This window comes from Saccharopolyspora sp. NPDC045839 (genome assembly GCF_056431645.1).
Genome location: NZ_JBWKKH010000032.1, coordinates 1 through 57,111, shown reverse-complemented (window position 1 = coordinate 57,111; position 57,111 = coordinate 1). Strand labels below are relative to the sequence as shown.

Annotated in this window: 57 protein-coding genes (1 of these 57 only partly in view); 26 read left to right on the top strand and 31 right to left on the bottom strand. The window is 70.1% G+C overall.

Going from position 1 to position 57,111, the window contains the following annotated elements; translation table 11 throughout:
- The 3 genes from AC07EQ_RS33395 to AC07EQ_RS33385 all read left to right on the top strand — a co-directional run.
- On the top strand, positions 1-1,270 hold the 3' portion of the coding sequence (locus AC07EQ_RS33395) for a proline-rich domain-containing protein (protein WP_478391819.1). The gene continues 461 nt to the left of window position 1, outside the view; the window shows 1,270 of its 1,731 coding nt (coding positions 462-1,731); its start codon lies beyond the left edge, outside the window; its stop codon occupies positions 1,268-1,270.
- Between the two features lie 334 nt (positions 1,271-1,604).
- Positions 1,605-2,441 (top strand): CU044_5270 family protein, encoded by an 837-nt coding sequence (locus AC07EQ_RS33390; RefSeq protein ID WP_478391818.1) that lies wholly within the window; start codon positions 1,605-1,607, stop codon positions 2,439-2,441.
- A gap of 199 nt (positions 2,442-2,640) precedes the next feature.
- Positions 2,641-3,423, top strand: a complete 783-nt coding sequence (locus tag AC07EQ_RS33385) for a L,D-transpeptidase family protein (protein ID WP_478391817.1) — start codon at positions 2,641-2,643, stop codon at positions 3,421-3,423.
- Positions 3,424-3,580: 157 nt separating this feature from the next.
- Here the strand turns inward: AC07EQ_RS33385 and AC07EQ_RS33380 are convergent, their stop codons facing one another.
- The 5 genes from AC07EQ_RS33380 to AC07EQ_RS33360 form a co-directional block, all read right to left on the bottom strand.
- Positions 3,581-4,066 carry a Fur family transcriptional regulator gene (locus AC07EQ_RS33380; RefSeq protein ID WP_478391816.1) on the bottom strand — a complete coding sequence of 162 codons (486 nt, stop codon included), beginning with the start codon at positions 4,064-4,066 and terminating at the stop codon, positions 3,581-3,583.
- A gap of 133 nt (positions 4,067-4,199) precedes the next feature.
- Positions 4,200-5,675: a gluconokinase gene (locus tag AC07EQ_RS33375; RefSeq protein WP_478391815.1), complete on the bottom strand. Its 1,476-nt coding sequence runs from the start codon at positions 5,673-5,675 to the stop codon at positions 4,200-4,202.
- A gap of 56 nt (positions 5,676-5,731) precedes the next feature.
- Complete coding sequence (locus AC07EQ_RS33370) at positions 5,732-6,310, bottom strand: Uma2 family endonuclease (protein WP_478391814.1); 579 nt, start codon at positions 6,308-6,310, stop codon at positions 5,732-5,734.
- A gap of 153 nt (positions 6,311-6,463) precedes the next feature.
- Positions 6,464-7,528 carry an aspartate-semialdehyde dehydrogenase gene (locus AC07EQ_RS33365; protein ID WP_478391813.1) on the bottom strand — a complete coding sequence of 355 codons (1,065 nt, stop codon included), beginning with the start codon at positions 7,526-7,528 and terminating at the stop codon, positions 6,464-6,466.
- Positions 7,528-8,793, bottom strand: a complete 1,266-nt coding sequence (locus AC07EQ_RS33360) for an aspartate kinase (protein ID WP_093267339.1) — start codon at positions 8,791-8,793, stop codon at positions 7,528-7,530. The genes AC07EQ_RS33365 and AC07EQ_RS33360 overlap by 1 nt, the downstream gene beginning before the upstream one ends.
- Before the next feature lie 428 nt (positions 8,794-9,221).
- On the opposite strand from AC07EQ_RS33360, the gene AC07EQ_RS33355 reads away from it, so the two are divergent.
- Both AC07EQ_RS33355 and AC07EQ_RS33350 read left to right on the top strand, forming a co-directional pair.
- Positions 9,222-10,310: a hypothetical protein gene (locus AC07EQ_RS33355; RefSeq protein WP_478391812.1), complete on the top strand. Its 1,089-nt coding sequence runs from the start codon at positions 9,222-9,224 to the stop codon at positions 10,308-10,310.
- A 55-nt stretch (positions 10,311-10,365) separates the two neighbouring features.
- Positions 10,366-10,989, top strand: a complete 624-nt coding sequence (locus AC07EQ_RS33350; RefSeq protein ID WP_478391811.1) for a nitroreductase family protein — start codon at positions 10,366-10,368, stop codon at positions 10,987-10,989.
- Positions 10,990-11,172: 183 nt separating this feature from the next.
- Here AC07EQ_RS33350 and AC07EQ_RS33345 read toward each other — a convergent pair whose 3' ends face one another.
- Complete coding sequence (locus AC07EQ_RS33345; protein WP_478391810.1) at positions 11,173-12,207, bottom strand: alpha/beta hydrolase family protein; 1,035 nt, start codon at positions 12,205-12,207, stop codon at positions 11,173-11,175.
- A 114-nt stretch (positions 12,208-12,321) separates the two neighbouring features.
- Between AC07EQ_RS33345 and AC07EQ_RS33340 the strand changes: the two genes are divergently transcribed.
- Entirely contained in the window at positions 12,322-13,251 is a 930-nt protein-coding gene (locus tag AC07EQ_RS33340; RefSeq protein WP_478391809.1) for a LysR family transcriptional regulator, read from the top strand.
- Between the two features lie 125 nt (positions 13,252-13,376).
- Here AC07EQ_RS33340 and AC07EQ_RS33335 read toward each other — a convergent pair whose 3' ends face one another.
- Both AC07EQ_RS33335 and AC07EQ_RS33330 read right to left on the bottom strand, forming a co-directional pair.
- Positions 13,377-13,625, bottom strand: coding sequence for a DUF3817 domain-containing protein (locus AC07EQ_RS33335; RefSeq protein ID WP_478391808.1), 249 nt, complete (start codon positions 13,623-13,625; stop codon positions 13,377-13,379).
- Positions 13,626-13,630: 5 nt separating this feature from the next.
- Positions 13,631-14,074, bottom strand: a complete 444-nt coding sequence (locus AC07EQ_RS33330) for a hypothetical protein (protein WP_478391807.1) — start codon at positions 14,072-14,074, stop codon at positions 13,631-13,633.
- 74 nt (positions 14,075-14,148) lie between these two features.
- Between AC07EQ_RS33330 and AC07EQ_RS33325 the strand changes: the two genes are divergently transcribed.
- Entirely contained in the window at positions 14,149-14,481 is a 333-nt protein-coding gene (locus AC07EQ_RS33325) for a PadR family transcriptional regulator (protein ID WP_132479018.1), read from the top strand.
- Positions 14,478-15,122 carry a permease prefix domain 1-containing protein gene (locus tag AC07EQ_RS33320; RefSeq protein WP_478391806.1) on the top strand — a complete coding sequence of 215 codons (645 nt, stop codon included), beginning with the start codon at positions 14,478-14,480 and terminating at the stop codon, positions 15,120-15,122. Before AC07EQ_RS33325 ends, AC07EQ_RS33320 begins: the two co-directional genes overlap by 4 nt.
- A gap of 926 nt (positions 15,123-16,048) precedes the next feature.
- Here AC07EQ_RS33320 and AC07EQ_RS33315 read toward each other — a convergent pair.
- The 3 genes from AC07EQ_RS33315 to AC07EQ_RS33305 all read right to left on the bottom strand — a co-directional run bounded on the left by AC07EQ_RS33315 (position 16,049) and on the right by AC07EQ_RS33305 (position 18,607).
- Complete coding sequence (locus tag AC07EQ_RS33315; RefSeq protein ID WP_478391805.1) at positions 16,049-17,287, bottom strand: RNA polymerase sigma factor; 1,239 nt, start codon at positions 17,285-17,287, stop codon at positions 16,049-16,051.
- Entirely contained in the window at positions 17,284-17,646 is a 363-nt protein-coding gene (locus AC07EQ_RS33310) for a YciI family protein (protein WP_132479026.1), read from the bottom strand. Before AC07EQ_RS33310 ends, AC07EQ_RS33315 begins: the two co-directional genes overlap by 4 nt.
- 127 nt (positions 17,647-17,773) lie before the next feature.
- Positions 17,774-18,607, bottom strand: a complete 834-nt coding sequence (locus tag AC07EQ_RS33305; RefSeq protein WP_478391804.1) for an alpha/beta fold hydrolase — start codon at positions 18,605-18,607, stop codon at positions 17,774-17,776.
- A gap of 99 nt (positions 18,608-18,706) precedes the next feature.
- On the opposite strand from AC07EQ_RS33305, the gene AC07EQ_RS33300 reads away from it, so the two are divergent.
- The gene (locus AC07EQ_RS33300) at positions 18,707-19,093 is read left to right on the top strand and encodes a winged helix-turn-helix transcriptional regulator (RefSeq protein ID WP_478391803.1); all 387 of its coding nucleotides are present in this window, start codon (positions 18,707-18,709) and stop codon (positions 19,091-19,093) included.
- A 124-nt stretch (positions 19,094-19,217) separates the two neighbouring features.
- Here AC07EQ_RS33300 and AC07EQ_RS33295 read toward each other — a convergent pair whose 3' ends face one another.
- Positions 19,218-20,915, bottom strand: coding sequence for an adenine deaminase C-terminal domain-containing protein (locus AC07EQ_RS33295; protein WP_478391802.1), 1,698 nt, complete (start codon positions 20,913-20,915; stop codon positions 19,218-19,220).
- Positions 20,916-21,148: 233 nt separating this feature from the next.
- The gene (locus tag AC07EQ_RS33290; protein ID WP_478391801.1) at positions 21,149-22,468 is read right to left on the bottom strand and encodes an NCS2 family permease; all 1,320 of its coding nucleotides are present in this window, start codon (positions 22,466-22,468) and stop codon (positions 21,149-21,151) included.
- Between the two features lie 93 nt (positions 22,469-22,561).
- Here AC07EQ_RS33290 and AC07EQ_RS33285 point away from each other — a divergent pair, with 93 nt between their 5' ends.
- Positions 22,562-23,539: a LacI family DNA-binding transcriptional regulator gene (locus AC07EQ_RS33285; RefSeq protein ID WP_478391800.1), complete on the top strand. Its 978-nt coding sequence runs from the start codon at positions 22,562-22,564 to the stop codon at positions 23,537-23,539.
- 105 nt (positions 23,540-23,644) lie between these two features.
- Positions 23,645-24,799 carry an aminotransferase class V-fold PLP-dependent enzyme gene (locus tag AC07EQ_RS33280; RefSeq protein ID WP_478391799.1) on the top strand — a complete coding sequence of 385 codons (1,155 nt, stop codon included), beginning with the start codon at positions 23,645-23,647 and terminating at the stop codon, positions 24,797-24,799.
- Positions 24,800-24,969: 170 nt separating this feature from the next.
- Here AC07EQ_RS33280 and AC07EQ_RS33275 read toward each other — a convergent pair whose 3' ends face one another.
- Both AC07EQ_RS33275 and AC07EQ_RS33270 read right to left on the bottom strand, forming a co-directional pair.
- Positions 24,970-25,581 carry a class I SAM-dependent DNA methyltransferase gene (locus AC07EQ_RS33275; RefSeq protein WP_478391798.1) on the bottom strand — a complete coding sequence of 204 codons (612 nt, stop codon included), beginning with the start codon at positions 25,579-25,581 and terminating at the stop codon, positions 24,970-24,972.
- A 78-nt stretch (positions 25,582-25,659) separates the two neighbouring features.
- Positions 25,660-26,316, bottom strand: a complete 657-nt coding sequence (locus tag AC07EQ_RS33270; protein WP_478391797.1) for a maleylpyruvate isomerase N-terminal domain-containing protein — start codon at positions 26,314-26,316, stop codon at positions 25,660-25,662.
- 372 nt (positions 26,317-26,688) lie between these two features.
- Here AC07EQ_RS33270 and AC07EQ_RS33265 point away from each other — a divergent pair, with 372 nt between their 5' ends.
- Positions 26,689-27,363, top strand: coding sequence for an L-2-amino-thiazoline-4-carboxylic acid hydrolase (locus AC07EQ_RS33265; protein ID WP_478391796.1), 675 nt, complete (start codon positions 26,689-26,691; stop codon positions 27,361-27,363).
- 40 nt (positions 27,364-27,403) lie between these two features.
- On the opposite strand, the gene AC07EQ_RS33260 is transcribed toward AC07EQ_RS33265, so the two are convergent.
- The gene (locus AC07EQ_RS33260; protein WP_478391795.1) at positions 27,404-29,206 is read right to left on the bottom strand and encodes an FUSC family protein; all 1,803 of its coding nucleotides are present in this window, start codon (positions 29,204-29,206) and stop codon (positions 27,404-27,406) included.
- A 125-nt stretch (positions 29,207-29,331) separates the two neighbouring features.
- A complete protein-coding gene (locus tag AC07EQ_RS33255; RefSeq protein ID WP_478391794.1) occupies positions 29,332-29,664 on the bottom strand; it encodes a hypothetical protein in 333 nt (110 codons plus the stop codon).
- Between the two features lie 9 nt (positions 29,665-29,673).
- On the opposite strand from AC07EQ_RS33255, the gene AC07EQ_RS33250 reads away from it, so the two are divergent.
- Positions 29,674-30,888: an eCIS core domain-containing protein gene (locus AC07EQ_RS33250; protein ID WP_478391793.1), complete on the top strand. Its 1,215-nt coding sequence runs from the start codon at positions 29,674-29,676 to the stop codon at positions 30,886-30,888.
- 33 nt (positions 30,889-30,921) lie between these two features.
- Here AC07EQ_RS33250 and AC07EQ_RS33245 read toward each other — a convergent pair whose 3' ends face one another.
- Together AC07EQ_RS33245 and AC07EQ_RS33240 are read right to left on the bottom strand one after the other, a co-directional pair.
- Complete coding sequence (locus AC07EQ_RS33245; RefSeq protein WP_478391792.1) at positions 30,922-31,272, bottom strand: hypothetical protein; 351 nt, start codon at positions 31,270-31,272, stop codon at positions 30,922-30,924.
- A gap of 28 nt (positions 31,273-31,300) precedes the next feature.
- Positions 31,301-31,582 (bottom strand): hypothetical protein, encoded by a 282-nt coding sequence (locus AC07EQ_RS33240; protein WP_132479048.1) that lies wholly within the window; start codon positions 31,580-31,582, stop codon positions 31,301-31,303.
- A gap of 257 nt (positions 31,583-31,839) precedes the next feature.
- On the opposite strand from AC07EQ_RS33240, the gene leuA reads away from it, so the two are divergent.
- Entirely contained in the window at positions 31,840-33,633 is a 1,794-nt protein-coding gene (gene leuA, locus AC07EQ_RS33235; protein ID WP_478391791.1) for a 2-isopropylmalate synthase, read from the top strand.
- Between the two features lie 152 nt (positions 33,634-33,785).
- Here the strand turns inward: leuA and AC07EQ_RS33230 are convergent, their stop codons facing one another.
- The gene (locus AC07EQ_RS33230) at positions 33,786-34,475 is read right to left on the bottom strand and encodes a DedA family protein (protein ID WP_478391864.1); all 690 of its coding nucleotides are present in this window, start codon (positions 34,473-34,475) and stop codon (positions 33,786-33,788) included.
- Between the two features lie 213 nt (positions 34,476-34,688).
- On the opposite strand from AC07EQ_RS33230, the gene AC07EQ_RS33225 reads away from it, so the two are divergent.
- The 9 genes from AC07EQ_RS33225 to AC07EQ_RS33185 all read left to right on the top strand — a co-directional run bounded on the left by AC07EQ_RS33225 (position 34,689) and on the right by AC07EQ_RS33185 (position 41,122).
- Positions 34,689-35,852: a mandelate racemase/muconate lactonizing enzyme family protein gene (locus tag AC07EQ_RS33225; RefSeq protein WP_478391790.1), complete on the top strand. Its 1,164-nt coding sequence runs from the start codon at positions 34,689-34,691 to the stop codon at positions 35,850-35,852.
- 546 nt (positions 35,853-36,398) lie between these two features.
- A complete protein-coding gene (locus AC07EQ_RS33220) occupies positions 36,399-36,653 on the top strand; it encodes a hypothetical protein (protein ID WP_478391789.1) in 255 nt (84 codons plus the stop codon).
- Entirely contained in the window at positions 36,629-38,269 is a 1,641-nt protein-coding gene (locus AC07EQ_RS33215) for a hypothetical protein (protein ID WP_478391788.1), read from the top strand. Before AC07EQ_RS33220 ends, AC07EQ_RS33215 begins: the two co-directional genes overlap by 25 nt.
- Positions 38,270-38,424: 155 nt before the next feature.
- Entirely contained in the window at positions 38,425-38,664 is a 240-nt protein-coding gene (locus AC07EQ_RS33210) for a hypothetical protein (protein ID WP_478391787.1), read from the top strand.
- 12 nt (positions 38,665-38,676) lie between these two features.
- Entirely contained in the window at positions 38,677-39,363 is a 687-nt protein-coding gene (locus tag AC07EQ_RS33205; RefSeq protein WP_478391786.1) for a hypothetical protein, read from the top strand.
- 72 nt (positions 39,364-39,435) lie between these two features.
- A complete protein-coding gene (locus tag AC07EQ_RS33200) occupies positions 39,436-39,858 on the top strand; it encodes a hypothetical protein (RefSeq protein ID WP_478391785.1) in 423 nt (140 codons plus the stop codon).
- Positions 39,855-40,076 carry a hypothetical protein gene (locus tag AC07EQ_RS33195; protein WP_478391784.1) on the top strand — a complete coding sequence of 74 codons (222 nt, stop codon included), beginning with the start codon at positions 39,855-39,857 and terminating at the stop codon, positions 40,074-40,076. Before AC07EQ_RS33200 ends, AC07EQ_RS33195 begins: the two co-directional genes overlap by 4 nt.
- A 19-nt stretch (positions 40,077-40,095) precedes the next feature.
- Complete coding sequence (locus AC07EQ_RS33190) at positions 40,096-40,407, top strand: hypothetical protein (RefSeq protein WP_478391783.1); 312 nt, start codon at positions 40,096-40,098, stop codon at positions 40,405-40,407.
- Positions 40,408-40,435: 28 nt separating this feature from the next.
- Positions 40,436-41,122 (top strand): WXG100 family type VII secretion target, encoded by a 687-nt coding sequence (locus tag AC07EQ_RS33185; RefSeq protein WP_478391782.1) that lies wholly within the window; start codon positions 40,436-40,438, stop codon positions 41,120-41,122.
- Between the two features lie 45 nt (positions 41,123-41,167).
- Here AC07EQ_RS33185 and AC07EQ_RS33180 read toward each other — a convergent pair whose 3' ends face one another.
- On the bottom strand, positions 41,168-42,136 hold the full coding sequence (locus AC07EQ_RS33180) for a hypothetical protein (protein WP_478391781.1): 969 nt from the start codon (positions 42,134-42,136) through the stop codon (positions 41,168-41,170).
- 208 nt (positions 42,137-42,344) lie between these two features.
- Between AC07EQ_RS33180 and AC07EQ_RS33175 the strand changes: the two genes are divergently transcribed.
- Entirely contained in the window at positions 42,345-43,889 is a 1,545-nt protein-coding gene (locus AC07EQ_RS33175; protein WP_478391780.1) for an ATP-binding protein, read from the top strand.
- Positions 43,890-45,075: 1,186 nt separating this feature from the next.
- On the opposite strand, the gene AC07EQ_RS33170 is transcribed toward AC07EQ_RS33175, so the two are convergent.
- Positions 45,076-45,987, bottom strand: coding sequence for a LysR family transcriptional regulator (locus tag AC07EQ_RS33170; protein ID WP_478391779.1), 912 nt, complete (start codon positions 45,985-45,987; stop codon positions 45,076-45,078).
- Between the two features lie 71 nt (positions 45,988-46,058).
- Between AC07EQ_RS33170 and AC07EQ_RS33165 the strand changes: the two genes are divergently transcribed.
- The gene (locus tag AC07EQ_RS33165) at positions 46,059-46,991 is read left to right on the top strand and encodes an EamA family transporter (RefSeq protein ID WP_478391778.1); all 933 of its coding nucleotides are present in this window, start codon (positions 46,059-46,061) and stop codon (positions 46,989-46,991) included.
- 167 nt (positions 46,992-47,158) lie between these two features.
- Here AC07EQ_RS33165 and AC07EQ_RS33160 read toward each other — a convergent pair whose 3' ends face one another.
- From AC07EQ_RS33160 to AC07EQ_RS33120, 9 genes are all read right to left on the bottom strand, one after another.
- Entirely contained in the window at positions 47,159-47,338 is a 180-nt protein-coding gene (locus AC07EQ_RS33160; RefSeq protein ID WP_132479076.1) for a hypothetical protein, read from the bottom strand.
- Positions 47,339-47,498: 160 nt separating this feature from the next.
- Positions 47,499-48,608, bottom strand: a complete 1,110-nt coding sequence (locus AC07EQ_RS33155; protein WP_478391777.1) for an ABC transporter ATP-binding protein — start codon at positions 48,606-48,608, stop codon at positions 47,499-47,501.
- The gene (locus tag AC07EQ_RS33150; RefSeq protein WP_478391776.1) at positions 48,605-48,790 is read right to left on the bottom strand and encodes a hypothetical protein; all 186 of its coding nucleotides are present in this window, start codon (positions 48,788-48,790) and stop codon (positions 48,605-48,607) included. The genes AC07EQ_RS33155 and AC07EQ_RS33150 overlap by 4 nt, the downstream gene beginning before the upstream one ends.
- The gene (locus AC07EQ_RS33145; protein ID WP_478391775.1) at positions 48,787-49,785 is read right to left on the bottom strand and encodes an ABC transporter ATP-binding protein; all 999 of its coding nucleotides are present in this window, start codon (positions 49,783-49,785) and stop codon (positions 48,787-48,789) included. Before AC07EQ_RS33145 ends, AC07EQ_RS33150 begins: the two co-directional genes overlap by 4 nt.
- A 14-nt stretch (positions 49,786-49,799) precedes the next feature.
- Positions 49,800-50,732, bottom strand: coding sequence for an ABC transporter permease (locus tag AC07EQ_RS33140; protein ID WP_478391774.1), 933 nt, complete (start codon positions 50,730-50,732; stop codon positions 49,800-49,802).
- A gap of 4 nt (positions 50,733-50,736) precedes the next feature.
- Positions 50,737-51,747, bottom strand: coding sequence for an ABC transporter permease (locus tag AC07EQ_RS33135; protein ID WP_478391773.1), 1,011 nt, complete (start codon positions 51,745-51,747; stop codon positions 50,737-50,739).
- A gap of 100 nt (positions 51,748-51,847) precedes the next feature.
- A complete protein-coding gene (locus AC07EQ_RS33130; RefSeq protein ID WP_478391772.1) occupies positions 51,848-53,542 on the bottom strand; it encodes an ABC transporter substrate-binding protein in 1,695 nt (564 codons plus the stop codon).
- A gap of 385 nt (positions 53,543-53,927) precedes the next feature.
- Complete coding sequence (gene recR, locus AC07EQ_RS33125; protein WP_132479088.1) at positions 53,928-54,524, bottom strand: recombination mediator RecR; 597 nt, start codon at positions 54,522-54,524, stop codon at positions 53,928-53,930.
- Positions 54,525-54,613: 89 nt separating this feature from the next.
- A complete protein-coding gene (locus tag AC07EQ_RS33120; protein WP_235883261.1) occupies positions 54,614-54,937 on the bottom strand; it encodes a YbaB/EbfC family nucleoid-associated protein in 324 nt (107 codons plus the stop codon).
- 158 nt (positions 54,938-55,095) lie between these two features.
- On the opposite strand from AC07EQ_RS33120, the gene AC07EQ_RS33115 reads away from it, so the two are divergent.
- Entirely contained in the window at positions 55,096-56,901 is a 1,806-nt protein-coding gene (locus tag AC07EQ_RS33115; RefSeq protein WP_478391771.1) for a S9 family peptidase, read from the top strand.
- The last annotated feature ends 210 nt before the right edge of the window (positions 56,902-57,111 follow it).

The window sequence follows — 57,111 nt, the reverse complement described above, 5'->3', positions numbered from 1 at the left end:
CCGCTCCGCGCTCGCGCAGATCCTGTCCGAGGCGGACGCGGTGCTGTACCTGACGCGGTACCCGCGGCAGACGGACCTGCAGTTCCTCCAGTCCGTCAACGAATTGCAGACCGCCCGGTGCGTGCCGATCAACACGATCGTCGCGTTCTCGCGCGCCGACGAGACGGGCAGCGGCGGCGCGGAGGCGCTCGAAGCCGCCGAGCGGATCGCCGACCGCTACCGCAACGACCCCACGCTGCGTTCGTTCGCGCAGCACTTGATCCCGGTGATCGGGCTGCTCGGGCAGGCCGTGGCGACGATGACCGACGACGACTTCCTGGCGCTGCACAACGTTGCGCGGCTCCCCCAGAACGACCAGGACGCGCTGCTGCTTTCGGCGGATCGATTCATCAACAGCACCATGGAATCGACGCCGGGACCGGCCAGGCAGCGCCTCCTCGAACGGTTCGGCCACTACGGCGTCGTGCGGGCGTTGACGCTGATCCGCAGCGGCGTGACGGAGCGGAAGAAGCTGCAGTCGGCACTGCTCGACGAGAGCGGCCTGAACCTGCTGCAGGAGACCGTGCACCAGCAGTTCGTGGAGCGGCAGGACGCGTTGCGCGCGCGGTCGGCGTTGCTGGCCGTCGACATGGTGCTGCGCGCGAATCCCCGTCCCGGCGTGCAGCAGTTGCGAGGCGAGTTCGAGCGGCTGCTGGCGAACGCGCACGAGTGGAACGAGCTGCGGCTGCTGTCGGCGCTGGATTCCGGGCAGGTGCGGTTCGCCCGTCCGCTGCAGGCGGAAGCGAAGCGGCTGCTGGGAGCGTTCGGCAGCGCGCCGCACGCGCGGCTCGGCCGGGACGAGACGGCCCTGGCCGTGGATCTGGCCGACGAAGCGGCCGCGGCGCTGTCGCGCTGGCGGGAGCAGGCGGTGAATCCGCTGCACGACCGGCCGCACCGCGACGCGGTCCGCACGGTACTGCGCAGCTGCGAACGGCTGATCCTCCACCAGGCCCACAGCCCGCAACAGCCGCAAACCCCGCAACAGCCGCAGGGCTCGCAGCAGCCGCAGGGCTCGCAGCACCAGCAGAATCCTCAACGCCAGCAATCCGCCCGCGGTCAGCATGGCTCTTCGGGTCAGCAGGGTTCCCCTGGCGCGCACGGCGCTTCGGCACAGCGCGGCGCTCACTCGCAACCGGGCCCCCAGCGCCCGCAGCAAGGGCACCCGCAGCGGCACCACCACCCGCAACCCGGCCAGCCCCAGAACGCCCCGGGAGCCCACGCTCGCGATTGACCACAATCCATTGTGGACATGTCGCGCGCACCCGCTTTCACGGTGCCCAGATTCCCTCGGGCCGCGGCACGATCTGCCGCGAGTCTTTCGAGTCGCCCTGCTCGCCCCACCACGGAGCCTCCCCGTGCGGCAGGCGGCTACGACTCGCGATGCCGCCTGCCGCATCAAGCGTGAACCAGATGTCGATTCCGTGCGGACAACGAGGTGTACCTGATCGGATCGAGGAGGACGGTCTACGGACTCGCCAGCGCGTTCGGCCGGCGGAGTCTCGACCTGCCAAGTCGATCGGATTGCGAAACGCCAGTTGACTCGCAGACCTCCATGGAGGCAGTTCATGACGAAATTCGACGAGACGCAGCCGACCCGCGAACTCGCACCGGCACACGACCAACCGGAACGATCCCGCGACGCGCCCGCCGCGGTGGGACAGCGCCGACCGCTGCGCCGGATGGTATGGCCGGGCACGGCTGCGGTTGGTATCGCCGCCGCGATCTCCGGCGTGCTCACGCTCGCTCCGTTCGGGGAGAGCGACGGGGGCACCCCGACGGCGAACGCCGAATCGGCGCTGGTCACCACAGCATCGGATCTCCCGGACCACCCGCCGCGGCCCGATCAGTTCGTCTACACGAAGTCCCAGAGCGCCGCCGGAATCCGCGAGACGTGGCTGTCCGCGGACGGGACGCGTGACGGCCTCATCGTGCAGTACGGCGGGGAAACCGAGCTGGAGGTGCCCCGCTGCGGGGACAGCAAGACCTCCACCCCCGCATCCGAGGAGACCGGATATTGCTCGCCGGTTCCCGGGCACATCTACGCCCTGCCGACCGACGCCGCCGGAATGCTGGACTACCTGAAGGAGCGCAGCTCCGACCCCGACAGTGCGTGGCTCATCGGCGAGGAGATCCGCGACATCGTCGCCGAGTCGTACGTACGACCGGAGTCGAGGGCGGCCGTGTTCGAGGCTGCGACCAAGGTCCCCGGCATCTCCGTGGTCAAGGACGCGAAGGACGCGATCGGCAGGACCGGTGTCGGCATCTCGTTCCCGAAGCCCGACGGTGAGGAGATGACCCAGGCGGTCCTGGTTTTCGACCCGAACACCTACGCCTACCTCGGCTCGGACTTCGCAGCACAGATGGAGATCGCGATCGTGGACCAGGTCAGGCAGCGCCCCTGACCCGACTCGGCGGCGATTCTTCGAGCAGCACCGTCCACTGGTGGCCAAAACGACCTTCCACCTCAGGTAAGGCAGTTCGCCACAACCGCTCGGCCCGCATTCCAGTGGGTCGAGCGGTTGTCCTGGCTCGACCGTTCCGCGAAGTGCGACGAGATCGCCTGCACGGGAAGATCCAACATCGAAACACTCGGAGTTCACCATGCGCAGAACATTGTTGTGGGCGGTTGCCGCCGCCACGACGGCCGGTTTGTTCGCCGGTTCTGGTTCTGCTGGGGCGGAAAGCCCGCAGACTCCGTTGCCGCACGAACGCGGCAACGAAGACGTCGTCACGGCCGTGGCGGCCGCTGTTGCCGGTTTGTTCGCCGGTTCTGGTTCTGCCACAGCGGAAAGCACGCAGCTCCCGTTGCCCTACGAGAGCGACGCGGAGCAGGTCGTCACGGTCGTGGCCGCCACCCCGGATGCCACCACCGCGACGCTCACCGGCTGGCGTCGCACGCCCACCGGCTGGCGAGCGGAAGTCGGCCCGGTGACCGCCTCGGTCGGGGCCAAAGGCGTCGGGCAGGGACGCGAAGGGATCGCGCGGACACCGGCCGGTGTGTGGACGCTGACCGAGGCGTTCGGCATCCAGCCGAACGACGGGACCCGGCTGCCCTACCGCCAGGTCGACGACCTGGACTGGTGGGTCGGAGACTCGGCGTCTCCGCTGTACAACAACCACTACCGGTGCGCACCGGGCACCTGCCCGTTCAACGAGTCGGTCAGCGAGCACCTCATCAAGATCGGCCCGGTCTACGACCACGCGGTGGTGCTCGACTACAACCGGCAGCCAGCGGTGCCCGGCGCCGGGTCGGCGTTCTTCCTACACATCGCCAACGGCCAGCCCACGGCGGGCTGCGTGGCGATTCCGGCCGAGGACCTGCGCGCCCTGATGGCGTGGCTCGACCCGGCACAACGCCCTGTGATCAACATCGGCGTCGCCTGACGCCAAGCCGTGGAGGCTTCGTGGTTCGGGTTGGAGCGAACGGCCTGTCCGCCTCGGTAGAGCAGGCGAACAGGGCCGTTCGCTCCACCTCGCTCGGCTGGTGCGCTGGCCGTCGGACAGCGCGCCATCGTGGGTCGTGCCGAACTCACGATCGTCCCTACTGGTGGTGGCTGAGGTCCTCCGTCACGAATGCCGAGGATCGGCAGTCCGGGCAGTAGCCCCAGAACACGACTTCCGCCTCGTCCACCTCGTAGCCCGACGTGGACGACGGCGTCAGGCAGGGCGCGGCACCGTGGACGCAGTCCACGTCCTCGGTTCGGCCGCAGTTGCGACACACCAGGTGGTGATGGTTGTCGGCGGTCCGGGTCTCGAAGCGCGCCGGGTGGCCTGCGGGCTCGATCCTGCGCAGCAGCCCGGCGTTGCTGCACGCGTTGAGCACGTCGTAGACGGCCTGCGTGGACACCGAACCCAGCTGCCGCCGCACCGCGGTCGCCACCTGGTCGGCCGTCGCGTGCGGGTGACCGCCCAGCCACCGCAGCACGGCGAGTCGTGGTCTGGTGACCCGGAGCCCGGCGGCGCGCAACCGCTCGCGCGGGTCGTCCGCGCTGGTGGCGTGGTTGCTCTCGGCCGCGCTGAGGGTCATAGCGAGGCCCAGTATGCCACCGAAAAATTGGTCTGAACCAGAACTGAACCCGGTTGGTGCTCCGGATTGCTGCACCCGGCCCACCAGCTGCGACCGGTTGGCTCAACCGATCGGCGGTTCCGACCGGCGTCGGTCAGAGCTCGAAGTCGCGCAGCGTCGCGTGCAGCTGCTCCACCAGCGGTCGGCGGCGGGCCATCTCCCGGGCCGCCGCCGGGTCCGGCGAGACCTTGGTCTCCGGCGTCACCAGCTCGGCGGCGCGCTCCAGCGAGTCGAACTCGCCAAGCGCCCGCCAGCCCAGCAGCACCGCTCCGAGCCCGGACCCGCCGCTACCTTCGGCCAGCTCCAGGTCGATGTCGAGCGCCGCGGCGATGGCATCGGCCCACAACGCGCTGCGGAAGCCGCCGCCGGTGGCCCGCACCGCACGCACCTCGGCCCCGGAATCGACCACCGCGTCCCGCACCAGCGCGAGCTGCTGCGCGACGCCCTCGACCACGGCACGCGTCATCTCGGCGCGGCCGTGCGAGTGCCGCAGCCCGACGAACGAGCCGGTCAGGCCCGGCTCCCACCACGGGGCCCGCTCGCCGAGCAGGTACGGCAGGGCCATCAGCCCGTTCGCCCCCGCCGGCACCGCAGCGGCCTCGTCGAGCAGGTCCGCGACGTCGACCCCGAAGGCCTCCGAGGCCCACTGGGCGACCACCGCGCCGTTGCTCACGGCTCCACCGATCACCCAAAGCCCGTCGCCCATCGCGTAGCTGAACGTCCGGCACCGGTCGTCGACGCCCGGCCGGTCGCGCGTCACCCGCAGCGCCCCGCTGGTGCCGAGCGACAGCGCGGCGACCCCGGGGCTGACCGCCCCGACGCCGAGGTTCGCCAGCGGCCCGTCCCCGCCGCCGAGCACCACCGGCAGCCCCTCCGGCAGGCCGACGGCCTTGGCCACCTGCGACTTCAGCGGCAGCGTGTCGGTCGGCGCGTGGATCTCCGGCAGCTGGTCGGCGCGGATGCCCGCAACCTCCAGCGCCGGCTCGTGCCACCGCAGCGTCGTCATGTCCTGCAAGCCGCTGCCCGAGCTCAGCGAGTACTCGGTGACGAACCCGCCCACGAAGTCGGCGACGACGAAGTCCTTCAGCGCGCACCACCGCACCACGTCACGCGTCAGGTCGGGGCGACTTCCGGTCAGCCAAGCCAGCTTCACCATGACCGACTGGGTGTGCACCGGCGTCCCGGTGGCCCGGTGCAGGGCCGACGAGGTGTCCCAGTCGGACCGCAGCCGCGCCGCCACCTCGGCCGCCTGGGTGTCGGCCCAGTTGAACGACGGCGTAGCCGGTTCGTCGGCCGAGTCGAGCCCGACGACCGTGTGCATCGAGGTGCTGAACGACAGCGCCGCGACCGGGTGGCCGTGCTCCTTCGCCCAGGCCACGCACTCGGCCAGCGCCTCGATCGCCGCGTCCCGGACCTGGACGGCGTCCTGCGTCGCCTCCCCGGGCTCCTCGGTGCGCAGCGGATACCCGCGCTCGGTCTGGTGCAGCACGTGAGCGTCGCTGCCCGCCGCGACGACCTTCGTCGCGGTGGTACCGAGATCGATTCCGAGGACGACCGGAGCATGACTCATGCCCCCAACCTAACCGCCGGATGTAGACCAGTTGGCCGTAGGCGGCGTGCTCGAAGTCACGTGCGCTTTGGGACGATCCGTGTGCCAAGTGCGTCCAGATCGACCCTCAGATCGAAGGGCGCATCGGTCAGGTAAATACCTGATCCGCTGAATTCCTCCTTGTAGAGCCCGTCTACGAGCCGGTGCGCAGCAAGCAGGGGCCGCGATCGGATGTCGAGAATCCAGTAGAACGGGATACCCGCCTCCGCGTATTCGGCGCGCTTGACAAGATTGTCCGCGAGCTGCGAACCAGGCGAGAGCACCTCGACCGCCAGTACCACGTCTTGAGCATGGAACTTTGTTGGCCGTTCCAGCACCCGCTCCAGGCTGAGGACGATCACGTCTGGAATTCGCAGAGTCGGTGGCCACTTCTCAGCGATCACGACTTCGGCCTCGCTTACCGCAGCCCACCCCTGAGGCAGCATCCGGTCAAGAGCGCTGGATAGCCGGGTAAGGACGAACTGGTGGAAACCGGCTGCTTTCGGGGTCACTTGGAGGACGCCTTCCTGAAGCTCGTAGCGCCGCGAGTTGTCCTCAGGGAGCTGGTCGAACTCCTCCAAGGTCAACAGGTGGTCGGGCCAGATCATCACGGACATGCCTCCAATATCGGCCCCATCGAACGCCAGTTTGAGGCGCGCCGGGCACAAACGCACGTTCGAGTGGATGTTCCCTCCTCTGCACCAGCAACAATAAGGGCGCCCTCCCCCGTCTACCAGGAGGAAGGCGCCCTTTCGAACCCGTGGGGGGGCTTACTTCGCGAGGGTTTCGGCGATCTCGTAGGTGTTGAGCGCCGCGCCCTTGCGGAGGTTGTCGCCGCAGACGAAGAAGTCCAGCGTGTTCGGGAAGTCCAGCGCCTGCCGGACCCGGCCCACGTACGTCGGGTCGCCGCCGACCACGCCGGCCGGGGTCGGGAACACGCCGTTGTCGTGGTCGTCCTGCAGGACGATCGTCGGCTGCGCCTCGAACACGCGGTGCGCCTGCTCGACGGTCACCTCACGCTCGAAGGTGGCGTGCACCGCCAGCGAGTGCGTGGTCACCACCGGCACTCGGACGCAGGTCGCGGAGACCTTCAGGTCCGAGATGCCGAGGATCTTGCGGGACTCGTTGCGGACCTTCAGCTCCTCGGAAGTCCAGCCGTCGTCCTTGCGCGAACCGGCCCACGGCACCACGTTGAGCGCCAGCGGCGCCTTGAACGGCGTCTCCTCCGGCAGCCCGGCCGCGGCCAGCGCCTCGGCGACGTCGCCGGCCCGCTGGCCGACGCCCTTGCCCGCCACCGCCGCGATCTCCGCGTACAGCCGGTCGATGCCTTCCTGACCGGCACCGGAGGCGGCCTGGTAGGACGAGACGACCAGTTCGCGGAGGCCGAACTCGCGGTGCAGCGCGCCCAGCGCGGCCATCATCGACAGCGTCGTGCAGTTGGGGTTCGCGATGATCCCCTTCGGGCGCTCGTGCACCTTCTCGGCGTTGACCTCGGGCACCACCAGCGGCACGTCGGGGTCCATCCGGAACGCGCCGGAGTTGTCCACCGCGACGGCGCCGCGCTCGGCGGCCACCGGCGCCCACTGCGCGGATACCTCGTCCGGCACGTCGAACAGCGCGATGTCCACGCCGTCGAACGCCTCCGGGGCGAGCTCCACGACGGTGAGCTCCTGGCCGCGCACGGTGATCTTCTTGCCCGCGGACCGGGCCGAGGCGATCAGCCGGATCTCGCCCCACGGCACCGACTCGCGGTTGTTGATGATGTCGATCATGACGGTGCCGACCGCGCCGGTGGCACCCACGATTGCCAGCGTCGGTGTCTTCTCCTGGGCCATCAGCGACCACTCCCCGCGTACACGACGGCTTCCTCGTCGCTGCCGAGCTCGAACGCGTCGTGCAGGGCGCGCACCGCGTCGTCGAGCTGGGTGTCGCGGATCAGCACCGAGATCCGGATCTCCGAGGTGTTGATGATGTCGATGTTCACCCCGGCGTTGGACAGCGCCTCGCAGAAGGTCGCGGTGACGCCCGGGTGCGACCGCATCCCGGCGCCGACCAGCGAGACCTTGCCGACCTTGTCGTCGTAGACGACCTGCTCGAAGCCGACCTCGTCCTTGATCTTCTCCAGCTCGGTGACGGCCACCTCACCGTTGCTGCGCGCCACCGTGAAGGTGATGTCGGTCAGGCCGGAAGAGGTGCTGGAGACGTTCTGCAGCACCATGTCGATGTCGATCTCGGCGTCCGCGACCACGCGGAAGATCCGGCCCGCGACACCCGGGTTGTCGGGCACACCGCGCACGGTGACCTTGGCCTCCGACCGGTCGTGCGAGACGCCGGTGATCATCGCCTGTTCCACGGAAAGGTCCTCCACTGAGCCGGACACGATCGTTCCGGGCTTGGGTGAGTAGGAAGAGCGGACGTGCAACGGCACGCCGTAGCGGCGGGCGTACTCGACGGCGCGCAGGTGCAGCACCTTCGCGCCGGTCGCCGCCATCTCCAGCATCTCCTCGTAGGTGATCCGCTCGAGGTGCTGGGCGTCGGGCACGATGCGCGGGTCCGCCGTGTACACGCCGTCGACGTCGGTGTAGATCTCGCAGACGTCGGCGTTCATCGCGGCGGCCACCGCGACCGCCGTGGTGTCCGAGCCGCCGCGGCCGAGCGTCGTGATGTCCTTGGTGTCCTGGGAGACGCCCTGGAACCCGGCGATCAGGACGACCTGGCCCTGCTCCAACGCCTCCTGCACCCGGCCGGGGGTGACGTCGATGATCCGCGCGTTCTGGTGCGCCGAGGTCGTGATCACGCCGGCCTGGGAGCCGGAGAACGAGCGCGCCTCCGCGCCGAGGGACTCGATCGCCATCGCGACGAGCGCGTTGGAGATCCGCTCCCCGGCGGTCAGCAGCATGTCGAGTTCCCGCTCCGGCGGCGCCGGATTGACCTGCTTGGCGAGGTCGAGCAGCTCATCGGTGGTGTCGCCCATCGCAGAGCACACGACGACCACGTCGTGGCCCGCCTTGCGGGTCTCCACGATGCGTTCGGCTACCCGTTTGATGCGATCAGCACTTTCGAGTGAGGAACCGCCGTACTTCTGGACGACGAGCGCCACGTGAAACAAACCTCCTCGACCGTGCGGTCGTCCCGGGCGCGGGTTGTCCCCGCACTGACACCGAGTGGACGAAGGAGCACCCCGGCACACCGCGTGGCGGGCCGGAGGGCCCCGCGACCGGGCAGGTGACAGCGTCGGCCCACCGGGCCGAAACGGCCTCCTACCAGGTCGCTCCGCTGCCGGACTAGCCTACCGAACCGGTACCGCCCGACCCCAATCCCAAACGCCGCCACTACCCTGTGGGACGCGATTGTCGACAAGAGCGGAGGACCGGGTTGTCCACCCCTCCAGGAGCGATCGATCCACCTCTGAGTGATGTTGGAAACACCGCGGCTACGCTGCGGAAACAACCGGACTCAGGGTTGCCCGAGTGGCCGCGCCGGGGCTCGCCGCGGCAGCGCCGGATGATCGTCGCTTTCGCCCCTGCTGTGGTTTACCTCGCAATCCGGCTGGTCGGACTGCTGGTGCTGGCGTGGCTGTCCGCCGCGAACGACGAGGCGTTGGTCGACAACCTGCAGGCCTGGGACGGCCACTGGTACCTGGAGATCGCGGCGAACGGGTACGCCGGCGTCGACCCGAGCATGGTCGACGGTTTCGGGAACCGCTATCCCGAGACGCCGATGGCGTTCTTCCCCGGCTATCCGTGGCTGATCACGGCGTTGTCGCTGGTCCCGGGCGTCAGCGTCATCGGTGCCGCGATCACCGCGAGCCTGGCCTGCGGCGTGGGGGCCGCGTACGGGCTGGTCCGGCTGGGTCGCCTGGTCGGCGGCTCGCACCTCGCCGGGTTGCTGCTGGTCGTGCTGTTCGCGGCGGCCCCGATGTCCGTGGTGCTGTCGATGGCGTACTCCGAGGCGCTGTTCTGCGCGTTGGCGATCTGGGCGATGGTCGGGGTCGTCGAGCGGAACTGGCTGCTGGCCGGGCTGTGCTGCGCCGGTGCCGGGCTGGTGCGGCCGACGGCCGCGGCGCTGATCGGGGTCGTCGGGCTGGCCGCGCTGGTCTCGATCGTGCGCCGCCGGGACACCTGGCGCCCGTGGCTGGCGATCGTGCTGGCGCCGGCCGGGATGCTGGCCTACATCGGCTGGGTGGGGCTGCAGACGGACAGCCTCACCGGTTACTTCACGCTCCAGCAGCGGGGCTGGTCGTCGGCGTTCGACGGCGGGCAGGCCACGTTCAAGTTCATGATCGAGGCGCTGACCACGGACAAGTCGGTGCTCGAGACGTTCACGGTGTGGATCGTGCTGGCCGCGCTGGTGCTGCTGGTGCTGTGCGTGCGGCAGCGGATGCCGTGGCCGCTGGTGGCGTTCGCGGCCGCCGTGGTGGTGCTGGACCTGGGTTCGGACGGCTTGATGTACTCCAAGGTCCGCCTGATGCTGCCGGCGTTCCCGCTGCTCATCCCGGTTGCGATCGGGTTGGCGCGGCGCCGGACGACGACCACGGTGACCACTGCGGTGCTGCTGGTGTTCTTCGGGTCGTGGTTCGGCGCCTACTCGCTGACGGCGTGGCAGTACGCGATCTGATGGACATCGGCGCGGGCGGCGGACAGACTCGCCACCAGCGATCCAGGAGGTGCCCGTGACTGCCGAGGACTACACCACCGAGGTTCCGGCGAGCAAGCCCGCCGAGACGTCGGTGCCGCTGCACCCGCTGCTGGCCGAGCGGTGGAGCCCGCGTGCGCTGGACCCGGCCACGACGATCAGCGACCGGCAGTTCACAGCGTTGTTCGAGGCGGCCAGGTGGGCGCCGTCGTGGGGCAACACGCAGCCCGCGCGGTTCATCGCGGCCCGCCGGGGCGAGGCGACCTTCGACCGGATCCACGGCACGTTGTCGCGCGGCAACAAGGGGTGGACCGTCAATGCGGCGGCGCTGGCGATCGGTGTCGCGCGGGTGGTCGACGAGGACGGCGAGCCGATGCCCTACGGCGAGTACGGACTGGCGCTGGCGGCCCAGAACCTCGTGCTGCAGGCCGTCGCGGAGGGCCTTTACGCGCACCAGATGGCCGGGATGGACCGGGACGCCGCGCGCGCCGAGTTCGGCGTGCCCGCCGAGTTCGAGCCGGTGGTCGCGATCGCGGTCGGCGGCTTGGGCACCTTGAACGGCATGCCGGAGCGGCTGCAGGAGAAGGAGCTGCGCCCGCGCATCCGCAAGCCGCTGTCCGAGCTGGTCTTCACCGACATCTGGGGCGAGCCGCTGTTCTGAGCCGCCCTTCGCGCGCCATCTGCCGCGAACTCGACCGCCGGTCTGATGCCCCACCGGGCGTTGCCGCCGCGGGGCGCCGTTTTCGCGCGAAACCGTCGTCCCGCAGGCGTGGGGGGCGCCGGTTTCGCGCGAAAACGGCGCGGAACGAGTTCCCGGACCGCAGCCCGGAGGACTTCGCACGGCTCACCGGCGGAGGTGGTCGGCGAGCCAGTCGGCCGTGTCGGGGAGCCACTTCCAGCGGGTGGTCTCCAGCAGGTGGTTGGCCTCCGGGATCAGGAGGTACTCGGCGTTCGGGGCGTGGCGTGCCAGGGGTTCGGCGTTGGTGACGCCCGGGATCACGTCGAGGCCGCCGTCGATGACCCGCATCGGCTGGACGATGCGCGGGGCGATCTCGGCGGCGTTGATCCTGCGGGCGAAGTCGCGGCCCGCCGCAGCGCTTCCCGTGCGCAACGCGAAGGTGTCCGTCACGTAGGGCGCAAGCCCGTCCCAGTGCAGGGCCGAGGGGCCGCTGATGCTGACCAGCGCGCGGATGCGCGGTTCGTGCGCCGCCGCGAGGGCGCCGAGGTAGCCGCCCATGCTCAGCGCCATCGCAGCAACCCGTTGTCCATCCACATCGGACCGATCGGCGATGGCGTCGAGCACCCGGTGAACCACCTGCTGGTACTCGGGTTCCCAGTGGCTCCGCGTCGCGAGCTCGCCCTGGCCCGGCCCGTCGATGGCGAGGACCGCGACGCCGCGCCGGAGCAGGCTGTCCGCGATCGGCATGAACTCGATCTTCCCGGAGTTCATGCCCGGGATCAGCACGACGACTGGCGCGCGGGTGCCCGCCGGGCGCCGCAGGATTCCGGCGAAGTCGGGGTCGGCGATGTGCTCGGCGGCCGGGTCGGCGCGGCGTTGCGCGTCGGCGGACGCCTTGGCGGCTGCGGCGTGCGCGTCGAGGTCCGGGTTCGGCAGCACGGTGGCGAAGTGGAACCACAGCGCGGCGTCTCGGTACGCCTCCGCCGCCGAAGCGCTCAAGCCCTGCTCATCGGCCTGCTCGGCACGGGCGAGGTGTTCGCGGCCGGCGCGGACGAACGCCGTCGGCCAGTCCCGGATCGACGTGAGCTCGGCGGCCACGGCGTCGTACTGGAACGGGTCGATGCCCGCCGCGATGGCGCGCGGGCGGTTGGCGTCGGCGAAGCCGGGGAGGAGATCCGGCTGGTCGAAGAATGTGTGCACGTCGGCTCCGTCTGGAAGTTCTGCTGCGCCCCAAGCAGACATCGGCCGCGGCGTGACGGTCCAACAGCGATCCGTACGCTGTGACAACCGTTGGTTGTCGTGCGAGGTGAGAGCGTGGATCTTGATCTGGCGCAGGTTCGCGCGTTCGTCGCGGCCGCCCGGGAATCGCACTTCGGGCGAGCCGCCGCGCAGCTCTTCGTCAGCCAGCAGGCGTTGTCGAAGCGGATCGCCCGCCTGGAACGCCAGTTGGGCGTCCGGCTGTTCGACCGCGGCAAACACGGCGTGGTGCTGACCGAGGCCGGACGCCGCTTCCTCGAACCGGCGCAGCAGACCCTTTCCGCCGCCGACTTCGCCGTGGCCGAGGCCCGCCGCGAACAGCGATCGTTGCGGGTCGATGTCTGGGGTCATCTGTACGCCCCGATGCGCACGATCGGGCTCGTCGTCGAGAACGCTCTCGGCGCCGAGCTAGGACTCAGCCGCGATCTGGTGGCTGCGACGACGGCATTGGCGCGCGGCGAGATCGACGCCGGGTTCGGCCGGGTTCCTCCGCTCGGCGAGGAGTTCGAGCACCAGGTGGTGCGCCTCGAACCGGTCGACGCCATCGTCGGCCCGGCTCATCCCCTGGCGGGCGCGGCGGAGCTCCGGCCCGCCGACCTGCGCGGCAGCACGATCTGGTGCCCGGCCGCGCTGGATCGCCTGGACTTTCTCGGACGCTTCACCGTCCACTTCGGACTCGATGCGGAAGCGGCCGGGGTCAACCTGGGGCTGGACCACTTCCTCGACCAGATCCGCGCGGAACCGGAGCGCGTCGCGATCCTGCCCAGCGGCGTCCCGCTGCCGGAGAACGCGCCGCTGAACCGGGTCCGCCTCACCCGGCCCACGCCGCTTTACGCCTGGTCCCTGCTCTGGCGACGGGGCAATCCGAGCCGCTCGCTCGACGCGCTCCGCCGCTCCTGCGCCGAAGCCGCGACCGGACGCGGCTGGCTCGCCTACGACGCCGCGCACCACTGGCTCCCCGACGCCGACCGCGCCGCACTCGACTGAGCGAGATGGCGGCGTTTTCGCGCGAAACCGTCACCTCGCAGGCGTGGAGAGCGCCGGTTTCGCGCGAAAACGCCACCCGACACGCGCGGGCGTGCCGGTTTCGCGCGAGAACGGCGCCGTGCGCGTTAGGGCTGGCGGGTGGTGGAGATTCGCCGTAGGGCTAGGAGGCCTCCGATGGCCGGGATGATGGCGAGCCATCGGGCACTCCGCGGGGCCTGGATGAGGAAGGTCGCCGCGATGGTGACGAGGTAGGCCATGCCGTGGAGCGGGCCGCCGAGCGACGTGATCGCGGACAGGTGCGCGGTGAACAGGTTGAGCAGCAGGATCGCGAGCGAGGCCGCCTCGACGCCGGCCGCGATTCGCAGCGTCAGCACGGCCGTCACGCTCCCGTCGTCGAGCCGGGGCGGACGATCATGAGCACGACGACGATCACCCAGAGCACGTTGAAGATGCCGGTGAGCATGGCCAGCCGGGTCGCCGTGGCGCTCAGGCCTTCGGCCGAGCCGAGCATGCGCCGCTGGGCCGGGAGGATCGCCATCACCAGGATGGCCGCGGCGATCGCCGTCAGCACGATCGAGATGATCAGCCAGGGGTCGGTGAGGACGCCGAGCTGGGCGCCGGTCGCGAGGCCGAAGACCGGGACCGCGATGCCCGCGACGGCGTAGCCGCGGCAGATCCGGTGCAGCAGCTTGGCGATGCCGACGGCGCGGTCGGAGTCGGGCGCTTGCTTGGCGTAGCGCGGGAACATCGAGGCGGCCACGGTGATCGGGCCGATCACCAGCATCGCCGCGAGGACGTGGATGGACAGCAGCAGCTTGGTCACCGCAGACTCCCAAATATGTAGCCTGTCGACATGTTGATTGGCAATATATACACGCCTGTGTAGGCTGCCAACTCATGAGGGTCGATGCGGTGCGAGGGCATCTGGACGGGCTGCTGCTGGCCGTGCTGGAGCACGGGCCGCTGCACGGCTACGCGATCATCACCGAGGTCCAGCAGCGCAGCGGCGGCGCGCTGGAGCTGCGCACCGGGACGATCTACCCGGCGCTGAACCGGCTGGAGCGGCTCGGATTGCTGCGCAGCAGCTGGGAATCCATCGGCGAACGGCGCCGCCGCTGCTACCGGCTCACCGACGCCGGGCGGGGCAACCTGACCAAGGCACGCAAGGCCTGGGACGAGTTCACGGCCACCATCGGCGCGGTCCTCAACCCGTCGCGGGGGACCGCATGAGCGCCGATCCGATCGAGGACTACGCGGCCGAGTTGACGAACGCCCTGCACGGCCCGGCGCGGGCGAAATCCCGGCTGGTCGGCGAGATCCGCGACGGCCTGGTGGACGCGGTGGCGGCCCAGACCGCCGAAGGACTGCCGTACCGGCAGGCCATCGAGCAGGCGGTGCGGGAGTTCGGGACGCCCGGCGAGCTCGCGCCGAGCTGCCAGCAGGAGCTCACCATCGCCCAGACCCGGCACACCGCCCGGGCGCTCATCATCACCGTCGGGTTCCTGATCGTCTGCTGGTACGCGATCTGGACGGCCAGCCACATCCAGGGCTGGCAGCTGCCGCACGCGGTCCAGATGCTGACCGCGATCGCGGCGACCGCCGGAGTCATCGCGGCGGCGACCCTGGCCGCGACCGGGCCGCTCACCCGCTGGCTGCCCGTGCCGGACCGGCTTCCGCTGCTGGTCGGCTGGGCGGGCACCACCGCCAGCGTGGCCATGCCGTTCGCCGGAATCGCGCTCGCCATCGCCTTGCCGCTGGCGACCTCGTGGCCGCTGATCCTGCTCGCGGGCGGGTTCACGGTCGCATCGCACGCGGTGCTGGCGGCGTCGGCCCGGGCCTGCCGCGAGTGCGCCCGCCTACCGATCGGCTGAGCACGGGAACGCGGTGCTGCTTGAGGTCTCGTACCGCCCGTGTGTGCTTTGTGATGGTGGGTTCTTCGTTGTCGGCCGGGCTCGGTGGGCCGACTTCGTTGCCTCCGTTAAGAGTGAGCGGATCGAGCGCTGAGGTATTGGCCTTGCCGCTGCCCCGTGGATCGCGCCCGCCTGCACCACCGGCCCGTGCACCGGAGCCGTCACCTCGTTGCCGACACCGTCCGACTTCTCGACCACGCTTCCCCCAGCCAGTAGATCAACATTCACCCTGGCAGAGGCCGACAACCGCCAATACCCCCAGACTCGTGAACCACCCGCCCGACACAGCACCGCAGCCACGTTCCGCAGATCCAGTCCAATCACCGCGCTCATAGGCGCTGGCCACGCACCGCGCCTGCCTCGTACACCTGGGCTACGCGCGATGTGTGCGTGCTCAGGGCCATCCCTCAGAACCGCTACTCTCCGAACCCAGCCTCCTGGAGTGCGTTGCTGGGCTAGCTCCGAGCGCCGCCTTTCGGCGGAGCTCTCCGAAGCGCGACGCAGGCCAGCACCACCACCGCGACCAACGCCGCCGCCGGGATCAGGCCGAGCAGGGTGTTGCCAGCACCAGCGGCGCGAGCCCCTGCCCCAGCCCGAGCAGGGTCGAGTTCTCGGACATCAGCTGGGCGGCCTGCGTGATGGCGTAGACGAAGACGAGGCGAAGAACAGCTCGAGCGTCGTGACCCGGTGCGTCTCCTCCTCGGTCACGAGCTGCAGTCGGCTGACGGCTGGCATACCGAACCTCCTCACCGTAGAACCGACCGCACGAACCTGTTTCTTCCAAAGGGAAGCCAATACGAGACGGTGCCGGTCGACCCGTGAGTGGTTTTGGGTGTTATAACCCAAAAGTGCGGCCTAATCCTCCCGCGGAGCGGGAAAGCAAGCTCTCAGGCCTGGCCTTTCAATCGGTGGGCGCGCGACGTGAGGTGTCGGCGCTCGGGTGCGCTCGTGGTGCGGCGGGCTGCTTCGCGGTACGCCTCTGCTGCGGCGGCGTGGTCGCCGAGGAGTTCCAGCAGGTGGGCCCGGGTGGAGAAAAGGCGGTGGTGGCGGGCGATCCGATTGTCGGAATCCAGGGTCGCCAGGAGTTCGAGGCCGGCCGCCGGGCCGTGGACCATCGCTGCCGCGACCGCTCGGTTGAGCGTCACCACCGGGTTCGGCCCGGTTCGTTCCAGGAGTTCGTACAGGACCAGGATTTGCGGCCAGTCCGTGTCTTCCGCGCTCTCGGCCTCGTCGTGAACTGCGGCGATGGCCGCCTGGAGCTGGTAAGGGCCGACCTGGCCGCGCGGCAGGGTCCGGCTGATCAGCTCGATGCCCTCGGCGATGAGCCGGTGGTTCCAGCGGCCGCGATCCTGTTCCGCCAGCGGGACAAGTTCGCCGTGCTGGTCGGTGCGCGCCGGACGGCGGGCGTCGGTGAGCAGCATCAGGGCGAGAAGTCCCGCTGTTTCGGTATCTTCGGGCACCAGGCGGTGCAGCAGGCGGGCGAGGCGGATCGCCTCCGTCGACAGCTCCGGGGCCGTCAGGTCCGCGCCGTCCGTCGCGGTGTAACCCTCGTTGAAGATCAGGTACAGCACGTGCCGGACCTCGTCCAACCGCTCGGCGCGGTCGGCTTCCTCGGGCATGGCGAGGGTCGGGCCGGCGGCCTTGATGCCCTGCTTGGCTCGGCTGATGCGCTGCGCCATGGTCGCCTCCGGCACCAGGAATGCGGCGGCGATCTGCGACGTCGTCAGGCCGCCGACCGCGCGCAACGTCAGCGCGACCCGGCTCGCCGAGGACAACGCGGGATGGCAGCAGAGAAACAGCAGGGCCAGGGAATCGTCCCGGTCGGTCTCCGGAGTGCCGTCCGCCGCGTGGCTGAGCAGCGCGGCCTGCGGAGTCGCCAAGGCTTCCTCGCGGCGACGGCGTGCCGCCTCGCTGCGGACCTGGTCCACCAGCTTTCGCGAGGCGACGGTGATCAGCCAGCCCCGCGGGTTCTCCGGCACGCCCGCGTCCGGCCACTGCAGGGCCGCCGCGATCAGCGCCTCCTGCACGGCGTCCTCGCACGAATCGAAGACGCCGTACCGGCGGACGAGCGAGCCGAGGACCTGCGGCGCGAGTTCGCGCAGCAGGTCCTCAACACCGTGGCTCACATGTCCCCCGCGGCCTCGTGCAACACCGGCCACAGCTCGACCGGCTCCGCATCGGCGAACGGCATGTCGGCGGCGATCTCCTGCGCCCGCTCCAGGGATTCGCAGTCGAGCAGGTAGAAGCTCGCGAGGTACTCCTTGGTCTCCAGGTACGGGCCGTCGGTGACCACCGGGGCGCCGTCCTTGCGGCGGATGAGCTGGGCGTTGGCCGCGTCGGCGAGGCCGTAGGCGCCGATCAGCTCGCCCGTCTCGCGGTACTTCTTGTTGAACGCGTCCTGCTTCGCGATCGCCTCGGGCCACTTCTCGGCCGGGTAGGAGTCCCACTTGGCCTGGTTGCCGTAGATCATCGCGACGTACTTCATCTCGGGTGTCCTTCCCGTCCCGCGCGCCCCGTCGGCGCGCTGTCACCCTCTGGTCGGAGCACGCGGCGGATCCTCGACATCCGGGCGCCAACTTTTTCCAACTTTTTCAAACGAGCCGCTGACCAGCCTAAACGCCTGCCAGGAAGGGGATCAGCAGGGACGCCAGGGCTTGGGGGCGGTCGAGCGGGATGATGTGCCCGCAGTCCTCGACGAGGTGCGCCACGAGATCGTCGGCGATCGGGCGCAGCTGGCGTTCGAGGGCGCTGCCGACCGGGTGCGCGCCGATCGCCATGGTCGGCACGGTGAGCCTGGCCGCCGCGACCGCTTCGCGGATCTGGCACGCGCTGGTGGGCATTTCTCGGTAGATCGAGAACGCGCAGCGCAGGGCTTCGCTTCCCGCGTAGGCGGCGACGAACTCGTCCCGGATCTCCTCCGGGATGCCGCGGCCGCGAGTGCCCGTCGTGAGAAACCAGTCGACGTACTGCGCCTCGTGCCCGGCCAGGACGGTTTCCGCGAGCCCGGGGACCGAGTGGAAGCCGAACCACCACGGCGCTCCGCCCGCGAGGAAGTCCTCGGCTCCGGGCAGCGTGCCCAGCAGCGACTCCATGACCACGAGCCGCCGAATCCGCTCGGGTCGCCGCATGGCCAGCAGGAAAGCGGGCGGCGTTCCCGCGTCGATGCCGACCACTGCCGCCGTCTGCTCCCCCAGCGCGTCGAGCAGCGCCTCGGCGTCGGCAGCGAGCGTGCCCGCGTCGTAGCCGTCGGCCGCTTTCGTGCTGGCACCGAGGCCCCGCAGGTCCGGGGCGATGACGCGGTGGCGGGGCGCCAGCCGCGGGATCACCTCGGACCAGAGCCGCCAGGTGTGCGGAAAGCCGTGCAGCAGCAGGACGGCGGGCCCCGCGCCGGCGACCGCCACGTTGACGTCGATGCCGTTGGCCCGGACCCGGGCGATGTCGGGCACGATACCTCCACCAGTGGTTACCATTGGTTACTACAAAACCGTAGGTAACGGCATTCGAGGTGCCAAGACGGCACTTCCACGACAGGTGGTGAGCTCCAGGTGACCGCCCCGAAGGGCAGCCGCGGCGATCTCTTCGACCCCGACTGCCCCACCCGCAGGCTGCTGGACCGTATCGGCACGAAGTGGACGTCGATGGCGGTCAAGGTCCTCGCCGACGCCGATCCCGAAGAAGTGCGCTTCGCCGAACTGCAGCGGCGAATGCCCGGCGTCTCGCAGAAGATGCTGTCCGCGACGCTGCAGAGCCTCACCCGCGACGGCCTGGCCGCCCGCCGCGTGGAACCGACCGTGCCGCCGAAAGTCCACTACCGGCTCACCGATCTGGGCCGCTCGCTCGAAGTGCCGCTGGCGGCGCTCCGGGAATGGGCGGAGGAGCACATGGCCGAGATCGACCGGGCCAACGCGGCGCCGCGATCCGGCGACGGATGAACACTTCTCGCCGCGTCTCTGAATGTGGCGTTTTCGCGCGAAACCGGCGTTCCCCACGCCTGCGGGGCGCCGGTTTCGCGCGAAAACGGCGCCCCGCCGCACCCGAAGGTGCCCGATCGGCGCGTCAGTGGCAGCAGTCGAGGACCTGCGGGGTCCAGTCGCGGGCCAGGACGTCGACCAGGCCGAGATCGGTGATCTTGACGCTCGGCGAGACCGCGAGGGTCAGAGTCGAAACGCTCATGAACGGGTTCGCGTGCCGCCAACCCCAAGCCTCGAGCGCTTCGCGCACTCGGCGGCTGCCCGCCACGATCTCCGCCGTCGGCTCCGCCGACATGACGCCTCCGACGGCCAGCGGCAGCCGCGCCGCCACGCCTCCGGCGTGGGCGACCGCGACGCCGCCGTCGTCGGCCAGCACCGCTTCCGCGGTGGCTCGCATGGCTCGCCGCGTCGTTCCGAGGGTGACGAAGTTGTGGCTGTCGTGGGCGTACGTGGTGGTCAGGGCTCCGTCGCCGAGGGCCATGCCGATGACCGGGACGCACGAAGTGTTGGTGCGGCCGTGGCGGTTGCGCACCCAGAGCAGCGCGACGTGGCCCTCCCACTGCACTTCGCCGTCGACCACGTCGAGCCGCACCTCGGCCGCTTCGGTGTAGGTGTCGACCGGATTCACCCGCAGGGCCCGGAACTTGTGCCGGCCGTCCGGCAGGTCGAGCCGCCAGCGGAACTCGTCCGGCGCGATCTCGTCGATGTGCACGGAACCGGCGAAGGGGTGGTCGGTGACGTCCGGCGCCGGGTAGGCGGCCTCGCCGCCGCGGGCCACCACCGCTCCGCCGGCGATCACCGTGTGCACCGCGAAGTCTGCCAGCTCGCCGTCGAGCAGCAGCAGGTCCGCACGCTTCGACGGCGCCACCACGCCGCGGTCGTACTTGCGGAGGCGCTGGGCCGGGTTCCAGGTCAGCGCGCGCAGGACGTCCAGCGGCGCCAGGCCAGCCGCGACCGCCGTCCGTCCAATGTGGTCCAGGTGGCCCTTCGCGGCGATGTGGTCGGCCGCCAGGTCGTCGGTCACCAGGCACAGCGGCGGCAGCTGCGGCAGCGACGTCAGCGCCGACACGACCTCCGGGATCAGGCACTTCTCCTGCAGCATCACCGTCATGCCCAGGCGCGCCTTCTCGACCGCGACCGCCGGGGCGTTCTTGGTGTGGTCGGAGTCGATGCCGGTGGCCAGGTACTTGCTGAGCTCCTCGCCGGAGAGGTTCGGGCAGTGCCCGTCGAGGATGGTGCCGCGCTCGCGCGCGACCCGGACGATGTCGTGCATCCGCTGGTCACCGGCCACCACGGCCCGGTAGTCCATCACCTCGGCGAGGGCGGAAACGCCGTCCCAGCCGAGGAGTTCGTCGATGTCCTCGGGATCGAGGTGCGCACCCGAGTACTCCATGCCCGCCAGCGCGGGCACGCATGACGGCACGCCCCAGAGCTGGGTCTGCGGGCTGCGCTCGCCGTCCTCGATCATCCAGCGCATCGCGGCCTTGCCCGCAACGTTGACGATCTCGTGCGGGTCGGCGAGCACCGTCGTGGTGCCGCGCGGGAGCGTCAGCCGGGCGAAGGCCGCGGGCGTCGCGAACGAGCTCTCGACGTGCATGTGGGCGTCGATGAAACCCGGGACGACCAGCCTGCCGCCGGCGTCGATCACCTCGGCGGCTTCCGGGCCGGCACCGGGCGGCACGACGCCGCTGATCACCTCGCCGGTCACCAGCACATCGGCGTCGAAGATCTCGCCGGTGAACGTGGAAACCACGCGTCCACCGCTGATCCGCAGGTCGGTCAAGGCAAGGCTCCTCAGGTTTCGTCGGGGTTCGTCGGGTCGGGCCGACCGACGCCGTGGTCCGGACCCACCGCAATTTCCATTGAAATCGAAGGTCCGATTTCCATTGAAGTTGCGGGAAGTTGTCCACAGGCACCGGCGTGTCGGGGTTCGACACGCCGGTGATCCGCAATTTCCATTGAAATTGGACCCACAATTTCAATGGAAATTGCGGAGGGGTGGCGTCGGGGCATCCGCTAGTGGGCGGAGGTGGCGAAGAAGAACACCAGGAACGGCAGCATGATCCACATGCCGAGGTGGACGTCGCGGAACTTGCCCGCCACCACCTTGATCAGCACGTACGCCGTCAGGGCCGCCGCGATGCCGTTGCCGAAGTTGCCCCAGAAGATCGTGCACGCCACCAGCAGCCCGGCCGGGATCGCCTCGGTCAGGTCGGTCATGTCGACCTTCTTGAAGCCCCGCATCATGCTCAGCCCGACCACGACCAGCACCGGCGCGGTCGCAGCCGACGGGATCATCGTGGCGAACGGCGTGAACAGCAGCAGCACCAGGAACAGACCCGCGGTGGTCAGCGACGTCAGCCCGGTGCGGCCACCGGCGTCGGACCCGGCCGCGGACTCCGCGTAGGTGGTCACCGACGGGGCGCCGAACATCGAGCCGCCGGTGATCGCGACCGAGTCGACCAGGAACGTCCGGTTGATGTTCGACTTCTGGCCCTCGCGCTCGGTCAGCCCGATCCGCTCGGTCACCGCCAGGACGACGCCGGTCGCGGAGAACAGCTCCGAGGCGAAGAACGCGAACAGGTACTGCAGGTACTCGGGCCGCAGGGCGCTCCAGAGGTCGATGTGGAACGCGACCGGGCCGACGCCGGCCGGCGCCTCGAACCAGTGATCCGGCAGCTCCGTGACGCCGAGCGGGATGCCGATCAGGGTCAGCACCACGATGCCGATGACGAACGCGCCCGGCACCTTGCGCGCCTGCAGCGCGGCGACCAGCACGATGCCGCCGAGCGCGAGCAGCGGTTCCGGCGAGCTGAGGTCGCCGATCTCCAGCCCGCTCTTGCCCGGTTCGAGCATGCCGGAGAGCTTGAAGCCGATGTAGACGATGAACAGCCCGATGGCGGTGCCGATGGCCACCCGGATGTTCTGCGGGATGACCTTGGCGAGCAGCCCGCGCAGCCCGAGCAGCGACAGCACGAGGATCGCCACGCCGGACCAGAAGACCATGCCCATCGCGATCGGGTACGGCACGTGCTGCTGCTGCACCAGCGTCGCCGCGACCAGCGCGGTTCCGCCGAGCCCTGGCGCGAGCACGAACGGCATGTTGGCGAAGAAACCGACCGCGGCGGTGGCCAGCACGATCGTCAGGATCGTGCCGGTGGTGGCCGCGGCGTGCGGCACGCCGGCCTTGGCGAGCATGCCGGGGATCACCACCACGGCGTAGGCCGACGCGAAGAACATGCTCAGCCCGGCCAGCAGTTCGGTGCGCACCGAGCTGCCGCGTTCGGACAACCGGAACCAGCCGTCCAGCTTCGATCCCGATCTCACGTCGGTCATCAGCGGTATCTCCCCTGGTGAAAGATGCAAGCGCTTGCATTGCAAGCGATTGCAGGGACGATAAGCGGCACGGTATGAAGGTGTCAAAGAGACGTGAGGGAGGACGCGATGGCGCGGCTGGCCGACGTGGCCCGCAAGGCCGGCGTGTCGGTGGCGACCGCGTCGCGCGCGCTGGTGCGGCCGGAGATGGTCGCGGAGCGGACCCGGCAGCGGGTTCGCGACGCGGCGATCGAGCTCGGCTTCCGCTACCACCCGTCGGCCCAGGCGCTGGCCACCGGCCGCAGCAGGCTGCTGGCCATGATCGTCCCGGACCTGACGAACCCGTTCTACGCGACGATCATCGCGGGCGCCCAGCGCGCCGCCGAGGAGGCCGCCAACGACCTGCTGGTCGTGGTCAGCGACGAATCGCCGGAGCGGGAACGAGCCCTGATCGACCGGCTGCGCGACCGGGTCGACGGCTTCGTGGCCATCGCCCCGCGCGGCCCGGCCTCGCTGTTCACCCTCCCGGACGTGCCGATGGTGCTGGTCGACCGGCGGACGCGCGGCGTGCCGTCGGTCGTCATCGACACCCCCGGCGGGCTGCACGAGATGGGCGCGCACCTCGCCGGGCTCGGCCACCGCCGCATCGCCTACCTCGGCGGGCCGCGCGGCTCGTGGGCGGACCCGCGCCGGCTCGACGGCCTGCGCAACGGCTCCGGGCACGAGGTCGTCGCGTTCGGCCCGCTGCCACCGACCTTCGAGGCGGGCAACCGGATCGCCGACGAGCTGGTGGCGAGCGGGTGCACCGCCGCCGTCGCCTACAACAGCGCGCTGTTCATGGGGCTGATGTACCGGCTGGCCACGCTCGGCGTGAAGGTTCCGGAGCAGCTCAGCGTGTGCTGCGCCGACGATCTCGCCGAATTCGGCCTCGCCGTGCCGGAGGCCACCACGCTGCACGTCCCGACCGAGGACGCCGGCGCGGCGGCGGTTCGCACGCTGCTCGGCGTGGTCGACGGGCGGCCGCCGGAGCCGCGGCACCGATCGGTGCCGGTCGAGCTCGTGATCGGCGCGACCACGGCCGCACCCGCCTGAACGGCCCAGGCCACTGGGCCGTGGGCACCACGACTTCCACTGATGTTCGGCTCCTGAGCGCTTCACCCGTTACGGACCGTTGGGTCATGCGGTAAGACTTCACTCGTGTGGACCACCACCCGGCCGACGGCAGAGGCGCTCGATCGGACCGACCCGCTCGCCGATCTGCGTGCCCGCTACGACCTACCGCCCGGTCTGATCCACCTCGACGGCAGCAGCGGCGGCCCGCTGCCGCGCACCACACCCGACCGGCTGCGCCGGTTCGTAGAGCACCGCAGGCAGCCCTACACCGGCCGCGTGTGCGGCGAATCCGAATGGCGCGGCGAAGCGCGGCTCGCGGCGGCGTCGCTCGCGCCGCTGATCGGCGCCGAGGCCGGCGAGATCACCGTCGCCGAGACGGCATCGATCAGCCTGTTCAACACGCTGCTCGCGGCCGCGCGGCTGCGCCCGGGGCGACCGATCCTCGCGGTGGGCCGGGACTGCTTCCCCGCCGACTGCCTGCTGGCCCGGTCGGCGGCCGACTTCATCGGCGGCCGCCTGCACCTGATCCGCAGCAGCGCGGACCTGGCCGAGCTGCCGGCGGACCAGGTCGCGGTGGTCGCCGTGTCGCACACCGACGCGCGGACCGGAGGCGTGCGCGACGCGGCCGCCATCACGGCCGAGGTCCATCGGGCGGGCGCGCTCGCGCTGTGGGAGCTCAGCGGCTCGGCGGGCGCGCTGGACGTGGACTTGCACGGCTGGGACGTGGATTTCGCCATCGGCAGCGGCGACCGCTACCTCGGCGGCGGCTCGAGCGCGCCCGCATACTGCTTCGTCGCCGACCGGCACCGCCACGAGGTGCCGAAGTCCTCCTGCACCGCGGCGGGCGCACTGCCTTCGCTGGGTGACGGGTTCGCGGGCTCCCTGTCGGTCGCCGAGCTGCGATCGGGACTGTCCATCCTGGACGGTGTGTCACCGGCGGCGCTCGCCGCGAAGGCGGCACGGCTGGCGGAGGTCTTCCTCACGCGGCTGGACGACTTCTGCACCGACGCGCAGATCGAAGTCGTGCCGGTGCTCGAAGGGCTGCAGCGCGGCGCGCAGATCAGCCTGCGCCACGACAGGGCCCAGCGGATCGCGGAGGCGCTGTACGACCGCGACGTGCTGGTGGACTACGCCGAGGACGACCTGCTCAAGCTGAGCTTCGCCCCGTCGTGGCTGCGCTACGTGGACGCCTGGGAAGCGGCGGAACAGCTCCACGCGACGCTCCACGAGGTCGGGTAGGCCCCGGGGGCTTTCCAATTTTAGGCAAAATTGGAAAACCTCCTCCCACGCCACGCTCCACGAAGTCGCGCAGGCGGGGCTTCCCAATTTTAGGCAAAATCGGGAAACCTCTTCCCGGCGCCGTCGTTCCGGTGCGGATCAACCAGATCGACGGCGCCGTTCGCGCGGGGCTACTGGTCGGCGCGCACGCGCCGCGCGACGATGGCGGCGTGCGGTCGTCTGCCCGGGTCAACGCGGCTTTCGGTCGCCTCCACCTGGAAACCCGATTCCACGAGACGCTGCGACATCTCCTCGATCGTCCAGAAGTAGGCGGTCGTCACGGCGTGCGGGAACGGTTCGACCTGCGTGCCCTCGAACATGCCGAGCAACAGGCTGCCGCCATCGCACAGGCAGCGTGCGAACTCGTCGAGGATGCGGGGCACGTTCTCGGGGTCGGTGTGGATGATCGAGTACCACGACAGGATCCCGGCCACCGAGCGATCGGGCACACCGAGCCGATCCAGCTCGCCGACGCGGTACGAGACATCGGGAAACCGCGACCGGGCGATCTCGATGAAGCTCGGCACGAGGTCCACGCCCTCGACGTCGCAGCCCTGGCCGCGCAGGAAGTCGGTCCACTGCCCCGGCCCGCACCCCGCGTCGATCATGGGCCCGGACACCTCACCGGCCCACCTGGACATCAACTTCCGGTCCGGCTCGGGCATCCACTCCGCCAAAACGGCCAGATCGGCGTACTCCTCCGCCCGCCGGCCATACGCATCCCGCACATCACTCACCGACACCCGATACTCCCGTCAATGCAACACCCGGTCCCACCGACGACACGGTGAGACCGCACTTCAATATCTACAGTGGACTGATCAGCCGAGGACGAGCGGCAGTTTCGCGGCCAGGTCGCCCAGTTCGGCCTTCTCCGCGTCGGTCGGAGCCCGGCGGCCCGTGCCGATCAGCAGCGCGTCCTCGTCGGAGAACGACGCGGGGAACGCCGTCCCGGCGATCTCCTCCAGCATCTCGCGGGTCCGGGCGAGGCCCTCGGCGGGTGGGCCCGCGGCGTCCGGGAGATGTGCGATCAGGTCGAGGTGGTGCAGGGTCCATTCCAGGACGTACGCGGAGAGGTAGTCGCCCGCGGCGAGCACCATGTCCTGGGTGCTCACGGCGAGTTTCGGATCGGCGAGTTCGGCGGCGCGCCCGGCGGCGGAGCCGACGTCGTCGAGGTGGAACTTCAGCAGCTCCGGCTGCTCGTACGCGGCGGCCAGCCGGACGATCAGCGCGTCCAGCGGGTCGTCGCCGGTTGGCGGCGTGTCGGAGACGGCCCAGTAGGTCACCGCGTCGCGGGTCGGCTCCGCGTCGGCGGGGGTCACGAGGGTGATCAGGACGTCCTGGGCGTCGATGATCAGGTGGCACACCAGGTCTCGCACGAGCCAGCCGGCGCAGCCGGACGGCTGCGCGAAGTCTTCATCGGCGAGTTCGGCGACCGCCGTCCGCAACGCCGCCCAAGAGCGCGAGAAGAGATCCACGGCCGCAAGCTATCAGCGCGCGGGCCGCCCTGCGACCGAATTCGCCCCCGCCACAAATGCCTTGCCGGTGAACGGGATTCGGTTGCGCCGAGACCAGTTCGGCGACTCCGTCCAGGAGGCGTGGCAGCCCGGACTCACCCGATCACCGTGCTCACCACCGGCGCCCGGTCCGAGGGCTGACGGACTCCGGAAAATCCGCTGACAAGCGCATGATCGTCGTGGGAAAGTGGTCGGGTCAACATCAATTGAAGTTCGTCAGCGCTTGGTGGTCGGTGGAGTGCGCTGGCGTGCTCGCTCGGTTGCGGGCACGACCAGCTTGCCGCCAGGCGTGCTGCGTCGTCCCGGGGCCGGGCCCCATCCGGAAGGACGACCATGACCACCGACGAATTCGGCCTCGCCGCGGGCGACTACGTGCCGAACCCGGACCGCGACACGGCCGTGCTGCTCGACGGCTTCTTCGGGCACCTCGCCGAGACCATTCGCGAACACTCGCTGCCCGCCGACCTGGTCGCCGGCATTCGGCTCCGGCACGAGGCATTGGAGACGGCCGACCAGCACCTGGTAGTCGACGAACCGGCGCGCTACAACCTCCGCCTGACCTTGGCGTTGGTGGCCGCTTACGAGATCCTGCGGCCCCGGTTGGGACGCGCAGCCGCCATCGGTGCCGCGCGAGCCGCCCTCATCGAGCCGCTGAGCGAGACCGTGCGAGCCGGGACCAGGGCCGTGCTCGACTCCGCTGCGGACCCGTTCCGGGCAATGGTCGACCTGTCGAAGTCCCGGGAGCAGCACGCGTTCGGCGCGGGGTTCGCGTTCCACCACCCCGTTGACGACGACCGGTGCTACCAATCGCACGTGCACCGCTGCTTCTATCACGAGGTGCTGGTCGCCAACTCCGCGCCGGAACTCACCCCGGCGATGTGCGCCTTCGACCAGAACTGGATCGAAGCGATCGACCCGGACCGGCACGGGTTCCGGTTCGATCGCGCCACGACCATCGGTCTTGGCGGCACGCACTGCCCGTTCCACTTCACACGCATCGACGGCTGAGGACCCGTGAGCGCTTCGGGGCCACGACATCCCGAAGCGCTCACGGCCCGGCGAGGCTCGCGTAGGTGCGCTCCAGCTCGTCGCGCAGTACGGCCGGGGGCACCGGGTCGCTGCGCAGTTGCCGGGTCGTGGTGCGCATGGCGGACACCAGGCGCTGGGCCCGCTGGAGGTCCTGGGAATCGTCGAGGACCGCCTTCTCGGTCGCCGCGTCGACCACCCGTTCCAGCACGATGATCGTCGGCCACCAGCGCTCGGCTTCGGCCGCCGCCGTGGGGTCCATCAGCTGCTGCTGGAGGGCCGCGCGGAGCTCCGCCAGCTGGCGGTAGGTGCGGCGGCGGAGGGCCGGGCGGCCGTGGCGGACTCCCGCGAGCGACTGGGACACGTACTCCGAGACCGCCTCCACCGCGTCGGCGAACCGGCTCGGCAGCGCCGGTCGCCGGTGCAACGGCCGCAGCAGGAAACCGCCGGCCAGGACGATCGCGCAGCCGACGACCGTGTCCACCAGCCGGGCCGCCGGGAAGAACTGCGCGCTCTGGCTCATCTGCAGCAGCACCAACGCCGTCATGACCGCGGTGAACAGGCCGTAATGCCTGCTGAGCGCCTCGGGCAGCTTCGCGGCCAGCGCGACCATGAACGGCAGCAGCCACCAGCCGGTCGGCACGAGCGCGATCAGCGCCGATGCGACGAGCACGCCGATCACGGTGCCCGCCGCGCGCAGCACGGTGCGGGCGAAGACCGAGCCCGAGTTCGGCTTCAGCACCAGCGCGACCGTCAGCGCGATCCAGTACGGCTCGTCCATGCCCGTCGCCAGCCCGATCCCCTCCGCGAGCGCCAGGCACAGCAGCATCCGGCACACCTGCGCCCAGGTGGAGCGGCCGAAGGTCAGCGGGAAGCGCTCGCGGTGATCGCCGGAAACCGGCGGGAGCTTCGCGCGCCGGAACGCGGCGACCAGGTCCGCGATGCCCCGGTCCAGGGCGCGTACCAGCGGTGATTCGTCGGAACCGGGCCGGTAGGGCGGCGGGAGGTCGCCGGTTCGCATGCAGCGCGCCAGCTCGCGCAGCGCTTCGCGAGCCCGCTCCGGCGGCTGCTTTCCGCTGTGCGCAAGGGAAACCGATGCTTCGACGATCGGCGTGGCGTAGGTGTAGACGAGGTAGAGGCGGTCGCGCACGCGGCTGCGTGACATCGATCCTCCGCTCACGAGCACGTCGTGCGCGTTGTCCAGCGCCTTCGTCAGGTTCTGCCGAGCGGTGATCGGCGACTCGGCGTCGAACATGCGCAGCGTCGCGTCGAAGACCGCCGCGACCGCGCCGCGAGCCGGCGCCGTGCCCCGGAACGGCCAGGTGGCGGCGATGATCGCGAGCACCACCAGCTCACCGGCGAAGAACCACCAGACCTGCGTGCCGAGCGGCAGCGCCGAGCGCTGACCGGTCGCGACCACGCAGAACGTCAGCATGTGCGCACCGCCGGACGACCAGAGATCGCCCATCCGGCTGGAAAGCACCGACGGCACCGCCACCGCGAGCACGATCGCCGCCGCAAACCACGGTCCCGGCGCGGCGGCCCCGGCCGCGAACCCGAGCGCGCCGAGGATCGCGGCCAGGCCCACCCGGCGCAGCCGGTACCCGTAGGAGCCGGTCAGGTCGGAGAAGCTCGCGCACAGCGCGCCGACCGAGGCGAGCACGGCCTCATCGATCCGGCCGGTCAGCAGGCCCGCGACCTGCGGAAGCCCCACCCCGATGCTCGCAGCGCACGCGCGGGTCCAGTCCGCCGGAATCGGCGCCGGCCGCAACATCCGCAACAGCCAGGGCGGCAACAAGGTGATGGGGAGCGCTCGGGTCGTCACACGCACATCCCTCCGGTGCTTGGGGACACGCGCTCCACGCCGAGCGGCATTGGGTTGCACCCGATTGTCACGCGCCGGAAGCCGTCGCACCGCCGAACGCCACCGGCGTCACACCTTGCGGTCGATCACATCCGGCCGAGGAGCAGCGAATTCGACCGGAGCTCGGGCGACGGGGCAGCGGCAGGGGCAGGACGGGCACCAGCACTGCCCTCGATGCTGCCCGCCCGACCCGTCCGCCGGACGAACCGGGCGAGCAGCCTGGCCAGAGGCACGATCTGCGGAGGGGGTTCGGGGTGCGCGCGCACGAGCAGCGAGACGATCACGTCGGTCAGGCGGCTAGGACGCCGTCCCCGGCCGAGTCCCACCGGCCAGGGACTGGCCCGCTGACCCCTCAAGCGGTTCTCGCCCTGCAACGCGCCCTGGGCAATGCCGCCGTCAGCAGGCTGCTCGGCGATCATCCCCAGCAGGTGCAGCGCTCCACCGTCGACGCGGTCTTGCGCTCGCCCGGAAAACCCCTCGACGACGGGATCCGGGAGGAGATGGAGGCACGGCTGGGCGCCGACTTCGCCGACGTCCGCGTCCACAACGACGGCGCATCCCAGCGCTCGGCGGCCGAGATCGACGCCCGCGCCTACACCTCCGGCAACCACGTCGTCCTCGGCTCGGACGAGGTCGACAAGCACACCCTCGCCCACGAGCTGACCCACGTCATCCAGCAGCGCCAGGGCCCGGTGGCGGGCACGGACCGCGGCGACGGGCTGGCGATCAGCGATCCGGCGGACCACTTCGAGCGGGCTGCCGAGGCCAACGCCTCCAGCGCGCTGGCCAAACCCGTACCGGCGCAACGGGACGTCGCGCCGGTGTCTCCCGGCCCGGCGCGACCGGCAGTCCAGCGGGCGACGGACGACGAAGCCGCGCCCGATTCCAACTGGCCCGGGGCCTGGGCCAAGGAGATCGCCGATCTCTCGCAAGGCAACCACCTGCTGGGGCCGGGCAACGGGAACATCAAGAGATTGCCGGACGCGATCAAAACCGAGGTCTTGGCGCTGGCCGCGGATTTCGTCCGCACGCTGCAGGATCCGGAACAGCCCGCGAAAGACGCGAAGGCAAAGCTCCTGGAAATGTTCGACGCCGCTCGCACCGACAAGGACCGCGAGCAACTGGCGAAGCTGCCGGGAGGCGACAGGCCGGGGCTCCTCGGCCCCAGCCGCTTCCCATCGAGCACGTACAACGACCTGCACGAACTGATCAACGCCAAGCGCCTCTGGCTGGCCGACGACCACAGCCTGGGCCCGTGGCCGTTCGACGCAGCCGCGAAGAAACCGGACTACGTCGTCGGCGAGAGCGACGCCGACGGCCGGACCGCAGAGGAGTTCTACGAGAGCACCCGGGATGTCGGCGACCACGTGAAGGTGACCGGGAAGAACAACCTCCCCGCCGTGGTCAGCGATTTCGGGAAGAACGTCAAATCGAAGATCAGCACCTACGACGGGAAGGGGGTCCGGGTCGTCGTGGACCTCACCGACAACGCGGTGCTGCACGAATCCTACGAGGGCGATCTCTCCGCCCTCCTCGAGAAGGAGCTCTCGAACATCAATCCCGACCTGCGCGACCGGCTCCTGGGCGTCGACGCCATCACGCCCCAGCGCGTCCTCACCTTCCGGCCGCCCTTCGGCGGGTGAAACCCCGGGAAGACGAACGTCCGAAGTGGACTATCAGGCGATGGCGCGGAGGATGCGGACCGCCATCGCCGTGGCGATCAGCCAGAACAGGGCCGCTATCCCGTAGTTGATCGCCACCGCGAGCTTCGGATCGTCCGGCATGAACAGGTCCTCGAAGCCCAGCGCCAGCGGCTCCGCCCAGGACGCCACGAACTTGGCGATGCCGTTGTCCGGGTTGGCGCCGCCGATGGCGAACACCACGTGGATCGCCAGCAGCGCGGCACCCGCGTTGCCGACCCAGCGGACCACGTTGCTGAGCACGCCGACGACCCGGGCCCGGGCCCGTCGCAGGTCAGCGCGACGCACACCGCTCTCGTGCGCGTCCGCGCTCACGTCTTCCGCCACGATCTCCAGTGTGGCACGACCGGGGCGGTCAACCGAACATTCGTGCCAGCAGCCCGCCCACCAGCACCCAGAACACCGCCGCCAGGCCGTAGTCGAGCAGCACCTGCAACACCTCGGCCGGCGCCTGCACCAGGCCGGGGAAGAACAACGCCAGCGGCTCGGCCGCCTGCGCCACGGACCTGGCCAGCCCGTTCTCCGCCGGGAAGCCGGTCACCACGAACAGGATGTGCAGCACCAGCATCGCGGCGAGCAGGAAGCCCGCACCGTTGATCAGCGTCGCGACCCCGGATCGCCCCTTCTTCGCCGCCATCGACCCTCCCCTTGATCCACCGACCACTCTGCCAGGCGGATCCGATCTCGGGCGAGAGAAGATCGTGACGTGTCACTTCCCACGATGTGGAAGGGGTGCTTGCATTTCGGGCCACTACTGCGGTTAGCCTAGTTCCGTGGCTCGCGTTCTCCTGCTTCGAAGCCGCGACGGGGTCTCCTAGACCGGCCCCTCGTCGCGGGGTTCGAACGCGCCGGTCGTCGGTCCAGACCCGGTAATCGAGCAGGAGAACCTTTCGGATGAGCACCAACACGCCCGACTCCCAGGCCCCCTTCGGCGGCAAGGTGCGGAAGCCGTCCCGGCCCGCCCCCGCCGACCAGCAGCCGTGGAACCCGCAGCTGGGCAGCTCGATGCCCTACCACCGCTACCGCCCCTTCCACGAGCTGGTCGAGAACGTATCCCTGCCCGACCGGACCTGGCCCGACAAGCGGATCACCAAGGCCCCGCTGTGGTGCGCGGTCGACCTGCGCGACGGCAACCAGGCGCTGATCGACCCGATGTCGCCCGCCCGCAAGCGCCGCATGTTCGACCTGCTGGTGCAGATGGGCTACAAGGAGATCGAGGTCGGCTTCCCCGCCGCCAGCCAGACCGACTTCGACTTCGTCCGCGAGATCATCGAAGACGGCGCGATCCCCGACGACGTCCGCATCCAGGTGCTCACCCAGTGCCGCCCCGAGCTGATCGAGCGGACCTTCCAGTCGCTGGAAGGCGCGCCGCAAGCGATCGTGCACATCTACAACTCGACGTCGATCCTGCAGCGCCGCGTGGTGTTCCGCGAGGAGCGCGAGGGCATCAAGAAGATCGCCACCTCGGCCGCCGAGATGGCCGTGGAACTGGCCGGCAAGTACTCCGACACCGACTTCCGCTTCCAGTACTCCCCGGAGTCCTACACCGGCACCGAGCTGTCCTACGCCGCCGAGGTGTGCGACGCGGTCACCGAGATCTGGCAGCCCACCCCGGAGCGGCCGGTGATCCTGAACCTGCCCGCCACCGTCGAGATGGCCACCCCGAACGTCTACGCCGACTCCATCGAGTGGATGCACCGGAACCTGGCCCGGCGCGACTCCGTGATCCTGTCGCTGCACCCGCACAACGACCGCGGCACCGGCATCGCCGCCGCCGAGCTGGGCTACCAGGCCGGCGCGGACCGCATCGAGGGCTGCCTGTTCGGCAACGGCGAGCGCACCGGCAACGTCGACCTGGTGGCGCTGGGCATGAACCTGTTCAGCCAGGGCATCGACCCGCAGATCGACTTCTCCGACATCGACTACGTCAAGCGCACCGTCGAGCACTGCAACCAGCTGCCCGTGGCGGAGCGGCACCCGTGGGGCGGCGAGCTGGTCTACACGGCCTTCTCCGGCAGCCACCAGGACGCCATCAACAAGGGCCTGGACGCGCTGCACGACGCGGCGAACCAGGCCGGCACCCCGGTGGACGACCACCCGTGGGAGGTGCCGTACCTGCCGATCGACCCGAAGGACGTCGGCCGCACCTACGAGGCCGTGATCCGGGTCAACTCGCAGTCCGGCAAGGGCGGCGTCGCCTACATCATGAAGACCGAGCACCAGCTGGAGCTGCCGCGCAAGCTGCAGATCGAGTTCTCCAAGGTGGTGCAGGCGCACACCGACTCCGAGGGTGGCGAGGTCAGCCCGACGGCGATGTGGTCGGCGTTCTCCAGCGAATACCTGGAGGCCACCGCGCCGCTGAAGCTGGTCCGGCAGCGCGCCGCCGGCGAGAACGGCAACGAGTCCATCACCGCCACCGTCGTCGTGGACGGCGAGGAGCAGGAGATCACCGGCACCGGCAACGGCCCGGTCTCGGCCTTCGTCGACGCGCTGAGCAGCATCGGCTACGACGTGCGGGTCATGGACTACCACGAGCACGCGCTGACCGCCGGTGACGACGCGCGCGCCGCGGCCTACCTGGAGTGCGCGGTGGGCGACGAGATCTTCTGGGGCGTCGGCGTCGACACCTCGACGATCACCGCGATGCTGCGCGCGGTGGTATCCGCGGTGAACCGCGCCAACCGCTGACCGACGCAACGCGAACGGCCCGTTCACCCCGCCTACCGGGGCGAACGGGCCGTTCACTCCAGTTCGCCCGGGGTGCGGAAACGGCGGCGAGCTGTCACGGAGCGTCACGTGCGGGGTCACCCCGGCTGGCGTTTTCGCGCGAAAACGGCGCCTCAGCGCACCGGGGCGTCGGTCTCTGGCTCGGCGCCTTCGGCCTTCGCCGATTCGCCGGTTTCGTCCGAGATCTCGGCCTCTTCCAGCTCCGCCTCGTCCTCTCGCTCCGCGCGGCGGCGGACGAAGCGCACGATCAGCCAGCCGATGAGGACGGTGACCAGCAGCGCCACCCACGAGAAGCGGTGGAACCACTGCCCGGCGACCACGCCGAAGATGTAGGACAGGGTCGTCACCGTGCCCGCCCACGCGATGCCGCCCGTGGCGTTCGCGATCAGGAACTTGCGGTACGGCATGCCCAGGATGCCCGCCAGCGGACCGGCGAGGATGCGCAGCAGCGCCACGAACCGGCCGCCGAACACCGCCCACGCGCCGTAGCGGTCGAACGCGCGTTCCGCCTGGCGCACCGGTTTCGGCCCGAAGTGCTTCGGCAGCTTGCGACCGAGCCAGCCCAGCAGCGTGCGGCCGTAGCGCTTGCCGACCGCGTAGCCGACCGAGTCACCGATGATCGCGCCGCTCGCGGCGACGATGCCGAGCACGACCGGATTGGCCACGCCCTGCGACGCCGCCACCCCGGCACTGACGAGCATGATCTCGCCGGGCAGCGGGATCCCCACGCTCTCCAACCCGATGATCAGCCCGACCACCAGATAGATCACCCCAGGGGGGATCGTGTCCAGCCACTCGATCATGTACGTCCATTCCGGTCCGAGAACGCGTCGCGCGGTCGCCGAAACGACCGGCGCCATCGGCCAGGGTACGTACCGGGGCCGGTTTGGTGTCATCGACGACGCAGAAGACGGCCGCATCTTTGGCGGAGCACAGCGGATGGTGTGACGGTAGCCACACAGCAGTCGCGAGCGGCCTGGGGAGGTGTCGCCCGCGATGCCCTGGGGGAGGGCGTTTTGCGCATCATCGGCATCCGCAGCATCCCGGTCGCAGTGCCATTCGACACCGCCGAGAGGTGGGCCACCGGCAGCCGCCGCGGCCTGGTCAGCGTGCTGATCGAGATCGACACCGACGAAGGCATCACCGGCCTCGGCGAGGCCCCGGCGTACCCGTCGGCCGAGATCGTGCTCGCCGCGCTGCGCTGGGTCGAGCGGTTCGCCATCGGCGAGGACCCGTTCCACACCGAACGCATCGCGAAGCTGATCGACGTCACCGGCACCTCGAACCACGCGGGCACCACCGGCCCCGCGACGGCCGCCATCGACATGGCCTGCTGGGACATCGTCGGCAAGGCCTGCGACCAACCGCTGGTCAACCTCTTCGGCGGCCCGCTGCGCGAGGAGGTCGAATACCTGCACTACGTCCCGGCGGGCCCGCCGGAGTGGATGCGGGAGCAAGCCGTGCGGGGCGCCGCGGCGGGCTTCGAGAGCTTCTACGTCAAGGTCGGCGCCGCCGAGCAGGCCACCGACGTCGCACGGGTGGCCGCGGTCCGCGACGGCATCGGCGCCGGGGCCGCGCTGCGGATCGACGCCGACGGGGCGTGGTCGCCCGCCGCCGCGCTCCGCGCCCTGCGCGCGCTGGAGCCCTACGACATCGAGTTCGCCGAGCAACCGGTCTCCGGCCGGAACCTGCCGGAGATGGCCCGGTTGCGCGCCCGCACGGGCGTGCCGCTGCTCGCCGACGCGGCGTCGCGCACGCGGCACGACCAGCTGGACGTGATCAGGCAGGGCGCGGCGGACGCGATCTCGGCGGACAACGTGCTGGACGGCGGCCTGCTGAACCTGAAGCGCTCGGCCGGGATCGGCGAGGCCGCGGGCATCCCGGTCGTCAAGCAGAGCCTCGGCGAACTGGGCGTGGCGACGTGCGCCGCGGCCCACCTGATCGCCGCCACCCCGGGATTCCCCTGCGCCAACCAGTCCTACGGCCGGTTGCTCGCCGACGACGTGGTCGAGGACGGGCCGCTGCGCTATCCGGGTGGTCGGCTGCACCTGCCGGACCGACCGGGCATCGGGGTCCGGCTGGATCGCGACCGGTTGGCCCGGTACGCGGAGTTGTACCAGGTCGCGGGGCACGAGTACGGCTTCACCGAACCGCCGGGAGGGACCGAACCGCCGGCCTGAATACACCAGAAGTCGTATTCCGCTGAGCCGAGGATCGGCGTCCGGTCCGGTGAACACACTCGACCAAAGATGGTATTGCGCTTTCCTCCGAGTCGGCACCATTGATGACGTCGCGGGATGCCAGGCGACGCCCCTGGGGAACACGGGGACAGGGGGAGACGGGCCGGAGACGGGGGAAACGTCGGGGACGCCGGCCCCTCCCCCTGTTCCTCCTTTTTTTAATTCCGGACTCACCTTGCGTGGCGGTGCGGGTAGCGGAACCTCAGGGGCCTTCTCGCTGTGGGATCCCCGACTCATGAATGACCAATTCACCACGTCGGGGCTGTCCTCGCGAGAAGGCCCCTGAGAACCCGCGGCGGTGCCGGTTGCGTAGGTGGGCTAAGCGGCTGCGCCGCTTCAAAGACAACAACCTCTCCCTGTCTTTCGACACCGCAGCGCCGTCGCGGACACCGCACGCCTCTACCACTCGATCGGTCTACCGGACTTGATGTCGGGCTGCCGTCAGGGTTCAGTCAGGCACCGAAATGCAGCAGTGTTGAGGTGGACATGTGGCCGACCGAGGACCCGACCGAAAAGCTCCGCTGGCGAATCCCGTGCACCACACCGGTCGATTCGGGCAACATTACGGTGCTGGTCGTCGGAGATCGGGTCGCCGTGGTGCTGCCGCCGGGCGAGACGCTCGTCTTCACTGCCGATGAAACCGATGACCTCGCAGCGCTGCTGGACGAGGCCGCCGGCTACCTGTCGCGCGGCGCCGAGGGATCGGAGGCACCGGCGTGGCCCTCATCGACACCGACCTGAGCTTCGACCCGCGCGACCCCTACTTCCCCGTCCCCGGCGCCGCCGGCGTGGCGTGGGCGGTGCAGGTGTTCACCACTACCAACGGCTACGGCCTCGACGTCGAGCGGGCGCACGTCCGGGAAGGCGACCGCGTCCACGTGCACGCCGACCGGTACGCGCGGCTCGGCCAGCAGGTCCCGGTCGAAGCCGGCGAGGCCGACATCGAGGTGACCCGCGCGGCAGGCGTGCTGGAGTGGGCCATCACGGTCCGCCACGACGAGCCGATCAAGGCGGTGAAGCTGCTGCTGCGCGGCCTGCCTCCGGAGCAGCTGCGGGCCGGCTGGTGGACGCCGAACACCGGGCGCGGCTGGGCGCACGGCGTCAACGGCCAGCGGTTCCAGCTGGACTACCCGGGCTCGGACTGGGCGACGCCGTGGGTGGCGGCCGGGGACGAGGCGAACGGGCTGGCGCTCAGCGTCCGCGATCCGCTGGTGCGGCGGAAGATCCTGCACGTCCACCAGCCCCCGTACGCGCCGGGGCCGATCGCCGAGCTGGTGCACGTGCCGTCGGCGACGGCGCGCTCGACGACCTGCCGGGTGCCGTCGGTCCGGCTGCGGCTGGGCACCACCGGGCACAGCGCCGACGCCGACCTGGACGAGCACCTGTCCTTCGTGGAGGGCTCGCAGAACCTGGTGCCGTGGTCCTCCCGCCCGGACGTGCCGGACTGGCTGCGGCGGACCGCGCTGGTGGTGACGCTGCACGGCCAGCACTGGACGGGCTACGTGTTCAACACGTTCGCGCAGATGGCCGAGTCGCTGCGATTCGTCGCGCAGCACATCGATCCGAGCCGCGTGCTGGCCTACCTGCCCGGCTGGGAAGGCCGCTACTACTACGCCTACCCGCGGTACCGGCCCGGCGAAGACATGGGCGGCGCAGGGGGTTTCGCCGAGCTCGCGCACACCGCGCGGCAGCTGGGCGTGCGGCTGATGCCGATGTACGGCGGGCACGGCGCGAACGTGGTCGAGTACCCGGCGTGGGAGCGGGCGGCGCTGCGCAACGACACCAACCGCTACGTGGAACTGCTGAACCGGCCGGACTGGGACGGCGACCGGGTCGGCGAGGGCGATCAGGTCTTCCTCAACCCCGGCGAACCGGACTTCCGCGCCCACCTGGTGGAGTCGATCTCGGCGATGGTGCGGGACTTCGGCGTCGACGCGGCGTTCCTGGACACCCTGGGCTACTGGTTCAACGACCCGCGCTACGAGGTGATCGACGGCTACCGCCGGCTCGCCGACGAGCTGCACCACCGCCACCCCGGGCTGGTGCTCGCCACGGAGGGCTGGTGGGACGCGCTGACGGCGATCTTCCCGCTGAGCCAGCAGTGGTACGGCGCGGACCGGGACCTGCGCAAACCCCGCGTGCTCACCCGGTACGCCCGCACCACCGGCCACCTCGCCGAGGGAACGCCGGGGCGGGGCAGCACGGGCGTGCACGAGAAGGGCTTCCTGCACCGGCCGCCGGACGTGGCCCGCGAGGCCCACATTCCGGTCGTCGGCATCACCGACGACACGCTCCCGGCCCACGCCGAGGAGATCGCGGCGATCTGCCGCTGGGCCCGGGACCACGCCCCGGAGTAATGCGCAGACGATCAACATTTGCGCAGGTCACTGGCTAATCATCATTCCCGCGGCCAGATTCGAGCCCAACGACGGAACACGGGTGCGCCTGCCGCACCCGAGCTGGCTTCGGGCGAGGTTGTCGAATGGGAATGGTCAAGGCAGGAACAAGCGATTTGAAGGCTGCGGGCTCGACGGTGGTGTCGGCGGCGGAGTCGCTGCGCGGGACCACGGGCGGGCTGGTGCTGGACTCCGCCGCGCGCGACATGACCGGGTCGATCACCGCGGCGCTGCTGCCGAGCTTCGCGGCCGAATGGCGGCAGAACGTGCAGCAGCTGGCCGCTGCCGTGCGCACGACCGGTGAGCAGCTGCAAGCAGCGCCGAAATGCTCGCTGACCTCGAACGCGCCGTCCTGAGCGGGGCGCGTGATGGACGTGAAGACCCTCGACGGCTGCGATGCCGGCAAATTCGACCAGTGCGCGGCCCAATGGCGCGAGCTGGCCGATGCGCTCGGGGACTGCCGAGCCGACATCCGCAGCAAAACTGCGGCGACGCTCGACCTCGCCTGGCACGGCGAAGGGGCCATCGGCAAGAGCCTCGTCCACATCGGCGAAGCGAACGGCTTCGACTGGGCCGCCGACAACATGCGGCATTACCTGGGGAACTCGGGGAAGACCAAGTCGATCGACGTGGACCACCTGCTCACCAACGATCCAGGACTCAGCGATGCAGTCGAGAAGAAGATCGCCGAGCACAAGTCGGCGTGGAAGAAGGAAGCCGTTGAAAGCTTCCACAAAACCGGAGGTCAGCCGATCGTGCTGGAGAAGAACCTCGGCAAGTGGGACGGCCGCACGGCAGATGCGAGAACCGACTGGTACGCGATCGGCTCGTACCAGTACACGATGACCGGACTCGTGAAGGCCACACCGGACGCCGACGGAAACCCGAAGGTGAGCTTGGACTACCAGGTCCATGCCACGGATCGGTACAACTGGGACAACCTGAAGTTCGCCCCCATGCCCGACTTCATCCAGGGCATGGGTCACCGCGTGGGCACCTCGCAGGAATACGACATGCGCGGCACCAGCAAGCTCCGCTCCGTCCCGCTCGACTGATCCCCCGGCGTCGACGCCGCGCGAAGTGGCTACGAAAACCCTTTTGCAGCAATGCGAATCGAGGTGGTGCACGTGAATTTCCCCGAATCGGACGAGAACGACGCAGGCGAGCGGCTTCTGCCGAAGATGTACGCCACGCGTGACGAGGCCGCACTCCGGTCCTGCTCAACGTATGACCCCGAAACCGGGATGCGGGCGGTGACCAACGGACTCGGCAAGCTGATCGAGCTCGAAATTCCGCAGTCCCAGGTATGCGCGGCCCGGTGCGAGCAGCTGTCGCAGGACATTTCGCGTCTCGTCCTCGACGGCCGGCGAAAGGCGAATCTGGATGCGCGCCAACGGCTTTTCGAAATCATCGGCGCCGAACTGCCGATAGCGAAGCTGATCAAACCGCCGGAGCTGGCCCAGCCGGAGATCGCCGAAGCGCCCCCTCGCCCGGCCGCCCCGGACTGGGAAGACGACGAGTACTTCACCGACCTGACGTTCCTGAGGTGATCGAGATGGACTGCCACGACTGGAAGCTGCCCGACGACCTGGGCCACATCCGCTGCTCGCTCCGCGGGGAGTTCCTGGGCATGCACCTGAACCCGGACAGGCTGGAAGGCGTCTCGGCGCGGTATCTGGCAGCGCAGATCGTCTCCGTGGTCAACCAGGCCGCCAACGACGCGGACGAGTGTCGACGACGGGAAATCGTGCGAATCGGAATCAGCTGAAAACCCGAGGAGATCCTCCGTGACAGGCTACAAAGCAGTTCCCGAAAGACTGCGTTCGACGACGACGCAGATCCAGGACGCCGCGGCCGAGTGGGACCAGGCCTACCAGGTCCTCGAAGCGACGAAAATGGGCCCGATGACGCTGGGGATCATCGGCATGATGGCCGGCGCTCCCGCCCGCTACAACGCGGCTCTCGACACCGTGCTGGACGAATTGAAGAAGTTCAAGAAAGTCATCGAAGGGGCCGGCACCGAACTGGACGCGGTCGCCCGGACGTACGAGCAGAAGGACTGCGAGTACTACAAGGAATTCGGCTACCTCGAACCGTGAGCAACTACCAGCGCATTGGAGAAATACCGTGGCACCAACGGTTCTCACCCCGGTTCCCACACCTGTGGTCTTCCCCCACGAAGAAGCGCGCGAAATCGTGCGCATGGCGTCCCAACTCGGCGTCGCCGGGCTCGGCGTTCTGCTCGACCAAGTCCGCAGAATGCCCGGGGGCCACCAGCACGCCATCCGCACCTCGGCCATCTGGGGTCAGACGGCCACCAAGCACGTCGTGCAATCGGGCGATCAGCTCAACCAGGCGGTGGAGCGGCTCCAGTTCTACTGGGAAGGCGACGCGCACGCCGCCTTCCGGGACTTCAACGTCCGGCTACGAACCGCGACCGGGCAGGTCCCGCCGTTGTTCGGCCAGATCGCGGCCCTCATCCGCAAGTCCCTGACACACATCATCGAGCAGTACAACGTCCTGGCCCGGCTCATAACCAGCTTCGCCGGCTCCGCGCTCGGTGCCCTGGCCCACGTCGTCGACACGCTGGACTTGGTGAACGTCCTGGGCGTCATCCCCGGGATCGTCAACGAATTCCGCTCGTTCGCCAAGACGGTGCGGGAAAGGATCAGGAGCGTGGTGGAGGCCGTGATCGCGCTCTGGGAGGAGACCGCGGCGATCAAGGACCTCAGCAGCCAGTTCCCCCACCTGGACCCCGTCGCCCCGGAAGTCGGCGATCCGAAGTGGTGGCAGGTGTCCAAGCTGCCGAAGTAGTGGTCGCGCGCCCGCCGCCGAGCCGCGGCGGGCGCGCACGGGCGTTCAGCGCGGGGGCCAGGCAACGGCCGCGCTGTTGAGGCCGGTGGCGTTGGGGTCCTTCCACATGGCGGGCACCGGAGACGTTCCGAGGTCCGCGTTCGCTGCCGCCACGTAGCTGTGCCCCGGCTCCGGGCGGATCAGCACCGGGCCGCAGGTGGCGCTCTGGCCGGCCTCGGTGAACGACACCTGGCAGTGGTGCAGGGTGTCCGGGACTCGTTGCCGGGTGGTCGCGTCGCGGAGCCACAGGTGCACGGCGACTTCCGGCGCGGCCTCCACGGCCGTGACGCGCAGGGAGATCCGCACGCCCTCCGGTACCGCGGTGATGCACGGGTCGATCTTCACCGGACCGCGCTGCCACGCGCCCCGGCACTGTTCCGCGAGTTGGTCCGCAGACACCGGGCTCGCGGACCTCGCCACGATCGGCTTGGCGGCCAGGGGAACCTCACCCGAGGGCAGCAGGAAGGCCACCGCCGCCGCGACAGCCGCGAGGACGACCACGGTCGCCGCCACCACTACCACCGGCTTGGCGCGCCGACCGCTGCCGGGCGCAGCCGGTTCTTCCCGAGGCTCCGGCACCTCCGCTTCCTCCTGGGAGCCATCTGGTTCCAACTCGGGCTGCTTGGGTTGGGCGAGTTCGTTTCGGCGTTGGCACCAGCGTTCGACGAGCTCCTCCGGTTCCTGGTCCAGCACCCCGGCGTCGGCCAGCAGTTGGCGGTTCGCCCGGGCGTAGCGCAAGCACGCGCGGACGAACGCCGCCGTCACCTCGGTGGTCGGCAGCACCGAGCCCGACACCGCGTTGCGCAGCGTGCTGGTCGAGAACGGCTCGCCGATCTGGCGGGTCTGCCGCGCGAGTTCCTGGAAGCTCGGGCCGCCCGTCTGCTGGCGCAGGGTCCGCAGTTCGTACGCGAACTTCGCCAGCGGTCCTTCCGCAGGGTCGATGGCGGCCTCGCGTCTCCCAGGCCTACCCGTCATCTACGGCTCCGATCATCAGGAGGGATTGCTCAACAGATGGTTAGCAGGCCCTCGACCTCCTTGGATGTTAATCATCAGGCGCGCCAGCTTGGTCGTGGTCAACGAAACGATCAGGAGGAGAAGCGATGCGACCAGGTTGGTACCCCGACGCGTCTGGCACACAGCGGTGGCGGAGCCGGGACACCGGCTGGACCGTCGACGGCGCGTCGTGAGCCGCCGCGTCGTGGCCCTGCCGGAGTCGGACACGCCGCTGGGGCTGTTCGCCCTGGAGTTGCACCGGCTGCGGCGGAGCGCGGGAACCCCCAGCTACGAAACGCTGTCCTACGAAACAGCCCGGCTCGGTCACCGGTTCTCCGACACCTCTCTGCGCAATGCCGCTGCTGGCAAGCACATCCCGACCTGGGACGTCACCGAGATGTTCGTGCGCGCATGCGTCGCCTACGCACATAGCAACCCAGAACGCGCGGTGGACGCCGCCCGCTCGTGGAATGCCAAGCAACTGGCGGAGGAGTGGGCGCAGTGCTGGCGGAACCTGCGCCACACCCCCGAACCCGTCGGCAAGCCCGCGGTATCGCGCACCGCAGACGGGCACTTGCCCGCCGAGCTGACGACGTTCGTCGGGAGGCAGCGCGAACTCGCCGACGCCGAACGGATGCTCACCCGGGCCAGGCTGGTGACGCTGGCCGGGATCGGCGGTGTCGGCAAGACGCGGCTGTCGCTGCGGCTGGCAGCGCGGGTCGCCCGGTCCTGCCGGGACGGGGCATGGCTGGTCGAGCTCGCCGCGGTGAACCGACCGGGCATGGTCGCGCACACGGTCGCCGCCGCGCTCGGCGTCCAGGAGGCGAGCCCGTCCACGCTCGCGGAATACCTGTCCGACCAGCAGCTCCTGCTGGTGCTCGACAACTGCGAGCACCTGCTCGACGAGTGCGCCGCGCTCGCCCGCACGCTGCTGGCGGCCGCGCCGGGTTTGCTGATCGTGGCCACCAGTCGGCAGCCGCTCGGCATCACCGGCGAGCACACCTTGCCGGTCCACCCGCTGCCGCTGCCCGACGACGACACCGAACCGGACGCCGTGGCACGCTGCGACGCGATCCGGCTGTTCGCCGATCGGGCGGCCGCGGTGGCACCCGGGTTCGCCGTGACCGCCGCGAACTGCGAGATCATCGCGCAGGTGTGCCGTCGGCTCGACGGCATTCCGCTGGCCATCGAGCTGGCCGCTCGCTGGATGCGGGTGCTGAGCGCGGAAGACCTGCTGGAACGGCTGGGCGAGGAGTTCCGCTTGCTCCGCGACGGCGATCGCAGCGGCAGCGAACGGCACCGCACGCTGCGCGCGCTGTTCGACTGGAGCTGGGACCTGTGCTCGGCGGCGGAACAGGCGGTGTGGTCGCAGTTGAGCGCTTCGGATGGCAGCGGCACGCTGGACATCGCTGCGGACGGGCTGCGCGACGAGGAAGCATTCGACGCAGTGGTCGGTCTGGTGGACAAGTCCATCCTGACCAGGGTCGATGGCCGAAATCAGTACGCGATGCTGGGCACCCTGCGCCGGTACGGGCGGGAGCGGCTGGCCGCGGCCCGCCCGGCGCAGGGGCTCGGCGGTCAGCCCGCCGGGAAGACCCAGTGCTCGGCGGACGCGCTGGTGGCCCACACGAATCCGCCTGCGCTGGCGACCGGGAGCGCGGTCAGGTTCTCCCCCAGCGGACGACGTTGCGAAGTGGACACCGCGATCGGCATCTCTTCGTCGATCAGCCCGTAGACAACCCCGCCGGTGAGCGCCGTCAAGCGGAATGCCCGATCGCCCTCGGCGCTCTCCCACCGCAGCCGACCGGACCGGACGTCGAGCAGCGTGACGCCCTGGTCGGAGTGCACTGCGCCGAGGCCGCTCAACCGGTCGTACGCCAATTCCTGGTGGAAGCCGGACCAGCGGTGGCCACGTTCGACGGGGAGCGTCCAGGCGATGGCCCCGCTGGCCGGGTCGTGCGCGACGATCGCGAACGAACCGATCCCCAGCTGCCAGTGGATCAGCATCTTGCCTTCGGCGAACCCGATCACGTCGGGCGCCTCCGCCGGTCCTTGCTCGCCGGGCGGGGCGATGTCCTCGGTCCGCCACAGCCGGGCCGCGCCGCCTGCCGAGAGCTGGTAGCCGGTGAGCTCGCCGACCTCCCCGTGCTGCGCGACGAGCAGGTCGCCGTGCACCCCGACGACGCGTTGACGGCCCACCCAGGTCGGCTCCTGCGCCCTCCACACCTCGCGGTCCTGCAGGTCGTGGACGGTGTCGATCTCCACCCCGTCCACTTGTTCAGACCTGAGCACCCATCCGTTGCTGAAGAACCCGCCGTCGCCGTCCTCGGCGGCCTCCCGCCAGATCGCGTTCGCGGCGGAGTCGTAGACCTCGGTCACGGACAGCTGCTGCGCGGCCTGCATCGCGGTTTCCTCGGTGGACGTGGCGTAGGTCAGCACCACGACCTGCCTGCCGTCGACCTCCGCCGGCTCCAGATCTCCCTGGGAAACGGTGGAGGGCACGGGAATCCGGGCGCGTTCCCGCCCCGTTGCGGCATCGAGGAACAGCAGCGTCTCGCCGCGGTTCTCGCCCTCGTCGCGGAGGTACGCGAAGACGTCGTCGAAGCCCACGACCTTGTCGTACGTGCTGGTGCCGAAGTCCCCTCCTTCCGCTCGGCCTGACGGCGGTTCGTGCCACGCCGGTTGCGCGGCCACTCCTGGCGGGGCCGCACCGCGGAACGCCGGCGCGGACGATTCCGGCGCGGCGGGCGAGGAAGCACCACCACCGCAACCGGCCGTGCTCATCAGGGCGGCGAGGGCCACCGCGAACGTGCGAACCCGTCTGGTCATTCCGGTCTTCACCTTCTGCGCGATCGAGGACGAACAGCGATCACGTTCGTCGCAATCCGCCCGCGCCACCAGCGAAGTCCGGTCCTTCTGAGCTACTTCTGATCGCGCAGCCCAGTGACGACGGCCGCCTCGGCGAGGAGCGTGTCGAGCACGGCGCGGACCGCCGGGCGCTCCGTCGCCCCCTTCCGGGACACCACCTCGATGTTCCGGCCCGCGCGGACCCCGGCCAGCGGGCGCAGCACCAGCCGCGGAGTGTCCACTGTGTACCTCGGGAGCAGTGCGACGCCGTGGCCGTCGGCGACCAGCGCCTCGGTCACGCGGAAGTCGTTGATCCGCTGCACCACCACCGGCCGGACGCCCGTGCGGACCGCCAGCGAGCGCAGCACGTCGTCGACCGGGAAGCCGACGTCCACGCTCAGCCACGGCTCGCCGACCAGCTCCGCCGGCTCGATGCGCTGCCGGTCGGCGAGCGGGTGGCCCGGCGGCAGCGCGACGTCCAGGGGCTCCCGCAGCAGCGGGGTGATCTCCACGCGCGCGCCGTCGAACGGCGGCGCCTGGTCGTCCCGGTGCGCCACCACCAGGTCGAAGTCGGCGGTCAGGGCCGGCACCTCCGGCGGCGTCATGTCGACGTCGCGGCACTCCAACCGCACCTTGGGATTCACCGCCATCCGCCGGAGCAGGCCGGGCAGCAGCAGCAACGCACCGGACGGGAAGATCGCGACCCGCACCACGCCGCGCGGCGTCGACCGGTAGCTGTCCAGCTCGGCCTCGGCGCGGTCCAGCGCGGCCAGCACCTCGTCGGCCCGGGCCGCGAGCGCCCGGCCGGCGTCGGTGAGGCGCAGCCCGCGACCGGCCGGTTCCGTCAGCGGCACGCCGACCTGCGCCTGCAACGCCCGGATCTGCTGCGACACCGCCGACGGGGTGTAGGACAGGGCCTTCGCGACGGCGGTGACCGTCCCGCGATCAGCGAGTTCGCGCAGGAGTCTCAGCCTGCGGACATCCATGAAGGAATAGTACACATTAGCTGTAAATAGTATTGCTTGTTCTTCACAGAGCCGGGCCGCAGGCTGGCATGGTGAACTCACGAGACCGCTTGCTGGCCGTGGTGGTCGTCGTGCTCTGGGGCGCCAACTTCATCGCACTCGACTACGGGCTCGGCCAATTCCCACCGTTCTTCTTCGCCGGACTCCGCTTCGCCGTGCTGCTGCCGGTCCTGCTGTTCGTGCCGCGCCCGCGAGTGCCGTGGCGGTGGCTCATCGGGTACGGGCTGTTCTTCGGCGCCCTGCAGTTCGCGTTCCTGTTCACGGCGATGAACATCGGGATGCCGACCGGGCTGGCCTCGCTGGTGCAGCAGGCGTCCGCGCCGTTCACCGTGGTGCTCGGCGCGCTGCTGCTGCGGGAGCGGATCACGCCGGTGCAGATCGTCGGCATCCTCATCGCGGTGCTCGGCATGGTGGCGATCGGCTGGCACCGCGCCCAGAGCGCCACCCTGCTGCCGCTGCTGATCACGCTCTGCGGCGCTTTCTCGTGGGCGCTGGGCAACCTGTGCGGCCGGAAGGCGAACGCGCCGAACCCGCTGCACCTGGCGCTGTGGATCGCCATCGTGCCGCCGCTGCCGATGTTCGCGCTATCGGCGGTGGTCGAGGGACCGACGGCGGGCTGGGACGCGCTGGCGACGGCGTTCGACTCGCCGACCGGCTGGTACGCGCTCGCCGGGCTGGCGTACACGTCGCTGCTGGCGACGATCATCGGATCGGGCCTGTGGACGACGCTGATGGGGCGCTACCCGGCCAGCATGGTCGCGCCGTTCTCGCTGCTGGTGCCGGTGGTCGGCTTCACGACGGCATGGCTGGTCCTGGGCGAGCGGCCGCACCCGATCGAGCTCGCGGCGGGAGCCGTGGTGGTGGGCGGAGTGCTGCTGGGCAGCATCAAGCTGAGCCGCCGCAAACCACCGGCCCCCGAAGCGCCACCCATGGTCCTGCCCGAGTCCGCGGTCCAGCGCCCGTAGGTCGAGGGCTCCCAATTTTGCCTAAAATTGGGAGCCTCCCCAAGCCCACCCGGCCGGGTCCGACGTGGAGACGCTCCCAATTTTGCCTAAAATTGGGCGACCCACCAGCCCAGCCTGGTCCGGCATGGTGGCTCCCGATTCCGCCTGGAATCGGGTGGGTTCCGGCGTCAGCGGACGGCTTCGCCCCTTTCGAAGTCCGGGTTGCAGAGGTGCACCCCGTTCCCCTCCGGGCAGTCGTAGGTCACCAGGACCTCGCCCGACTCCGCCACCAGGCGCTCCGCGGTCGCCCGCTCCAGGATCGCCCGGTGCTCGCACGCGGAGCACCGCGGCGCACTGCTGTACCTCACTCACTGCCTCCGTTCCACCGGCCGCCGACGATCTTGTGAACCTAGGGCCTAGCGCGCCGGGCGCGGTGGACAACGCGCGAAATCAGCGCACCGGTTTCACACGTCGTGAGCGGCTATGGCCGCAATAGCAGCCATAGCCGCTCACGACTGGTCCGCGCGGTCAGGCCGGGGCCGAGGTGATGTCCAGGTCGCCGAAGTCTGCCGGGTTCACCGCCTCCGCCTCGACCTCGTGCGGCTTCAGCCTGCCGTCGCGGATCTCCTCCGCGTAGTGGCAGGCCACCCGGTGGCCCGGCTTGAGCTCGCGCAGTTCCGGCCGCTCCGTGTCGCACCGGGTCGCCTGCCGCCACGGGCACCGGGTGTGGAACCGGCAGCCGGTCGGCGGCGCGGCCGGCGAGGGCAGGTCGCCGGAGAGCAGGATCTGCTCCCGCTCGTCCTCCACCGTGGGGTCCGGCACCGGCACCGCCGAGAGCAGCGCCTTCGAGTACGGGTGCAGCGGCTCCTCGTAGAGATCGTCCGATGTGGACTCCTCCACGATGCCGCCCAGGTACATCACCCCGACCCGGTCGGCGATGTGCCGAACCACCGCCAGGTCGTGCGCGATCACCAGGTACGTCAGCCCGAACTCGGCCTGCAGGTCCTCCAGCAGGTTCAGCACCTGGGCCTGCACCGAGACGTCCAGCGCCGACACCGGCTCGTCGGCCACCACCAGGTCGGGCCCCACCGACAGCGCCCGGGCGATGCCGATGCGCTGTCGCTGGCCGCCGGAGAACTCGTGCGGGTACTTGCGCAGCGACGTCGACGGCAGACCCACGGCCGACAGCAGCTCGCGCAGCCGCTTGTCCGTGCCCGCCCTGCCGCTGTCCATCCCGTGCGCGCGCATGCCCTCGACCAGCAGCGACTGCACCGACTGCCGCGGGTCCAGGGAGGACAGCGGGTCCTGGAAGACCATCTGCATCCGGCGGCGCATCCGGCGCAGCGGCTCGCCCTTCATGCCGGACAGGTCGACGCCGTCGAACACCACCTTGCCGCCGGTGGGCTTCTCCAGCCGCAGCACCGCGCGCCCCAGCGTCGACTTGCCGCAGCCGGATTCCCCGACCAGGCCGTAGGTTTCGCCGCGCCGGATGGTCAGCGACACGCCATCCACGGCGTACACGTAGCCGACCGTGCGGTCCAGCACCACGCCGCGCTTGATCGGGAAGTGCACCTGGACCTGGTCGATGTCGATCAGCACGTCCCGGGAATTCCGCTCGGTTTCCGGGCTGTCGGTCATGACGCCTCCAGGGTCTGGCGCCGGGCACCGGAATCCGATGCGGTCAACAGGTGCATGGTCTCGTCGTGGTGCTCCGGTGCGCCCCGACCGGGTGACTCCGCCGCAATTTCAATGGAAATCGAAGGTCCGATTTCCATTGAAATTGCGGAAGAACCGGCGGCGCGCGGGAGCCGGGCGCTCATGACGCCTCCACCGGGCTCGACGTCGTCTCGCGGACCGGGTTGTGGCAGCGCAGCAGCCGCGCCCCCACGTCGATGCTCACGTCCGGCGTCTGCTGCTCGCACACGTCCTGCGCGTTCGGGCAGCGCGGGCAGAACGCGCACCCCGCGTCCCACGGGATGTTGTCGCTGATCGAGCCCTTGATCGGCGACAACCGCTGGCCGCGCGGCGAATCCAGCCGCGGGATCGAGGCCAGCAGGCCCGCCGTGTAGGGGTGCCGCGGCCGGGCGAACAGCTCGTGCCGCGCGGCCCGCTCCACCACCCGGCCCGCGTAGAGCACGTTCACCTCGTCGCAGAGCCCCGCCACCACGCCCAGGTCGTGCGTGATCATGATCAGCGCGGTGTCGGTCTCGGCGACCAGTTCCGCCAGCAGGTTCAGGATCTGCGCCTGGATCGTCACGTCCAGCGCGGTGGTCGGCTCGTCGGCGATGAGCAGCCGCGGTTTGCAGGCCAGCGCCATCGCGATCAGCGCGCGCTGCCGCATGCCGCCGGAGAGCTGGTGCGGGTACTCCTTGAGCCGCCGGCGCGGGTCCGGGATGCCCACCCGCCGCAGCAGCTCCTCGGCCTCCGGCATCGCCTCCTTGCGGGGCAGCCCGCGGTGCCGCTCGATGACCTCGGACACCTGCAGGCCGATCGGCACCACCGGGTTCAGCGAGGTCAGCGGGTCCTGGAACACCATGCTCAGGTCGCTGCCGCGGCGCTGGTCCAGCTCGCGCCGGGGCAGCTGCAGCAGGTCGGTGCCGTCGAAGTCGATCGACCCGGACACCTCGGCGCCGGTGCTCGGCAGCAGACCCATGATCGCCAGCGAGGTGACCGACTTGCCGCAACCGGACTCGCCGACCAGGCCGACGGTGCGGCCCGGTTCGACGTCGAAGGAGATGCCGTCCACGGCGGTCATCGGCGGCTCGCCCTTGCGGGCGAACACCACCGAGAGGTCGCGGACTTCCAGCAGTGCCATTCGTTCCCCCACCTCTAGCGCCGGCGCTTCGGGTCGAGCGCGTCCCGCAGGGACTCGCCGACCAGCGTGAACCCGAGCGCGACCAGGATGATGCAGCCCGCCGGCCAGAACGCCAGCTGCGGATGCGAATCGATGATGTTCTGCGCGCCGCCGAGCATCTGGCCCCACTCCGGCACCGAGTCGTCGGCCGCGCCCAGGCCCAGGAAGGACAGCGCCGCCGCGTCGATGATCGCCACCGCGAGCACCAGGGTGGCCTGCACGATGACCGGGCCGAGCGCGTTCGGCAGCATGTGCCGGAACACGATCGCGCTCTGCTTCACCCCGAGCGCCCGCGCCGCCAGCACGTGATCGCTGGCTCGTTGCGCCAGCATCGTGCCTCTCAGCAACCGGCCGAAGATCGGCACCTGCACGATCGCCACCGCCAGGATCACGGTGAACTGCGTCTGCTGCGCGAACAACGCGCCGATCGACACCGCCAGCAGCAGCGACGGCACCGACAGCATCACGTCCGCGACGCGCATGACCACCGAGTCGACCCAGCCGCCGAACGCGCCGGCCAGCAGGCCGAGCACCAGGCCGCCGCCGAGTCCGATCACGGTGGCCAGCACCGCGACCAGCAGCGTCTGCTGGGAACCGAGCAGCAGCCGGGAGAACAGGTCGCGGCCGTACTGGTCGCCGCCCAGCGGGAAACCCGCCTGCGGCGGCGGAATCGTGTTGTCCGCGCGGGAAACCTGCTGCTCCAGCAGGCGTTGCGCCGGATCGTGCGGGGCCAGCAGCGGCGCGAGCAGCGCCAGCAGCACGAACGCGGCGATGATCACCGCGCCGACCACGAACACCGGGTTGCGCCTCAGCCGCCGCCACGCCGACGCGGCCAGGCTCACCCCGGCGTCCGACGCCGTCTCCGCCAGCGCGTCGATCCGTTCCTTGCGCTGCGTTTTCAGCACCATGACCTCACCGTGTCCGCAGTCGTGGGTCGATCAACGCATATGAGAGGTCGACTATCAGGTTCACCAGCACGTACACCATCGCGGATGCCAGGATCACCACTTGCAGCACCGGGAAGTCCTTGCGCTGGAAGCCGATCGCCACCGCCTGGCCGACCCCGGCGATGTTGAACACCCGCTCGGTCAGCACCGCACCGGCCAGCAGCGCGCCGGTCTGCAGGCCGATCGTGGTCACCACCGGCAGCATCGCGTTGTGCAGGATGTGGCGGCGCCGGATCACCATGCCCGCCAGGCCCTTCGCCCGCGCGGTGCGCACGTAGTCCTCGTCCATCACGTCCAGCACGGCGGCCCGGGTTATCCGGAAGATCACCGCGAACGGGATCGTGGACAGCGCGATGGCCGGCAGGATCAGGTGCACGAACGAGTTCCACGCGGCGTCGAACTCGCGGGTCAGCAACCCGTCGAGGATGTAGAAGCCGGTCACCCGCGTCCCGTTCAGCCCGACGTCCTGGCGGCCGGAGGCGGGCAGCGCGCCGAGCTGGATGGCGAACACGAACTTCAGCAGGAACGCCAGGAAGAACACCGGCACGGCAACGCCGATCAGCGACCAGGTGATGCTCACGTTGTCCAGCCAGCTGCCGCGCTTGCGGGCGGCCAGGTAGCCCAGCGGGATGCCGACCGCGACCGCCAGCAGCAGCGCCAGGATCGACAGCTCCAGCGTCGCCGGGAAGCGGGTCAGGAACACCTCCAGCGCCGGCGAACCGCGCTGCACGCCGGTCGACGTGCCGAAGTCGCCGGTGACGGCGCGCCCCAGGAAGCGCCAGTACTGCACGAAGATGGGCTGGTCCATGCCGAGATCGGCTTCCAGCTTGGCCCGCGCCTCTGGCGTGGCGCGGTCCCCCAGCAACGCCGACACCGGCCCGCCGGGCAGCATCCGCAGCCAGGCGAACAGCAGCATCGACAGCACGACGACGACCAGCGCCAGCTGCGCGAGTCGCCGGATGGTGAAGCGGAGCACGAAACCCCCGTTTGGTCAGTCCGGCAGCGAGCGCGCGATTTCGCGCGAAACCGACGGTCCCCGTGCGGGAGCCGCGCCGGCTTCGCGCGAAATCGTCAACTCACTTCTCCGAGACGCTCACCGACGCGAACTCCTCGGCGGTCAGCGGCGAGGTCTGCAGGCCCTGCACCCGCGGGCTGGTCACGATCGCCGGCGGCGAGTGCGACAGCGGCACGGCGGGCAGGTACTCGGACATCAGCTTCCGGTTGATGTCCTGGTACATCTGGTTGCGCCTGGCCTCGTCCGGCTCGCTGTCGGCGGCCTTCAGCTGCGTCGCCAGTTCCTCGCCCCACGGCGCACCGGCCGTGTAGAAGCGGTTGGTCGGCGTGCCGAAGAAGGTGCCGATGAAGTTGTCCGGCGTGTTGTAGTCGCCGGTCCAGCCGAGCAGGAAGATGTCGGCCTTGGCGTTGTCGACGTCGTCGATGTAGCCGCCGTTCCACGGCTTGCTCACCGGGTTGACGGTGAAGCCCGCCTCGCGCAGGTCCTCGGCGAGGGCGTTGTAGATGCCCTGCGGGTCCGGCATGTAGGGCCGGGTGACCTCGGTGGGCCAGTAGAAGTTGATCGCGAGGTTGGGGACGCCGGCCTCGGCGAGCAGCTGCTTGGCCCTCGCCGGGTCGTGCTGGTACTGCTGGACGTCGTCGGCGTAGCCGTCCACGGTCTTCGGGTAGAACTGGGTGGCCACCGTGGCGCCTTCCGGCATGTTGGCCTTGACCAGCGTCTCCCGGTCCACCGCGTACGCCAGCGCCTGCCGCACCTTCAGGTTCTGCAGCGCCGGGTTGTTCTTCTGGGTGATGCCCAGGTACATGATGTTGAACGGGTCGCGGACCTGGACGTTGTTGCCGGCCTCGCGCAGGGCCTTGAGGTCGGCGGCGTTGGGGTAGTCGTAGCCGTCGATGGCGCCCGACTCCAGCTCCTGCTTGCGCACCGTCTCGTCCGGGATGATGCGGAAGATCAGCTCGTTGAGCTTGGCCTTCTCGTCCCAGTACTCCTCGTTGCGGACCAGCTTGATGGTGCCGTTGCTCTCGTCGTAGGACGCGAACTTGAACGGGCCGGTGCCGGTCGGGTGCGACCTGGCGTACTCGGGGTACACGAAGCTGTCGCCTTGCGCCTGCACGTTGTTGGCCTGGTACTGGTCCATCGCGGTCGGCGACTGCATGCTGAACGACGGCAGCCCGAGGATGTCCGGGAACTTCGAGCTGGCGCGGGTCAGGTGGACCACGGCCGTGGTCGCGTCCGGCGCGTCGCACGACTGGTACAGCGACGGCGCCTTGCCGTCGGCGAACCCGCCGAAGTTCTCGATCCAGTAGTAGGACAGCGCGTTGTTCTGCCCGGCGCCGGTCTGGTTGAACATGCGCTGGAAGTTCTTGCACACCGCGTCGCCGTTGAAGTCGGTGCCGTCGTGGAACTTCACGCCCTGCCGGAGCTTGAAGGTCCAGGTCTTGCCGTCCGGGGTGTGCTCCCAGCTGTCGGCGAGCTCCGGTTCGACGTCGGACGACCCCGGCTTGAACCCGACCAGGCCCTCGGTGATCTGGCGGGTGACCCGGAAGGTCTCGCCGTCGGAGGCGTAGAAGGGATCGAACAGGTCGGGTGCGCCTGCCGCGCCGAAGGTGAGCGTGCCGCCTTCACCGCCGCCGCCGGCCTCGCGCTGCGATTGTGCGCAGGCCGCCAGCGAGGTCGCCGCGACGATGGCGATGCCGGCGGTGGCGACACGGCGTCCCGTGCCGGATCCGCGGCGCGGCGATGGAGCTCTACTCATGGAAGCACCTCGGTGTGTCTCAGGTCTCAGAGTTCCGTGAGACTAACTCGCATTAGGAGTCCATTGTGGGATACCTGAGGTTACGATCCCACTACTTAGGGACGCCTAAGGAAACCCGATATTTCGGGCATTCACCCAGGTGGGCGAGGGTGCTGGACCGCTCGGAGTCTCCGGAAGAACTGTCGGACAACCCGTGAATACCGGTAAAAACTGCGGAAAATTCTGGCTCGGGCAACAGATTCTGGCGATGACCTGACACGTCCGGCGGTACCGCTCACCGCCGGTCTTCACCGCACCGAGGCACATGCAAAAAGCTCGTGAGTGCTTTGGATCGCCATGGCGGCCCAAAGCACTCACGAGCTCGAAAAGCGTCGTCCCTTGGCGGCTACATCGCGCGGCGGCCGGAGAGGGCCCGGCCGAGCGTCAGCTCGTCGGCGAACTCCAGGTCACCGCCCATCGGCAGGCCCGACGCCAGCCGCGTGACCGAGAGGCCGGGGAAGTCGCGCAGCATCCGCACCAGGTAGGTCGCGGTCGCCTCGCCCTCGGTGTTCGGGTCCGTCGCGATGATCACCTCGGCGATGTCGTCCTGCCCGATGCGGGCCAGCAGCTCGCGAACCCGCAGCTGGTCCGGTCCCACGCCGGAAAGCGGATCCAGCGCGCCGCCGAGCACGTGGTAGCGCCCCTTGAACTCGCGCGTGCGCTCGATCGCCAGCACGTCCTTGGGTTCCTCGACGACGCACACCAACGTCTTGTCGCGCCGGGCGTCCCGGCAGATGCGGCAGGTCGTCTCCTCCGAGACGTTGCCGCAGACGTCGCAGAACACCACGCCTTCCTTGACCTTCTGCAGGACCTCCTGCAGCCGGGTCACGTCCGCGGGCTCGGCCGCGAGCAGGTGGAAGGCGATGCGCTGCGCGCTCTTCGGACCGATGCCCGGCAGCCTGCCGAGCTCATCGATCAAATCCTGAACCGGACCTTCGTACACGTATCACTCGTTTCCAGGGATTCGGTGCGGTTTCAATTGAAACCGCACTCCCCGCCGGGGACGGTGCGCGGTTCCAATCGAAACCGCGATCACATGCCCGGCAGGCTGAGACCGCCGAGGCCACCACCGCCGAGCGCACCGGTGAGCGGGCCCATCTTCTCGGCCTGCAGCTCCTGCGCCGCCCGGTTGGCGTCGCGCACCGCGGCGACCACCAGGTCGGCCAGCGTCTCGGTGTCCTCCGGGTCGGCCGCCTTCGGGTCGATCGACAGCCCCTTCAGCTCGCCTGCGCCGCTGACGGTCGCCGTGACCAAGCCGCCACCGGCACTCCCGGTGACCTCCGCGTCGGCGAGCTCCTGCTGCGCAGTCATCAGCTGCTGCTGCATCTTCTGCGCCTGTTCCATGATCTGCTGCATGTTCGGCTGGCCACCTGGCTGCACCGTGATCCTCCTCCGGCTGGCGCGTGCACGTACCCCGATTCGGGCTACGCCACCAGCCTAGAGAATGCGCGGCCTGGTCTGCCTGGCGGTCCGCGCCCCTGGGCGGCGGGGGCGAAGCGTGACAGGGTGATCGCATGGCGGTGGACATCGTGCGGTTGCTCGAACTGACCAGCTGGCGGGCCTTCGACGTGGCCGACACCGGCCGGGTCCTGGCGGGCTCCGACGAATCCGGATCCACCCAGCTCGTCGAGCTCTCCGACGGCGAGCCCACCCCGCTGACCGCCCTGCCGGGCGCGGTCACCGGCCGCTACCTGCCCGGCGAGCGCGCCGTGGTCGTGCAGCACGACACCGACGGCAACGAGCGCGGCCAGCTTTCCCTGCTGCGCCTGGACGAACCGAGCCTCCGCCCGGCGCGGCTGCACGACCTGCAGCCGCTGGTCCGCGACCCGGCGCACGTGCACCGGCTGCTCGACGTCCTGCCTGGCCGGATCGTCTACGCGACCAACCGCCGCAACGACGTGGACTTCGACGTGGTGATCCGCCACGTGGCGACCGGTGAAGAAGCGATCGCCTACGACCAGGGCGGCATGGTCCTGGAGGCGACGGCCTCACCGGACGGCCGCCACCTGGCGCTGACCGTGCCCGCCGACCGCGCGATGTCCGACCGGCTGCTCCTGGTCGACACCACAACCCGCGAAGTGCAGGCGCTGACCGGGCACGACGAGCCCGCGCGGCACGGCCAGATCGGCTGGCTGCTCGACGGACTGGTCGTCACCACCGACGCCGACCGGGACCGCGCCGGGATCGCGCGCATCGACCCGCGCACCGGCGCCCGGCGCTGGCTGGTGACCTCCGACGAGCACGACCTCACCGGCTGGCTCTCGCCGGACGGTTCGACGCTGCTGGTGCAGGCGAACGACGACGGTGCCAGCAGGCTGGCGCTGCACGACGCCGCCACCGGTGACCTGCTGCTGGCGATCCGGTTACCCGCCGACGGCTGGTGCTCGTACCCGCTGCCGGCCCCCACCTGGTCGCCGGACTCGCGGTTCATCGCGCTGTCGTTCAGCGCCCCGTCGGTCCCCGGCGACGCGCTGCTGGTGCGCGCCGCGACCGGCGAGTGCGAGTCGCTGACCGGTTCCGCAGCGCAGCTCGACGGCCTGGTCGAACCGAGTTCGCACCGGGTGCCGGCCCGCGACGGCGAACAGGTGCCGTGCTTCGTCTTCGCCCCGCACGAGGCCGATCCGCGGCTGGCCGGATCGGCGGTGCTGATCGTCCACGGCGGCCCGGAGAGCCAGGCCGTGCGGACGTTCAGCCCGATCGCCCAGGCCCTCGTCGCGCAGGGGCACACCGTGCTGGTGCCGAACGTCCGCGGCTCCACCGGCTACGGGAAGCGCTGGTACTCGGCCGACGACGGCCGCAACCGGCTGGAATCGGTGGCCGACCTCGGCGACCTGCACGACTGGCTGCCGTCGATCGGGCTGGACGCCGGGCGCGCGGCGCTGTGGGGTGGCTCGTACGGCGGCTACATGGTGCTCGCCGGGCTGGCGTTCCAGCCGGAGCGGTGGGCGGCCGGAGTCGACATCGTCGGGATCTCGTCGCTGGTCACGTTCCTGGAGAACACCGCCGCGTACCGGCGAGCGCACCGCGAGCGCGAGTACGGCTCGCTCGCGGCGGACGCGGAATTCCTGCGCTCGGCGTCGCCGCTGACCAGGGTCGCGTCCATCGCGGCACCGCTGTTCGTGCTGCACGGCGCGAACGACCCGAGGGTGCCGCTGTCGGAGGCCCAGCAGATCGCGACCGCGATCCGGGCGAACGGCCTGGAGTGCGAGCTGCGGGTGTACGACGACGAGGGCCACGGCCTGGCCAAGCGCACCAACCGCCTCGACGCCTACCCGAGAGCCCTCGCATTCCTGGCCCGCCACCTGGCAAAACAAGCCTGACCGCCCCGCGAGGCGCGGTTGCGCCGCGTTGCGCTTCGCTGGTGGTGGCGCCCCACGCTGGTAGTGGGGCGTCGGCATTACCGAAGGGGTCGTTTTCAGAACGTACGCGGGCGCGTCTGGGACGTGGCCGCCCGGGACACAGGGCGCCGTTTTCTTTCGGAAACAAAGCCCCCCCCTCCGAGAAGGGGTTGGGTTTTCTTGACAAAATCC

Bases quoted from the DNA above. Each gene is read 5' to 3' on its own strand.
- AC07EQ_RS33120 (WP_235883261.1), bottom strand. From the start codon at position 54,937: ATGCAGCAGATCATGGAACAGGCGCAGAAGATGCAGCAGCAGCTGATG.
- AC07EQ_RS33145 (WP_478391775.1), bottom strand. From the start codon at position 49,785: ATGGCACTGCTGGAAGTCCGCGACCTCTCGGTGGTGTTCGCCCGCAAG.
- AC07EQ_RS33365 (WP_478391813.1), bottom strand. From the start codon at position 7,528: ATGGCCCAGGAGAAGACACCGACGCTGGCAATCGTGGGTGCCACCGGC.
- AC07EQ_RS33115 (WP_478391771.1), top strand. From the start codon at position 55,096: ATGGCGGTGGACATCGTGCGGTTGCTCGAACTGACCAGCTGGCGGGCC.
- AC07EQ_RS33155 (WP_478391777.1), bottom strand. From the start codon at position 48,608: ATGACCGACAGCCCGGAAACCGAGCGGAATTCCCGGGACGTGCTGATC.
- AC07EQ_RS33385 (WP_478391817.1), top strand. From the start codon at position 2,641: ATGCGCAGAACATTGTTGTGGGCGGTTGCCGCCGCCACGACGGCCGGT.
- AC07EQ_RS33205 (WP_478391786.1), top strand. From the start codon at position 38,677: ATGGACGTGAAGACCCTCGACGGCTGCGATGCCGGCAAATTCGACCAG.
- leuA (WP_478391791.1), top strand. From the start codon at position 31,840: ATGAGCACCAACACGCCCGACTCCCAGGCCCCCTTCGGCGGCAAGGTG.
- AC07EQ_RS33230 (WP_478391864.1), bottom strand. From the start codon at position 34,475: ATGATCGAGTGGCTGGACACGATCCCCCCTGGGGTGATCTATCTGGTG.
- AC07EQ_RS33375 (WP_478391815.1), bottom strand. From the start codon at position 5,675: ATGAGTCATGCTCCGGTCGTCCTCGGAATCGATCTCGGTACCACCGCG.
- AC07EQ_RS33130 (WP_478391772.1), bottom strand. From the start codon at position 53,542: ATGAGTAGAGCTCCATCGCCGCGCCGCGGATCCGGCACGGGACGCCGT.
- AC07EQ_RS33265 (WP_478391796.1), top strand. From the start codon at position 26,689: ATGACCACCGACGAATTCGGCCTCGCCGCGGGCGACTACGTGCCGAAC.
- AC07EQ_RS33140 (WP_478391774.1), bottom strand. From the start codon at position 50,732: ATGGTGCTGAAAACGCAGCGCAAGGAACGGATCGACGCGCTGGCGGAG.
- AC07EQ_RS33320 (WP_478391806.1), top strand. From the start codon at position 14,478: ATGAGCGCCGATCCGATCGAGGACTACGCGGCCGAGTTGACGAACGCC.
- AC07EQ_RS33310 (WP_132479026.1), bottom strand. From the start codon at position 17,646: ATGAAGTACGTCGCGATGATCTACGGCAACCAGGCCAAGTGGGACTCC.
- AC07EQ_RS33240 (WP_132479048.1), bottom strand. From the start codon at position 31,582: ATGGCGGCGAAGAAGGGGCGATCCGGGGTCGCGACGCTGATCAACGGT.
- AC07EQ_RS33390 (WP_478391818.1), top strand. From the start codon at position 1,605: ATGACGAAATTCGACGAGACGCAGCCGACCCGCGAACTCGCACCGGCA.
- AC07EQ_RS33255 (WP_478391794.1), bottom strand. From the start codon at position 29,664: ATGATCGCCGAGCAGCCTGCTGACGGCGGCATTGCCCAGGGCGCGTTG.
- AC07EQ_RS33325 (WP_132479018.1), top strand. From the start codon at position 14,149: ATGAGGGTCGATGCGGTGCGAGGGCATCTGGACGGGCTGCTGCTGGCC.
- AC07EQ_RS33290 (WP_478391801.1), bottom strand. From the start codon at position 22,468: ATGACCGACGTGAGATCGGGATCGAAGCTGGACGGCTGGTTCCGGTTG.
- AC07EQ_RS33180 (WP_478391781.1), bottom strand. From the start codon at position 42,136: ATGACGGGTAGGCCTGGGAGACGCGAGGCCGCCATCGACCCTGCGGAA.
- AC07EQ_RS33170 (WP_478391779.1), bottom strand. From the start codon at position 45,987: ATGGATGTCCGCAGGCTGAGACTCCTGCGCGAACTCGCTGATCGCGGG.
- AC07EQ_RS33220 (WP_478391789.1), top strand. From the start codon at position 36,399: ATGTGGCCGACCGAGGACCCGACCGAAAAGCTCCGCTGGCGAATCCCG.
- AC07EQ_RS33150 (WP_478391776.1), bottom strand. From the start codon at position 48,790: ATGAGCGCCCGGCTCCCGCGCGCCGCCGGTTCTTCCGCAATTTCAATG.
- AC07EQ_RS33380 (WP_478391816.1), bottom strand. From the start codon at position 4,066: ATGACCCTCAGCGCGGCCGAGAGCAACCACGCCACCAGCGCGGACGAC.
- AC07EQ_RS33370 (WP_478391814.1), bottom strand. From the start codon at position 6,310: ATGTCCGTGATGATCTGGCCCGACCACCTGTTGACCTTGGAGGAGTTC.